The sequence below is a fragment of the Lysinibacillus boronitolerans JCM 21713 = 10a = NBRC 103108 genome (assembly GCF_000772935.1).
Taxonomy (GTDB): domain Bacteria; phylum Bacillota; class Bacilli; order Bacillales_A; family Planococcaceae; genus Lysinibacillus; species Lysinibacillus boronitolerans.
This window is the reverse complement of record NZ_JPVR01000062.1, coordinates 1-57,671: the sequence shown is the minus strand read 5'-3', so window position 1 is coordinate 57,671 and position 57,671 is coordinate 1. Positions and strand designations below refer to the sequence as shown.

The window sequence follows — 57,671 nt, the reverse complement described above, 5'->3', positions numbered from 1 at the left end:
TATATTTTCCTCATGGTAGCATTAATGATTATCGTTGCCACGTTAAATGCCCGAAAAAAAGGAGCAGGCATAAGAGGAATAACCTGGAAAATAGCGCTAACTCTTGTCATAATAGAAATAATTACACAAGGTGTCTTGCTAGGCTTTCATATTGTTCCAGCAACTGCTCAATATATCATTCCCATTAGCGGAATGTTAATCGGTAATTCAATGGTACTATCCATTCTATTCTTAAATCGATTTACGGCTGAAATTATTAACCATAAGGACCAGATGGAACTAATACTATCCCTAGGTGGCACACCAAAACAGGCTATTCATCGCCAATTAATTAATGCCATAAAAGCTAGTATGATTCCTACTATCGAGAGTCAAAAGACAATTGGACTAGTACAGTTACCAGGTATGATGAGTGGTCAAATTATCGGAGGAGCTGACCCTATTCAGGCAGTCCAATTTCAACTTTTAATTATCTTTGCTCTCCTAACAACTGCAACATTAACCAGTGTTATGATTGGTTTTTTAAGTTATCCTGCGTTATTTAATGAACGTATGCAAATACTTGAAATGAAATAATTGTTAGGCTGAATGTAATATAGTTTAAAAAATTTATGTTATACTAAAAAGAAAATGCAGTTAGGAGAATGACCATGTTATTACGCGATTTTTTCATCCATTTATCTGAGAACCAACTATTAAATAGTGCTGCAAAGAAATATGGCCTAAAATTAGGAGCACAAAGTGTAGTAGCTGGTACAAATATCGAAGAAACAATTGCAAGCATCAAAGAGCTAAATGCACATAATATTTCTTGTACTGTAGATAACCTAGGTGAATTTGTTTCAAGTAAAGAAGAAGCGACTGCTGCTAAAGAAAAAATCCTTACTGTGATCGAAGCTATTCACGAAAATGGTGTAGCTGCACATATTTCATTAAAACCATCTCAATTAGGTTTAGATATTGATGTTGATTTTTGTTATGACAATCTGTATGAAATTGTAGAAAAAGCCGCTTCATATGATATCTTTGTAAACTTTGATATGGAAGACTATGGACGCCTACAAACTTCCTTTGATATGGTGGAAGAACTATCTAAAACATTTGATAATGTTGGTACTGTCATCCAATCATACTTTTACCGCGCAAAAGATGATATTGAAAAATTCAAGGACTACCGTTTACGTATCGTAAAAGGTGCTTATAAAGAGCCAGTTGAAGTAGCCTATCAAGACAAATTAGATATTGATTTAAACTTTATTGAGTTGATTGAATATCACCTACTAAACGGTAAATTTACATCAATCGCAACACATGATCACAATATCATTGCACATGTAAAACGCTTTGTAGCCGATCATAATATCCCACTTGATAAATTTGAATTCCAAATGCTATATGGTTTCCGTACAGATATGCAAAAAGAGCTTGCAAAAGAGGGCTATAACTTCTGTGTGTACGTTCCATTCGGTGAAGATTGGTACGGCTATTTCATGCGCCGTTTAGCTGAGCGTCCTCAAAACCTTAATCTTGTCACAAAACAAGTATTTACGAAAAAAACGAATACTGTTCTTGCAGTAGCAGCAGGTGCATTCGTTCTTGGTCGTTTGACTAAACGCAATAAGTAAAAAAAAGAGAACCTTTTCGCTTATGATGCGATAAGGTTCTCTTTTTATTTATTCCATCCTTTTTCTTTAAAGCGTGCAATGGCCTCAATTCGATTGCCAACGTTCAGTTTTTCTAAGATCGTTGAAATATAGTTACGAACCGTGCCAGCAGACAAAAACAGCTCAGCAGCAATTTCCTTTGTCGTCTTACCCTCTGCCACAAGTGTCAGTACTTGGCTCTCTCGCTCCGTTAAAGGATTTTCACTATCATCTTCATAGACAAAATCAACGAGCTCTGGTGCATAAATACGTTTACCATCCATTATTGTACGGATTGCGTTCACTAACTCCTCTATAGGGCTATCCTTTAATAAGTAGCCTCTGACACTCGCTTTTCTAGCACGTTCGAAATAACCCGGTCTAGCAAATGTAGTTAAAATAATGACTTTACAATCTGAACCAGTACTATGCATTTCCTCTGCTGCGTCTAGTCCAGTTTTCACTGGCATTTCAATATCCATAATACAAATATCAGGTTGATGCTCTTCCACAAGCATCAATGCTTCCTCACCATTTTTTGCTAAGCCAACAACCTCCATATCCTCCTCCATACTAAGTAAAGAGCGAAGTGCGCCTAATAGCATCCCCTGATCTTCAGCAATCACAATTCGTATCATGTCACAATCCTCTTTTCTATATGTTCTTCAGATTGTCTTTGACATTCTGATGTGTAATAGCTACTGGGATAGTTACCGTTAATGTAGTGCCCTCAACACTTTCAATTTTGAAGGACCCATTAATAAACTCTAAACGTTCCCGCATTCCCTTCAATCCATTACCAGTTCTCCAAGCTTGTTTTTTCGTAATGCCCTGTCCGTTATCTCGCACTACTAAGTAAACTTCTTTAAAATTTTGATGGAAAGCAATTTCACATTTTGTTGCTCCACTATGTTTGACAACATTATTAACCGCCTCTTTTAAGCACATAGATAAAACATTCTCTACAAGCGGTGGAACTTGCAGTGCATTTTTATCACCCTCAAAGACAAACTCCATTTCAGCCGCCTTTAGTATTTGTGAAATACGCATGATCTCATCTTCGAATTTTGCAGTGCGCATATCTGAAACTAATTCCCGAACCTCTTTTAAGGCAATACTAGCTGTCTGACGTATATCCTTAATCTCAATCAAGGCTTGCTGGGGATCTCGTTCAATCAGCCTAGAAGCTAGATCACTCTTCAAACCAATCATGGACAATTTTTGTCCTAATGTATCATGCAAATCTCGAGCTATTCTTTGTCGTTCCTCAAAAACAATTAACTCAGCAATACGTTCATTGGCTGTTTCTAACTGTCCCTCTAAATTTTCACGTTTATTTTTGGAATAAAGTGTTAGCGGTAAAAGGACAACAGCTAAAATAGTTAATACAACGAAAGGCAATTGTGATAAAAATAGGTTAAGCTCCACAAAGAATCCAGCCCCAGTGGAAATAACTGTAAACCCAATATGTAGACCGTACATAATATAAAAGCCGACGGGTCTTCGGATATTCCCAATAAAAAATGCTGTGAAAATGGACAAATAGACATAGCCATATAATATAGTCATAATGATGTTTATGACCATTTCAAAGCTAATCCACATATAAACTAAACCGCTTTTCGAATTCATGGCAAATCGATAGAAGATAAAATAGAGCATTAAAAACGTAATGCCTATCGATATTTCGATATAAGATGATTTCCTAAAAATGAAGAAAAACGGTAGGAAACAAAAAATTATCCATAAATATACACTGAGCATCGGACTATTCGGAATAATACTATGCCATTTCCTCAATATAATCTCACGCTCTTTCCTGCTTTTCCCTTATTATAACAAGAAAATTAAATTTATGCCTGTACATGCTTTGACTAAGACTCTTCCCTTTACATAAAACAGCCATCTCTCTTGTAGAGATGGCTGTTATCAACTAAGCGGCAATACTGCCTCTTGCTTTACGCTTTATAATTTCATTTACCTCTTTAAACGTCACAAATTTACCTTGATCCTCATCATATAACTTGTAACGTAGTGATTCTAAACTCGTACGTAAAGTAATTGTTGTTGCCATGTGTAATGGCGGTGTTTCATTGTGTGCCTTTTCAAGATTATAGTTAGGTACACGAGGAGCTAAATGGTGGACATGATGGAAACCAATATTCCCTGTTACCCATTGTAAAATTTTTGGCAATTTATAATACGAGCTACCTTCTACTGCGGCTTTCACATAATCCCACTCTGAATCATGCTCAAAGTAAGAATCTTCATACGTGTGCTGAATGTAAAATAACCAAATGCCTAAAGAACCTGCAATAAATAAAGTAACGCCTTGTACTAATAAAAACGCTTGCCAGCCCATGAAGAAAATTAAAGCTGCACAAATTCCTACAATGACAATATTTGTAAAAACTGTATTGAGACGTTCCTTCTTCTTCGCATCCTTACGATTAAAACGATTTAAAACAAGTACCATATATAGTGGTCCTAAACCAAACATCACAAATGGATTACGATAAAAGCGATACCATAAACGCTGGCCTTTTGAGGCTTGCATGTATTCTTCCACTGTCATCATATCAATATCACCAATACCACGCTTGTCTAAGTTTGAGCTTGTTGCATGGTGAATTGTATGCTCACGTTTCCATTTTTCGTAGGGGAAAGATGTTAGCACCCCAGTAAAAAGTCCAACCCAGTCGTTTGCCTTTTTACTTTTGAAAAATGACCCGTGTGTACAATCGTGAAAAATAATAAAAGTTCGTACGACAAAACCTGCTGAAATAGCACTTAAGCCAACTGTTAGCCAAGGTGAGACATCCACTAACAAGTAACCAGCCACCCATAATGCAATTAACGGTACAATTGTATTTATAATCTGAAAAACACTTTTACGCGTATCCGATTTAGCAAATGGCGCTACATCTTGACGTAACTTTTTCGTTTTTTCTTTAATTGTTGCCATCTTCTACTCCCTCGTTTCCTTTTCCTTATGAGCTCATCATAAAACAAGAGTACAAGTCAGTAACAGACGCAAACATCACAAAAAGGATATGACATTTGTCATATCCTTTTATGATTTGGGTCCAGTCAAATGAAGTTGGTAGAACACAAGGTCTAGCCATTGTTCAAATTTATAGCCTGCATTTTTGATTGTGCCTGCATATTCAAAGCCTAATTTTTCATGTGCTTTAATACTACCAATGTTTTCTCCATCAATACCCGCGACAAGCGTTTTCACACCATTTTCTTCAGCAATCGCGATCAACTTGTGCATGAGCTTTGTCGCAATCCCTTTTTGATAATGCTCTTTATGCACATAGACAGAGTGCTCCATTGTAAATTTATAACCTGGATAAGGACGAAATTGACTATAGCTAGCAAAGCCAGCGACAAGCCCATTATCCTCAAATACAAGCAAAGGATTACCTAATGCTTGTTGCTCCTTAAACCACTGTACTTTTTCATCTAAAGTTTGTATATCGTATCGATAGACAGCCTTGCTTGTTAAAATTATATCATTATAGATGTCCAAAACCCCAGGTATATCTTTCTCTTCCATAAATCGTATCATTCTGCTCACTTCCCTTAACCAAATCATTATCATCTACAATGAAACAGAGATAGATAGTCATTAAATGAACTATCTATCTCTTATTTTATGCCTTAAACATTGAAGTAGCGAGCATCAGGATGAGCAAAAACGATTGCAGATACAGATGCTTCTGGCTCCATCATAAAGCCTTCTGTAAGATGGACGCCAATATCCTCAGGTTTTAACAAGCCGAATAGTTTTTCTTGATCCTCCAAGTTAGGACATGCAGGATATCCGAATGAAAAGCGTTGACCCTGATATTTTGCAGCAAAACGATCTCTCATAGTGAAATCTGTTGCATCAGGGAAGCCCCATTGGTCACGAATTTCCTGATGCATACGTTCAGCAAAGCCCTCTGCTAATTCTAAAGCAGTCGATTGCAAGGCATGACTTTCAAGGAATTTTCCATCCTCTTTTAACTGGTGAGCTGTAGCCATTACTCCTTGACCTGCTGTTACAACCATAAGCGCAATATAGTCCATTTCACCGCTCTCTACCGTTTTTAAGAAATCTGCAAGACATAAAAATGGTTCAACCTGCTGACGAGGGAAGGTAAAACGTTCAATTTCCGTCTTACTATCAGCAGGATCATACACAACGACATCATCACCATCTGCTTGAGCAGGGAAAAATTGATACAAACCTGATGGCTTTAATAGATCACTTTTCAAATAATCATCTACTAAATCCTTTAGCTCTGTCGCTCTTGAATCACCCGCATCAAGCAATTGCTGAACCTGCCCTTTCAAGCCTAAATGGTGTCCCAATAAAGTACGCATATTAACATAAGGATATAAATGCGATACAGAATAGTCTTTTTTCACATGACGTCGTAAATCAGCTGGTAAAAATACAGGCGCTCCCTTTACTGTTCGTGCAGGCTTTATTGTTACCTCTTTTGCAGGACGAGCAGCTCGTTTTTCATCGGCCTCTAAACGTTTTTGACGGGATTCTTCAATTTCTGCTAAGAATTTTTCACGAGTCCCTTCACCCATTAATAAATTCGCTTGCTCTAAGCCTTGCATAGCATCCTTTGCATAAATAACAGGACCGCCATATTCATCTGCAATTTTTGTTTCAGTAAAACGACGAGAAAGTGCAGCCCCACCAACTAAAATAGGTACATCAATCCCCGCCTCTTTAAAATCCTGAGCAGTAATAACCATCTGTTGCGCTGATTTCACGAGTAAACCTGATAGCCCAATAAAATCTGGTTTTTCCTTACGAATCGCTTCAATCAATTGGGCAGGAGTTACTTTAATGCCCAAATCGACAACCTTATAGCCATTATTACTTAATATAATATCAACAAGGTTTTTCCCAATATCGTGAACATCACCTTTTACCGTAGCAAGGACCATTTTCCCTTTTCCAGCACTCTCTTCATCCTTCTCCATGAATTGCTCTAAATGAGCAACAGCGGCCTTCATCACACCTGCTGATTGTAAAACCTCTGCTACAATGAGTTGATTATCATTAAATAATCGACCTACCTCAGCCATGCCCTCCATTAAAGGACCATTAATTATATCAAGCGGCGCCTCGAAGATTTCCCGTGCAGCGTCTAAATCCTCAATTAGCCCTTCTTTAGTTCCTTCTAATATATAGTAAGCTAAACGACCTTCAACCGTTTTTGGAATATCGGCTTCCGTTTTTTCCTTCTTTTTATCACGATAAAAATCTGTAAACACTGCTAATGTTTCATCATTTGTATTAAAGAGCAGGTCATTTGCGAGTTTAATTTCCTCTTCCGGTATGGATGCGTAACGCTCCAATTTCTCTGTATTAACAATGGCATAATCTAAGCCTGCCTGTGTACAATGATAGAGATAGACAGCATTCAGTACTTCACGGCCAACTGGTGGTAAGCCAAATGAAATATTACTTACGCCAAGTACCGTCAATGTCTGCGGCAATTTTTCTTTGATGAGTCGAATGCCTTCAATCGTTTCCAAAGCTGAACCAATATACTGCTCATCACCCGTTCCTACAGGGAACATTAATGGGTCGAAAATGATATCCTCTGGTGCAATTCCCCATTTCTCCGTTAAAAGTTGATAGGAGCGCTCGGCAATTTCAAGCTTTCGATGACGGTCAACCGCCATTCCCTTTTCATCTATCGTTCCAACAACTAATGATGCACCATATTTTTTCACAAGTGGTAATACTGCATCGAATCGTTCTTCACCATCCTCTAGATTAATAGAGTTAATGATGGCTTTCCCTTGGGAAAACTTTAATGCTTCCTCAATTACTTTTTCATCAGTTGAGTCAATCACAAGAGGCACCTTAACCTTTTTTACAACCTCCTGCATAAATCCACGTATATCGGCTAATTCATCACGATCAGGGTTGGCTAAACAAATATCGATAACATGTGCACCATTTTTAACTTGAGCACGTGCAATCTCTGCGGCCTCCTCAAACTTTCCATCAATGATTAAATTCTTAAATTTACGAGAGCCGATAACATTTGTTCTCTCCCCAATAAATAACGGACGCATAGAATCGTCATACAATAACGGTTCGATTCCTGATACCGCATGACCATGTGTTTTTTCTGGAACTCGACGAGGTTTTTCATCTTTTAAGATCTCACGAATGGCTGCAATATGAGCGGGTGTCGTCCCACAACATCCACCTACAATATTAAGCCAACCCTTTTCTGCAAAACCTTTTAATTTTTGTGATAGCGATTCTGGGGATTCATGATAACACCCTTCTTCATCTGGTAAGCCAGCATTCGGGTAACAGCTAATATAGCCTGTTGAAAGCTCTGCTAATGAACGAATGTGATCCGTCATAAACTCAGGTCCTGTCGCACAGTTTAGGCCAACAGATAATGGTTTAATATGCTCGATTGAAATATAAAAGGCATCGATCGTTTGCCCTGCAAGCGTTGTACCCATCGGTTCTATTGTTCCTGAAATCATGACGGGTAGTTCTTTTCCCGTTGATGCAAAAGCACGCTTTACGCCAAGTGTGCCTGCTTTGACATTGAGCATATCCTGACTTGTTTCTAATAACAGAACGTCGGCTCCTGCCTCAATTAATGCCTTTGCCTGTACATAGAAATTTTCCTCTAGCTCATCAAATGTAATACCACCTGTTACTGATAACGTTTTTGTTGTTGGCCCCATAGCCCCTGCAACAAAACGTGGCCAATCTGATGTTGAATAACGATCCACTGCTTGACGAGCAATTTCCACTGCACGCTTGTTAATTTCTTCGGCTTTTGCGCCAAGATCATATTCATTTAACACTAGAGGCGTCCCACCAAATGTATTAGTACAAATAATATCTGCGCCTGCCTCTAAGTATTTATGATGAATTTTTTCAATGACATCTGGTCTAGTAAGCACAAGATTTTCATTACAGCCATCTAGCTCCTCACCACCAAAATCTTCTGCTGATAAATTTTCGTTTTGTAGCATTGTTCCCATTGCGCCATCAAGAATTAAAATACGTTTCTCTAGTTGCTCTTCAATCGAGTGCTTAGCCATGTATACTTACTCCTTTTTTCTGTTCATCCAATTGCTCTATATATTTCATCAACTCTAGTGTCACATCGTATCGTAAAAATGGTGTAATAAGGTATATACCATTGAAGTATTGCGCAGCCACTTCAACTAATTCTTTAGCAATGGCAATCCCTTCCAATTTCGCTCGTTCCTTGTCTTCTCCACATACTTTCATTCTTGCCAAGGCATCTTCGGATAATTTGATACCTGGCACTTCATGATGTAAAAATTCAGCACTTTTATAACTCGTAACAGGCATAATGCCGATGTAAATAGGAGCTTGTAAATGCTTTGTTGCCTCATAAATTTCTACAATTTTTTCTTTCGTATACACTGGTTGAGAAATGAAGTAGTCTGCCCCATGCTCAATTTTCTTCTCTAAACGTGTCACAGCACGATCTAACACACGGACGTTTGGATTAAATGCAGCAGCAACTGAAAAATTTGCTTTTTTACGAAGTGGTTTACCTGAGAAGGAAACCCCTTCATTTAACTGCTTAATTAATTGGATCAGCTCCATCGAAGATACATCATAAACACTTGTCGCACCTGGGAAGTCTCCCACTTTCGTTGGATCACCCGTAACAGCCAACACATCATGAATACCTAAAGCATTTAGACCCATTAAATGCGATTGAAGACCAATTAAGTTACGGTCTCGACATGTAATATGTGTTAGTGGGCGTACACCATGTGTACTCTTCAACAATGCTCCCATTGCAATATTGCTAATCCGTGGTGAGGCCAGTGAATTGTCTGCCATCATGACTACATCTGCACCTGCATCATACAATTGCTTTGCTCCTTCAAGGAATCCATCAATCTCTAAATGTCTAGGCGTATCCAACTCTACTATGACAGAGCGTTCACGTTTTACTTTTTCATGAAGAGGCTCATACTTTGGTGGCTCCGCTTCACGTACAATCTCAATCTTTTCAGGTTTCGCATGCTTCTCCTGAACTGGTGATAACTCTTCTAAATACTTCTTTGCTGCTGCAATATGTTTGGGTGTAGTACCACAGCAGCCCCCTATTAAACGTACACCTTGGTCACGTAATTCAACAGCCGCTCGACCAAAATAATCAGCTTCTGACTCATAAACGACACGTCCATCCTCTAAGTCAAGAAGTGACGCATTCGGATAGGCAGACATGAATGCCTTATTAGGAAGTTCTACACCTTCAAATGCTAGAATTGTATGGTGAGGACCTAGTCGACAATTGACGCCAACAATATCTGCACCGAGGGCTTCAAGCTCATGGAGAGCATTATTTAAAGACATACCATTTTGTAAAACACCAGGCTCATGCATAGAAACTTGTGCAATAATTGGCAAATTTGTTTTTTCTCGTAGCATCTTTAAGGTTGCTGTTAATTCTTCAAAATCATAATAGGTTTCGAGTAAAAGACCATCTGGATTCCCTGCCAGTAAGACACTTGCTTGTTCTTCAATAGTCGCTAATATTTCATCCAAGGTTGCATCACTTTTACGAATTCCCCGAATACCTCCAATTGTTCCTAAGACAAATTGACCGCCATCTGCCGCTGCTCGTTTTGCAATGGTAATAGCTGCTTCATTAAACTGTTGGACACGTGATTCTAATCCATAGCGAGCTAATTTGATGGCATTTGCACCGTACGTATTCGTTTGAATGATGTCAGCACCAGCCGCAATATATTCTCTATGAATCTTCTCAATTAACTCGGGTCTCTGAACATTCATTTCCTCATGGCAATACTCCAATCCATAGCCATATAGCACTGTGCCTATTGCACCGTCCGCTGTCAATACATGCGTTTTTAACCTTTCAAGCAATCCCATAAAACTAGCCTCTCTTCCTATGTCTCTATATAATAAAAAGCCCTCTTTCATAAAAAAAGAAGGCTTTAACGATTCATCATTGTTGTTCCTTCTCATCTTCGACTCAACGGTCTTCTGGATTTAGCACCTGACAATAAAGTTGGTTGCTGAAGCTTCAATGGGCCAGTCCCTCTGCTTCTCTTGATAAGAATTAAGTATGAATTTTTTAAATAATTAAAAGAATCATATCGTTTACTGACGAATGAGTCAAGACTATTTCACATAAGAAAGTTTTTTTCCACTTAAAACCTTAGAAATTGGCAAGTTCCTTTGCAAGCTCTTCACCAATTTTTTTCCCATTTTGAATGCAAGCACCAATACCTACGCCAAAATATGAGCACCCTGCAATGGATAAATTTGGATATTTTCCATGTAATTCATGTAGTAACCCTTGTAATGCTTCACGATGCGCTAGATCATATTTAGGCATTTGATCAATCCATTTTGTTACATTTACAACGGTTGGCTGTTCTTCTATTCCTAGGCTCTTTCTCACATCTTCTAAAGCAACTGCTGCCAATTCTTCATCCGTCATGGCACGTAGTTGCTCATAGGCTGGATTGATGCTCTTATAAAAGAGTCGCACAAGTAATTTATTTTCTTTCGATGTATGCTTCCATTTGCGACTAGTCCAAGTAGCTGCATTACAAGTAACGTCTGAATTATGGGAAACAATATAGCCCGTTCCATCTGCTGGTAATCTAGAGTCCGGCACATCAAAACCTAAATAAATAGTAATCGCTGACGCTGTCGTAAATTGGTCAAAATAGCGATTTAAAGATTCATCCTGTAGTAGATTTTGGACAGTATCGTTTGGTAATGCTAAAACGACATATTCTGACTCAATAATTTCACCATTGGCTAAGGAAATTGTATAGTTCTTATCTTGTTTTTTAACATTTAGAGTAGTAACGCCCTTGATGATTTCTACATCGGATAATGTTTGTTCAAGTCGATCAATTAAAGAAGATAAACCATTTTTAAAGGATATAAATTTTTTGTTCGCTGCTTTAACAAATTGCTCACGATTCGCATCAAAGCCTCTAATAATACTTCCATAATCATTCTTATAATCAATCAGATACGGTAAAGTAGAGCCAATAGAAAGCTGATGTAAATCTCCCGAATAAACACCTGCAAGGACTGGTGCAATTTGATTTTTCACCAGTTCCTCTCCTAAATAGTAAGTTAAAAATTCACCGATTGAACTTTCCTTTGTGAAGCGATCGTTAGGTAATGTTAAATCCTTCAACGCTTCTTTTTTCCCTTGCTCGGAAATGAGTGTACTTTCCTCTAAGGATGTCAAACTCATCGGTATTCCAAAAGTTGAATCTGCTGGAATAGCGTGTAACTCATTATTCGTATAAATATAAGAAATACCTGTTTCGTTGTAAACTAGTTCCGCTTCAAAATCAAGCTCCTGTACAAGTTCCATAACACCTTGGTGACGCGCTACAATAGAATCAGCACCTGTTTCCATGATGAAACCTTGTTCATGTGCCGAATATAATTTGCCTCCTAAATATGTATTTTTTTCTATAAGTACTAGACGAACATCTAAATTATGTTCCTTCACTTGACGTTGCAAATAATGCATTGTACATAGTCCTGTAATACCGCCGCCTAAAACAACAACTGTTTTCATAGTAACCGCCCCTATTATTCGTTCTTTCTACAGTATAATCTTTTTTTCATTGAAAATTACGTTAAACCCTTTACAAATTTAGCAAAAATAGAGCTATTTCATCAGCGAAATAGCCCTCCTTAGTGTTGAAAAACAAAACAGTCAATTGAAAGGTAGAAATGGATTTCCGTTGCAGGCTACTTGCTTTCCTGTGGGCGAGCGCCGAATCGCTTCCTCCGCTACCGCTCCGTGCAGGGCTTCGCCTGTCTCGCTATCCCACGGGAGTCAAGTAGCCCTCCACTTCAACCCACTAACTTTTTAGCAAAGGTTTTCAAATAAAGTGAAGGTGCTCACTACTCTTTATAAAGAGGTGTTGTCACGCATCACTTCTCCACACTGAAAATAAGAGCTTATCCCCGCTAAGAATACAGATAATGGGCGATTTGATCGCTATGCTACTATGAAAAAAAAGTAAAGACACTTTGCAGAATGGTTGATTGGAGTGGAGCCAGCGTCACTCCTAGGGGATTTAGCGTCACAGAGGAGACCCTGGAACGAACGGAAGTGAGTGAAGCGGCTCCTCGGACGCCCCCTGGAAAGGACGCTGGCGGAACGGAAATCAACCCCTCACCCTGCAAAGTTGCCTTTTCTGCCGTTGACATCATCTTTTTTCAACAACATGTAGAGCTATTTCATCAGTGAAATAGCTCTCGCTTTCTGAATCTCTAAAAGATCCATCCTCTATTGCAATATTTACACAACAAACATTTTAATAGGTACTATAGTGTTTAATACTTCTAAAAATATAAATAGATGTAAATGTTAGTAGTCTATCCTTTTAAATTTTGCGCAAAGCTCGCTAATTTTTCTGCTGAATTCGTTACATCAGTAAATGAAGTGCCTAATTCACTTAATATGCCTACAATTGCTTGTATTTTCGTTGCCATACAATCATTTTGTTCTTTTGCTTCTGTCATAGCTCCCAAAATATTCGTAAATTGGCCTTCCGTTTGTAACATATTTTCCTCACCTGCTGCAACTTCATCTTGAATATTTGTCAAAGAATGCTCTAATTTTTCTGTTCGTTCACCCGTTTTTTTCAATAACAAAGCAACCGCTGTAACTGATTCTTTTGTCTGAATCGATAATTTACGCACTTCATCAGCCACTACACTAAAGCCCTTCCCCGCTTCACCAGCACGCGCTGCTTCAATTGCAGCATTCAAAGCCAATAGATTCGTTTGATTCGCAATATTGGTCACAACACTCATGATTGTTTCCATTTCCTTAGACATCCCTGATAATTGTTCAATATTTTCCTCTATATCGTGAAGAGAATGAATAATATTGAGCATATTTTGTGATTGATTTTTTAAACGTTCGCGACCCTCTAGTGCTTGATTTTCAGCTAATGTAGATACATCGAGTGACTTTTTGGCCAAATGTTTAATTTCGTCAGATTGCTTGCTTAAGCAGCAAAATGAATTATTTGTTTCCTGCGAAATTGTTGCAAGAGCTTCTGAAGAGTCTACAATCTGTCGTTCAATAACTTCTTTCTCATGCACCATTTTTTCCTTCAGTTGTTCGACAGTGTTTTCAAAAGCTTCTAAAACGAGTTGTTGCTCAAAATTACAAATTTTCGATATAGCTCTGATCGTATTAAATTGATCTTGTGGGAATTCTATATTTTTTTCGACCAAATCAATAAATGACATTGATAAATCTTGGAATGCACAGATATACCACTGTGTTCTAAGCCCAATGTGGACATGCACCTTTGCAATTTTCACACGCCTTTGATAATACAACTCATCAATGGTTCCGTTAAACATTTCAATAATATGCTGCCGTAATGTTATTTTAAGCTTTTCTACAGAACTATGATGACTGATAATATCTATCAAATGATGCTCTGTTCCTATCATGTTGTAAAAACGGTTTACGATGTGATCTACATTGTCCATAACTATTGGCTGGAAAGCTTTTAAATATTGTAAGTCTTTCTTCGTTAAGTTCAGCATTTCAATTTGCTTCGCCATTGATTGACGAGAGGACAAATCCATTTTCACTGTGTATTGCTGTAAATCCAATACCTTTGTCTTTCTCTGTTTTTGAAAAATCACACATCTTCCCTCTTTCATTCCGTTTACTTTCATCAGGCTGAGAAACATCAAATCCTTTTAACATATTGATGGATACACGAAAAAATACCGATAAAATCAGATTGACCAGATTTAATGGTCGCAACAGATAGTGCATTCCGTATGACGTACTTCCTCCAAAAGTATGTGCGTATCCCTTTGCTCAATTATCATAAGGTCATATGCTCTCAACAAACAGATATAGTCACTACATGACTAACAGTAAATTATTTACGTATGCTTCTTTTCAAAATCACTCATATACATTAATCATTTTATAAATGACTGTCAATCTTACATATACCATTATTTTACATAAAATGTATAAAAAGTCCTTGTTGTTAAATAAAGCGTAATAATCAATAAAAAAGCTACCACAATATTATTGGGTAGCTTTTTTAACCATTTTTTTGTTTATTATGCTTACTTGTTTTATATTTATTCTATTTTTTTATTGATCATCTTTAAATTTCACTATATTAATATTTTTCATTCTCAATCAACATCTATCTACATACCCATCACAGTAATCATTTTTAGACCAAAAGTTTCATTAACTATAGCTATATAAATAATTCTAAAAACCTATATTTTTTTAACACTAAATTTACAATCCTTTAAGTTCCTGTAATATTTTAGTCGCTTCTTCGGAGCCAGCATCTGCTGCAAGTCTATACCATTTAATAGCTTCTTTCAGATTTCTATCTATTCCTGGATCTTTATTAAAAATATGCCCTAACTGTAACTTGGCATCCACATCTCCTTGAAGTGCTGCCTGCTTAAACCAATGGATACCTTTTTCGATATTGCGTATTCCTGCCAGCCCGTTACTCCATATATAACCTAAGTCATAAAAGGCATCTACATGATATTGTTCCGCAGCTCTTTCATACCAAAATAGGCCACGATTGACATCTTTCGTTTTCCCTAAGCGCCCCTCTAAATAAATTCCGCCTAGTAGATATTGTGCTTCCACATACCCTGCCTCAGCGGATTTTTTATAGGCATTAAAAGCTTCTTCTGCATCTGCCTCAACGCCTAACCCCTGCTCATACATAATTCCTAACGTAAACATTGCCTCTGCGACATTCTTTTGTGCAGCATAGTCAAACCATTTTTTTGCTAATGTATAATTCGTTGGTACGCCCTCACCATTAAAGTACATATCCGCTAAATTATTGGCAGCATCCGCATGTCCCTGCAAAGCCGCTTTTTCATAGTAGGAAAAGGCTAGGGAATAATTCTCCTCCACACCTATGCCCCCAAAGCAAAAATTCCCAAGCATATATTGAGCATCTGCATTTCCCTGGGCAGCAGCTAGCTCGAACCATTTCAATGATTTTTCAGGTTGAAAATGTTTACCCTCTCTAGAATTATAGTATTCTCCCAGTTGATATTGAGCATCCCCATCCTGCTCTTCAACCGCCTCTTTATACAAATCAATAATGAGCTCATGATCTAATTCCTCTTCATCTAAAATAGCGACTTGTTCCTCTTGATGACGAAAATACCACTCGACAATATCAAGCACATCATCCACTACTTCTATACTGTTTTTTAACTTTTCTAGCGAAGAAATTTGCCAAATGAGTATATAGATAGGCTGGGGGATAGCATCGCGCAAGACATCATCATATTCTGCTAACAGCGTTAATACATTCTCCTGAATCGATTGAGATTGCACTGTATGGACAATCTGCAAATGACGCTGTTGCTGTTCTTTTAATAACCCCCGTACTACTTGATACAATATCCTCTGCAAGGCTGTTAGGTTAACTTCAGCGAATGTAAGCAATTTTATATTTTGAGCAAACCACGGATCTTGAGTTTGTGTAAGACTTTGTAGGGTATTTATTCGTTCTTTATTTCGCTTGGCTAAAATTTGCTCGTACATTATTTTCCTCCCCTGCACACTATGTAAAAAAACTGTCTTACCACTATTATATGGAAGACAGTTGAAGTTTGGTTACACATATGCTCTCAATAGTAAGCCTACGAATAGCGTAATAATTAAAAAGACTGTGACATGGGTCCATTTATACATTACTAATAAACCTATAAATTCTCGTGTGAATGCATTAGGAACATAGTAAAATGCTGTCTTTGAGCCAATCCCCTCGGCATCTAGTGCTGCTTTCCTAGCATAAATACTTGCACGAAACACATGAAAATTATTCGTAACAAAAATGGAACGATAGTTCACCCCATGAGAATGGTGGTCCATTATTTGCTTTGAAAAGATCATATTTTGTTCTGTATTGGCTGAACGATCTTCAATAAGAATCTTGTCAGTTGGAATATGATGAACTTCTATTAAGTATTGTTTCATTGCAAATGCTTCAGATACCTTTTCATCATTTCCCTGACCACCAGAAACAATGATAAAAGGCTTCTTCTCATACTTTATATATTGCTTTACTGCTTCATCTAAACGACTTGCTAAAAGTGGAGGTACCCTATCGCCAATTAACCCTGAGCCTAATACAATGATGTAATTTGGTTCATAACGGATAGGTGTAAAATGATACAACGTTGAGTAAGCAAGGACACTCGTGTATAAGAACATGGTATAGCCAAAAATCAAAAACGCATAGAAGAAAAGAATATGCCAAAATACATTTTCAATTTGAATAAAAATGACGAATACATACCATATCATCATAATAACAAAACTTAGCCCCAATATGGCTAACATTAAATTATGAAATTTGCGCCCTTCCTTTTCCAATAATACTTTACTATTAAAAAACATGGCTATCGATAAAATAAACATAATACTTGGAAAGCTTCCTAATATAATAAATATCCCCATTTCGGAAATAATCCCCTGATCATTTGGCAGCAATAATGGATAATGAATAATAAGCGCTCTAATAATAAATATACCTATCAGGCCAAGGATTACCGCGTTGAGAAAGCGCCTTTTTTCTGTTAGGTAGAAAATGAAAAATATGATGATGAAGATCGATAAAGTTAGTAGCATCTTTTCACTCCTTTCTATTGCATAATTTATCCAATCATTACATCTGCCACTATTTGTCCATATTTTTTGGTATAGCTCAATTTTTGAAAGCGTTTGTTTTATTTTTTAATATAGTTCATGTAATATTACTATATAAGAACTAGTTTATGATTAGATTAAAAATTATATTGGAGGAATGTATGTAATGAAAAAAATTCTTGCCGCTCTTTTTGCAGCGACACTGATATTTTCGACTGTTGGTGCAACATTATTCATTTCTGATACGCCAACCGCAGAAGCTAAATCCTATAAATCGGGTAAAAAGGGCTTCTCTAACAATAATAATAGCTCGAATATCCAAAAATCGAAGGATACTACTAAAGATCAAAACAATGCAACAACAAATAAAAACAACTCAACATCTACTAATAAAGCAGATACTACTAAAAAAGGTGGCTTTTTCTCTGGCGGCCTGATGAAGGGATTAATGCTTGGCGGACTTGCTGGATTATTATTCGGTAGTCTATTTAGTGGTATGGGCATACTGGGGAATATTTTAGGTTTACTTATTAATGTAGCAGCAATTGTTGTTATTGTGATGCTTGTGGTGAAGATAATGAATATGTTTAAAGATAAAAAGCGTAAAGAGGAAGCACAATGGCACAAATAATCAACGAACAAGATATTATTAATGCTATTTGCTTATCTCAAGCCTACTATCAAAACATTCGCCCCGAGGATGTTCTTGTTGAATTGACTTACGAGGATGATGCAGGCTTTGGGGCAGAGGTTGAAGTCAACGGACAAATCGAGGTGCTTAATACAGCAGCCATGATTGGTGCCTTACGTGTTTGGATCAAGGATGTTCTACATGGTGATCCATTCTCGACAGGGATTGAGCTTGTTTTAGATGACGAAGAAGGCATTATTGCCAAACTATCATAAAAAATAGCAGTACAATGAATCGTCCAAAAGATTCATTGTACTGCTATCTTACTTTTTCAAACGTTTTTTAACCTCATCTTTTTCTTCTTCATTAAGAGAAAAATCTACGATAGAGCGTCCCAGCATTAATAACATGATAAACATTACTCCTGTACCAACAATCAAATAAATCATTGTAAATATTTTAGAATAAGTCGTTGTTGGATATAGTCCTGTTTCAACCCCTGTTGGAATCAAGCTTACTACAGCAAAATACATGGCATCCAACCAGTACCACCCTTCTGTCCCCTTGTAGAATAAAGTTCCTGATAGAATGATTAAAAACAGCGTAGTAAATAATGATAGGAACTGTGGACGTTTAAAGGCCCTCCACAAGCCTTTTAGTAATCTTTTAGCGGATAATATAAATGACAGCATCCCATTCTCCTTTATCTATGGACGTTCAACAGCATAGTTAGACTATACTTCGTTTTTTACGACAACGTCAAAAGGTAGAGGTGACAGTACCCCTACCTTTTAATTATTATTGAATGTATAGCTGACTTAGGTTTGTAAATATTTTAGCTGCTTGACCTCTTGTTGTGACAGCTTCAGGTGCAAATTTCCCTCCATTCCCTGTCACGATTCCTAACTCATAAAGCATTGTGATTGCATGTTTTGTTTCTGCATTATAGGAAGCGACATCTGCAAATGGCACATCGCCTTTTGCAATATATGGCTGATTAAATTGCTGTTCATAGGCGCGATGAATCATTACAGCTAATTGAGCACGTGTCACAGGCTGTCCAGGCTTAAATTTCCCATCTGTCCCTTTAATAAGACCATGTACATATGCTGCCGCTATTTCGGACTGAGTTGTTGCATCATAATTTGCGATATCAGTAAATGGTGCTTTTTCTTCTGTAGTTAAGCCTAAACTTCTTACAAGAATAGCTGCAGCTTGTGCACGTGTTACACTGCTTTCAGGTCTAAATGTCCCATCTGTATAGCCATTCATTATACCTGTATTTGCAGCTTTTTGAATATACTCTTTTGCCCAGTGATTCTGTGTATCTGTAAAGCTAACTGTTCCTTTCGTAGTGAAAGTAACTGTAGGATTTTGAACACTTTCATTACCAGCAGCATCAATTGCTTTGATGGATACATTGTAGGTTGTATTTTCTAATAAATCTTTGAGCGTAATTTTAGTAGTATCAGCATTTAGTGTTGACGTTAATTTTCCATTCACATAGACATGGTAATTTGCCACGCCTACATTATCTGTCGCTTCTTGCCAGCTAACCTCAACAGTTGTACGATCTTTTACATCTATTCCAATGGCCTGCGTTACATCCCATAAAGAGCTTGTTTTAATAATTGGTAAAAATGCTTCTTTTGCTACCGCTAAATAACCAGCTTCACTTAAATGAATATTTTCAGGGTTTGGTAGATAGTTGGCAACATCCTTTGCAACAACATCATATGTAGGAACAAAAATAGCGCCCGCTTTTTCAGTAGTTGTTTTGATTGTTGAATTCAAGGTAGCTAATAACAGTTTAAATTGATTTTGTAAGCTCTCACTATAGTATGGGAAGGAATTATAATAACCCATCACATATACTTCAGCTTTTGGATTAATCTTTTTGATTTCCGATAGAATAGTAGCAATGTTCGATACAGCTTCTTTAGTAGCTTTTATAATAGCCACAGTGTCAATACCCGTTGCTTGAGATTCTTTTAATATTGGCAGTAAATCATTTGCCCCAGCTGTTAATGTGATGATTTCAGCTTCTTTTATAGAAGCTCGTAATTTTGCCTGCTCCTCTTTATAACCAAAACCAGTCACTGTTTTTGCTACATCATTTTGTAGATCCGCCAAAACATTTTTAGTTGTGTAGCCTGACATAGCAAAGCCCTTATTAAAGGAAGTAAGGAAGCCGTCTTGCTGTAAAGCCTGTGCAATAAAATCGGTGTAGCCTAATCCAATTACACCTATTTCATTCATCCCATGTGCTAATGAATCACCAAGTGCTACATAATCGGTTTGTAAAACCCAGCTTGGTGCTATATGGTCACCTTGTACCTCTTCTGCATTAGCTGCTACAGGTATAGCTAATTGCAAAGCCAATATACTTGAGGCTAAAAAAAGAAATTTCTTCGATAATCGCATTTACTGTCTCCTCCGCTTATAAAATAATCATTGTTTTCACTATTTTACTAGAGGAGCGTTAAAAATAGGTTAAATTACACCAATCTTTTTGAAACTTTTCATTTTTTATCTAGTCAACCTGTATCTTTCCATAAATTCCACCTCCACCAACTTCAATAGCTAATTGACCCGTTCTCGCTAAATCGATTAATTGAGCTAGTTTATGTGGCACAATTTGCTCAAGCTGGTCTACTGTTACACGGTGCAAAATATTCATTTCTGTGCCACATGCTTCGATTAAACGTTCCATCATTTTAGGACCAACACCTGGAATGAAATCAAGTGGTACCTGATGAATGTAAGGTGGTCTATTTCGCTTATTGGGAAAGTCTTCAGATAGCTCCTGTATACGGGTAGCTACTCCCTTTATAATTTGAGTACTCCCACATTGTGTACAAATGGTAGCTTCTTTACTTAGCTGTTTACTACATTTTGCACAAACTGTTTGATGATATTTGCCAAGAAGAGGATTTAGGCCATAATTGGCAATTACTGCTCGTCCATGCTGATCATGCAGAGCCATTTTTAATTCTGCAAAATTCGCTTCTGCTAATCGTAACTTTTGATACTCTCTTGCCAATTTCCCAAGCGAATGCGCATCAGAATTGCTAACGAATGTATATGCTTGTAATTCTTTAATATGACTTACCATATTTGTATCAGAGCTTAAACCTAATTCAATGCCATCGATAAGCTGCGGATCAAAGACTTCAGTTAAACTTCGACAAACCCCTTTGCCATACAAGCTTTTAAATGGTGTAAATACATGTGCCGGAATAAAAATACCTTCTAATTCATGCACCTTTTGCTGCAAAGTTTGGCCGTCACAATAAATACGCTGTGAACTTAAATGGATATTTTTCATATGCTGTGACATCCAGTCTGAGAACTGCTTCATGAGCTCTAGTGTAGGAAAGTAAGCAAGCACATGAATAGGACCATGACAATGTTGATCATAAATTTCGATCTCCGATCCGGGAATCAAAGTTGTTTCCTGAAATTGCAGACCACCTTCTTTTAGCTCTTGCAGTTCTCCGCGTTCAATCATCTTCACCATTTCTTCGATTACTTCAGGGGAGTGACAATCAATGATCCCAATAATGTCTAATCCTTTTCTTGCACTAGCCGTCTCTAAAATTCGTGCTAATGTTAACGTTTTACTGCCAGTAATTTTCACAGCCCTTCCACTAGAAGTACGTCCAATATGAATATGTAAATCCGCATAGAATTCTTTCAATTCAAACACTCCTTTTAGTACGTCTATAAAATGAAAATACCTTACATTACTGCAAGGCATTTCTCACTTCATTATGATGGATGATTTGTAGTAGTGCTATTATTTGACTCAAAAGCGCCAGAACCCTGTGATGGTGTGGAGGAAGGATCATAGGCAACTAATGTTACACCAATCTTTTCTTCAAGTTCATTAATTTTTTCAAGTTGCTGCGTGTCTAATTGTGCAAACTTAATTTCGTTCATGTTCATCAATCCTTTCAATCTTAAAATTCCCCGAAATATAGAAAATATACTCCTTCGCATCATTGTGTTATTGGCTATTCAAATGAACATTGAATAACAAAAAATGACTGACTATCAGTCATTTTTATATTGACATTGTTTTTCTTATTCTGTAACATACTAAATAAGTAAGGCAAAAGTGAGGGATTGCATGTCAAAGGAAGAAAAAATCATTCAAGCCGCCATTGAGGTTTTCAGAGAAAAAGGTATTGAAAAAACAAAGGTTTCAGATATCGTTAAAGCTGCTGGGATCGCTCAAGGAACATTTTATCTTTATTTCCCATCACGCCTTTCTGTTATGCCTGCTATTGCAAAAAATATGGTAGAAAGAATTATCGCTACCTTAGATGAAGGTATTTCAAATCATAAGCCTTTTGAACAACAACTTGAAGAGGTTGTGGAAATGATTTTTTTAATCACGAAAGATTATGGAGATATCGTTGCACTTATTTATGCAGGTATTGCGCAAACTGAGCATTTAAAAGAATGGGAAAATATTTATGCACCTTATTATGACTGGATGAGGCATTTCTTATTATCTGGTCAGCAACAGGGAATGATACGTGATTCTATTGATCCAACGCGTTCTGCTAAACTGATGATTGGTCTAATTGAATCTGCTGCGGAACAAATTTATTTATTTGATGATAGTAAGGATGAAACAATGAAATTGCTCAAGCTTGAGCTTATCGACTTCCTATATCATGCACTTGGCCTACGTCACGCATAAAAGTGACGTTCTCTTTTACTTTAAAAATGACTGAATGTCAGTCATTTAATTACCTAATAGAAAGGGTTTTAATTATGAAAAAAGAATGGATGTACGTCGTATTAACAAGTTTATTTGAATTGCTTTGGGTATTTGGCTTTAACGTAGCAAGCACATGGTGGCACTGGATAATTATTGTGACAATCATTGCTATAGATTTTCACTTCTTATCAAAGGCTTGTGAAAGCTTACCTACTGGAACAGTCTACGCTATTTTCGCCGGAGCAGGTGCAATCGGTACTACATTAATGGATATTTTCATTTTCGATGGTGAGTTTAATGCCATTAAAGGACTGTTTATGTTTATTTTAGTATTAGGTGTAATTGGTCTAAAGTTAGCAGATAATTCCGCTAAAGAGCAGGATCAAACGAAAGGAGCAAATGTATAATGGGTTGGATGTTTATTATCTTAGCTGCATTGTCTGAAATTATAGGTGTAATCGGCTTACGCTTTTATAGTCAGCATAAAACATTACGAAATTTAATTTTATATATTGGTGGTTTTGGTGTGTCCTTTGCCCTTTTATATGCATCCTTCAACTATTTACAGTTAAGTATTGCCTATGTTGTTTGGGTAGGAATTGGTACTGTTGGAGCTGTACTTGTAAATATCATTTTCTTTGGGGAATCCAAAAATCTATCACGTATTATCAGTATCCTAGCGATTATCATAGGTGTAGCAGGCTTAAAAGCAATATCTTAATGGTTCTACAATAAAGGACGCCTCCGATTTCAGAGTGGCGTCCTTTAATTTAATATGGCATTGCGAAAAAGTATTGGCGTAATTAAGATAAAAACTCATAAATTCCATCCGCAATAAATTCTGCAGGACCACGCATCCAGATATGGTCATTGTCAGCCCATCGTATGACTAAGTCACCACCACTAAGTTGGACTACTATCTCTTCTCCCTTCTGACAAAAACCATTTAATATAGCACCCACTACCGCTGCACAAGCACCTGTCCCACATGCCTCTGTTATACCCGTGCCTCGTTCCCAAACTCGACATTTTAAAGCTTTCGCATGAACAACCTCAACGAATTCAACGTTGCTACGATGAGGAAATCTCATATCGTTTGCTATAATACCGCCTAATGTTCTTAATGGTGCTTGCTCGATCGCATTCACAAAAACTACAGTATTCGGATTGCCCAAAAACAAAGCAGTTACCAAAAGAGATTGTTGGGGTAAAGGAAATATCTCATTGATGACAAGTTCATTTGGATTCCCTAACATTGGGATGTCTTTGCGTAATAAGAGAGGCCTGCCCATATCGACAATCACTTCTATTACGCTATCGTCTTGCACCACTACCTGTGCCAGCATAATGCCCGATTTCGTTTCAATCGTAAGCTGCTCTTGTCGCACAATATGACGGTCAAAGATATACTTAGCAACACAGCGAAGACCGTTACCGCAATTTGTCGCCTCAGAGCCATCTTTATTAAAAATACGCATACCACAGTCAGCAGTTTTGGATGGCTGGATAATAATTAACCCATCTGAGCCTATACCTGTATGAACATTGGCTATTTTTTGAGCCAATTCACTAAAGATATCTTCCTTATAATCATATTGGAAAAGATCAAGATAGATATAGCTGTTGCCAGCACCATGCATTTTCGTAAAGGCTATTTGCATACAGTCACTCCTTAAAGGATGTTTTATGTATCTAATAGAAGATCTTGCTTTTCTATATTTAGCTAAACTTTTTCGTGAATTGTTCAGGAACATATGTAAGATACGGCTTCCCTGTCATTGGATGTGTTTGAATATCCGCAAAAACACCAAATACATCTTGCAGCACTGTTGGCGTAAGCACTTCCTCTGGTGTACCATGACAAACGATTCGCCCTTGCTGCAAAACGTAAATTTGATCGCAATACATAGCAGCAATATTCAAATCATGTAAAGCAGCTACGACGGTTAAATGCAAGGTCTGAATTAAATCCATAAGTTGAAGTTGATGTTGAATATCTAAATGATTCGTTGGCTCATCTAATATTAATACCTGTGCTTGTTGAGCAAGTGCTCTTGCAACCATGACACGCTTTTTCTCGCCACCAGAAAGCGAACTAAAGCTTCGTTTCTCTAAATGCGATATGCCCGTTTGCCTTAGAGCATCTTTAACAATTTGAAAATCTTTCTCTTGATCAAGCTCTAATAGCTTTTTATGTGGCGTTCTTCCCATACTGACTAAATCATGCACAGTGAAATCAAATAATACGGGTGTCTCTTGGCTAACAACAGCCAAATTTTTCGCAATAGCTTTACTTGATTGCTTTAATATATCTTGCTCATTTAATACTACTTTACCGCTTTCAGGTTTTAGCAGACGATACATATTTTTTAACAATGTTGATTTTCCGCTCCCATTAGGACCTATTAATCCAACAAATTGCTTTTCTTTTATTTGAATGCTTACATCATGTAGTATACGCTGATCGTAAATGGAGAATGATACTTGTTTCGCTTCTAATGTCATTGAAATTAATCTCCTTCACCGAATGAATAGTTGTTACGACGGAGAAGCCAAATGAAAAATGGTCCTCCACAAAAAGCTGTAATAATACCAATTGGCATTTCCTGGGGAGCAATGATGATTCGAGCAAAGGCATCTGCCCACACTAAGAAAATTCCACCTATTAAAGCACTGATAGGTATCACGTATTTATAATTTGAGCCCACAATTAATCGCACAATATGCGGAATAATCAATCCCACAAAACCTATAGAACCACTAACTGCGACAAGCACACCTGTTAATAGAGATACTAGTAGTATTAACTGAATACGGAATTGCTGAAGATTAACGCCTAATGTCACTGCCGCTTCTTCTCCCAGTAATAATAAATTTAAATTGCGATAATGTAGCCACAGTAGCCCAAAAACAACAAAGAATACGAAAGCTGGAATCACAATATTATTCCATTTGGCTCCAGCTAAACTACCTAGCATCCAAAACATAACAGCCTTTAAGGCTCCTTCTTGCTTTGACATCATTAAAATAAAATTAGAGATAGCCGTTAAGATAAAGGACACAGCCATGCCTGCCAATAGCAAGCGGAAAATAGAGACACGTCCCCCAACACGTGATAAGAAAAAAACAAGTACTATGGCAAGTAATGAACCAAGGAATGCGGATACTGAAAGAGCGTAAATACCTAAAAATGAAAAGGCTCCCAAAATAATCACAGAAGTAGCTCCGACAGCTGCCCCTGAAGAAATCCCTAGAATATACGGGTCTGCTATGGAATTACGTACAAGTGCCTGAATGGCTGCGCCTGCAATGGCTAACCCCGCTCCTACTATAGCAGCTAGCAAAACACGAGGTGCTCTTATTTGCCAGATGATGATTTCCTGAGAGCGACTCCAATCTTGCTCAATCGCATTTTGTATAAAAGGTATTTTAGAGAGAATCACTTTCCAGACATATAACGGTGTAACTGAAACTGAGCCAACCATTACAGCAAAGGTCATTGAAACAATTAAAACCATGAAAAGTACGAAGGAAAATAACATAAATTTTTTATTCATCTGTTTTAATCTCCTACTGAATATTGATGAATGAAGCAATAAAAAAAGGTATCCCATGCGAAAGTGCGCATAGAAATACCCTAGATTAAACAAAGTCAGAAAAATATCCAGCTATTGTCCGTAATTGCTTGCATCCTCGTGGGCATTACAGGTATTACTAAATGGCAGGTCTCCTGGCTTCGATTCACTATCCTATAATTGCCTTCCCATTCTTAAACAGTGGCAAATCATATTATAGGATTCCTCGTTACAGTTGCGGGACAGCGTCGGACTTCCACCGACTTCCCTTTTAAGTGATATTCAAAAATATCACACCAATAGTATTTGAAGTTATAAAATTATGACGATTCTATCATACATTTTTATAGATAGATAGTCTACTTCAAGCAATTGAGTTAACTTATCTTAATTATAAAGTTGACACAACTGCTTTCGTTTTTTACACTAACAGTAATAACTTATAAAACGAGGTGAACTTCATGGCAACCGTTACGCAACATAGTCATCATAAGTTAAGAACTGTTGACATTACCTATATTGGATTATTTTCAACGCTAATGATGGTGGGTGCTAATATCACGTCCTTTGCACCTTTTATGGTAGTTGGTGGTGTACCCATTACGCTTCAAACCTTTTTTGCGATTTTAGCAGGACTTATTCTTGGTAGTAGAAAAGGTGCGCTCGCCTGTACAATTTATATGTGCGTAGGATTGGCAGGAGCTCCTGTCTTTGCTCGTTTCGGTGGTGGAATTGGCCAAATTTTAAGCCCAACCTTTGGGTTTATAATTACATTTATTTTAGCGGCATTTGTTGCAGGGTTGATTGTTGAACGAAGCGGTACAAAGAAAAGCTTTATCGTAGCTGCTTTGGTAGCAACAGCGATAAATTATTTGATAGGAACAAATTGGATGTTTTTTGCATACAAGCTTTGGGCAAGTGCACCAGAGAATTTTTCATATAAGCTCGCTTGGCTTTGGATGATTCCTCCTCTACCAAAAGATATTATTTTAGCTATTTTTGCTGGTGTCTTCGCCTATAGATTACAAAAAACATTGAAGATCATGCCCATTCAATAGCATATCTTCTCACCTATTTGTGCCAGATGTTTTTCATAGATCATATCCATCGTTTCTGCACATTTATTTGCTACATTAGGAGCAAAGAGTGAGGAGGATATCATATGAAATTCAATAAAAGATGGTCAGTCGGACTATTATCAGTAGTCGCTCTAATTAGTTTATCGGCTTGTACTGAGGAGCAAACAAAACCTGCATCCACTTCTAATGAAGCTGCTGAAAAAATGGATCATTCTACAATGAATCATTCAAGTTCTGGCGAAGTACCCGTAACGTTAAAAAAAGCTGAAAATCCGAAATTTCCTGTAGGGAGCACAGCCATAATTACAGATGGACATATGGAAGGTATGAAAGGGGCCGAAGCAACAATAGTAGGTGCCTATAATACAACTGCCTATGTTATTTCCTATGAGCCTACATCTGGTGGAAAGCGAATAGAAAAGCATAAGTGGGTAATTCATGAAGAATTAATTGACCCACAAGAAGCACCACTAGCTCCTGGAACAGAAATAAAAACGGACGCAGCACATATGGAAGGTATGGAAAATGCGACTGTCCTTATTGACGAGGCTGTGCAAACAACTGTATATATGGTTGATTATACTTCCACAAATGGTGAAGCCGTAACAAATCATAAATGGGTAACAGAAGAAGAGCTTAGCCCAAAATAATAGAAATAACCTCTACCTTCAATTCTGGTAGAGGTTATTTCTAGCTTTTATGCTCCATTTGCTTTCTATTTGCAGACTTATGCCATTTATAGCCGATGCCCCAAACTGTTTGCAAGTAATCATCAGCCGGAAAACCACTTTTTCTTAATTTTTCTCGTAAATTACGTACATGTGAATCAATGGTACGATCTTCAATCGTTACATCATATCCCCAAACGGCATGAATAAGGTGTTCTCGAGAAAATGCTCTATTTTGATAATCTAAAAAAAGGGCGAGCATGGCAAATTCCTTTGGTGTTAATGGAATTGCCTTATGTTGAAAATATACTTCAAAGGACTCTCTATCTAAACAAAGCCCTTCAAAGTTAATTACTTTTTCTTCAGATTTTGTTCTTCTTAATACAGCATGTATTCGTGCTAACAACTCTTCCTCATCAAAAGGCTTTAAAATGTAGTCATCAGCACCAAGGTTTAAGCCTTTTACAATATCAGCTTGTTCTCCTTTTGCAGTAAGCATAATGATCGGAACATCCCAAAACTTCCTAATTTCCTGGCAAACCTGCCACCCATCCATCTCTGGCATCATAATATCCAAAAGAACTAAATCCACATGCTCTTCTTCTAAAAAATCCAATGCCTCTTGTATAGAAGACATGGCTCTACAAAGAAATAGTGGTTCCAAATAAAGGGTTAATAAATCTAACATTCTTGGTTCATCATCAATGCATAAAATCGTTTTCATTCGTTTCTACTCCTTTAAATGATAATTCAAAAGTAGTCCCTTTATTTATTTCACTTCTAACCTTTATTTCTCCCCCATGTGCTTGTACAAGCTCCTTGACAATAGCAAGCCCAAGTCCAGATCCACCTAAAGCACGACTACGTGATTTTTCCACTCGATAAAACCGATCAAAAATATACGGTAAATCCTTCTTTGGAATTCCTCTACCTGTGTCTTCCACTACGATACTTAAAACGCTATTGTCCTCTTTTACAGTGACGGTAGTCGTATCTCCTGGCGCACAATAGATTAAGGCGTTATTTAATAGATTAATCAGGATTTGCTCAAGTCTTGCTTCATCTGCACATAGTGTTAAGCCATTATCACAATGTATAGCCAAATAAATACCTTTATCTTGAAAAGCGGGACTTAATTTTTCTTCAATGCTTGAAAAAAACGATTCTAAATGTAAGCAATGTTTTTCAATCATAAATGAGTTTTCATCCATTTTCGCTAAATCAAATAAGTCTTTGATTAACCGAGAAAGTCTATTTGTTTCTTCTATTATAATAGTTAAATACTTTTGACGATCTTGCTCTGTTAACTCCCGTTTAGCAAGAATATCTGTATAGCCTTTAATAAAGGTTAGCGGTGTACGAAGCTCATGTGCAATACTCGATAAAAATTCCTTACGCTCTTGCCTTAGATGATTTAAATCATTGGACAGAAGCTGTATAGCATTCGATAAATCCCCAAGCTCATCTTTCCCATTCGTAGAAAGAGCGACTGTAAAATCACCCTTACTCATTTTCAATGTAGCCTCTTTCATTTGAATAAGTGGTTTAGCGAGCTTGCGAGATAGAACAATAATGACTGCAATACTGACAAGACCAGATACAATACCAACGATGAGAAAATGCTTATTGAGCCGTTTCATTAATGCATGGATAGAATCGGTATTTTGAAACATAAATACATAGCCAATCGTTCCTTGCTGATTTTGAATAGGGCTTATCGTGGCAATAGATTGAACTTCCTGCCAATTGTCTTGTAAAACCATTCCCTCATACGGTATGTCCCTCTCTATCTCACCAATCAGATTACTGATTTCTAAATGAGGTTGTGAGGAGGCTAGGATTGTCCCTAAATGGTCAGTCACCACGACATCGGTACTTGCTTCTGATTCCATAAGAACAACATGTGCTAGTGTTTCATTATTGAAGTTCTGCTCTAATATAGTACGATGTGAGTTTCCTCTCGCTTGTAAACTCTCTAATTCCTCTTCCACTCTAGAATTCGTCAAGGAAACATGCAAAAAAAACATCATAAATGTTTCAATACAAAACAATGTGATGAAAAAGATAATCCCAAGCTTTAATGATAATTTTCTCATCCTTAACCACCATTTTAGAATTTGTTAAAAGTATATCGTGAAAGTATGAAGATTTCATGCAGAAGTAGCATCTTTCCAAACAAAAAATGCCCATAAGTATATTGTATACTTATGGGTTAGATTTTAATTAAACGTATTTTTTTGCCCAACTTAAGAAGTTATCAATGACTACGTCAAGGAATTTCACTGTACCTTCATCAGTTAAATTGCCTTCTTCATCAAATTTAGTGTGAACAGCACCAATATAAACGTCATTGCCGCTAAGTAAAGGTGAGTTAATGCCTGGAGAGAATAAAATATCACGTAAATGTAATTGTGCTTTTACAGTTCCTAAGTTCCCCATTGATGCACCCATAATGATGGATGGTTTGCCAATCATTACTTTATCTACACGAGATAGCCAATCAATGGCATTGACCATAACCCCTGGAACTGTACCATTATACTCTGGTGTAACCCAAAGTACAGCGTCTGCAGCTTTTACTTTTTCTTTAAAATCAAGAACTGCTTGTGGAGCTTCATTTTCAATATCTTGATTATACATTGGTAGGTCCTTTAAGCTTAATACTTCAAGGTCTAACTTTTCTGTATAACGTTTTTGAATAAATTGAGCTAATTGCATATTATAAGATTCTTTACGGATACTACCTACGATTGCTACTACTTTCATGATGTTTCCTCCTAAGTGTACATTATTCATAGTATTTGTATAGCTATTGTATTTTATACCATTTCAATAATAAATGGCAAATTCTTCAACTGGCTTACGATAGCCACGTAATCGACGACTGCTTTCTTTTTCTTTCCCAATAGTAATCATTAAGGCTATTTCATGTGTTTCTGGCACATTGAAAAGCGCACGCATTTTCTGATTATCAAAGCCAATCATTGGACAAGTGTCCCAACCACGATTTTTCGCAGCAAGCATGAATAACATAGCAGACAAAGAAGCATTTCGAATGGCTTCATCTTTCATGAATCCTTCACCGCGATCCTCATAAAAACTTGTATTCTCTGCTACAATATCCTCTAGTTCGCCAGCAGTAATTATGCCTAAATCCACCATACCTTGACTTAGCTCAGCAGTATTTTTATATGCTTCCTTGTCACCTAGTACAAGAATTACACCCGAAGCTGAATGCACTTTATATTGACCATATGCCGCCTCTCTTACCTTTTCTTTCATATCCTCATCAAGTACAACAATATAATTAGCATGCTGTAAGTTAAATGCTGAAGGGGCAAGCTTAACATCCTCCAAAATAGGGCGTATATCTTCTTCAGTCATCTTAACGTCCTTGATAAAATTATTAGCAGAGCGACGCTTATCAATCAGCTTGGAAAATTCCATTTTTTTATCCCCCAATACAGTTATGTATGCATCCAGTGGAGCTTTTCTTTCCCAACTGGATGAAATTGTGTTACTCATATTCTTTATCGAACATAATGGAACTTCTTACAGTGTCAATCGGACGAACAAGACTTTCAATCTGTTCACGTTTTGGTTCTAAAAACGGTGGTAATGACAGTTTTTCTCCTAATGTTTCATATGGCTCATCGCCCATAAATCCTGGACCATCTGTAGCTAATTCAAATAAAATCTGCGGAGCTACTCGTGCATACAATGATTCAAAGAAATGACGATTTACATAGCCAGAAGTGTGGAAACCAAAACTTTCGAAACGTGCAGTCCATTCATCTAATACAGCACGATCCTCTACACGAAAGGCAGCATGGTGAACAGTACCAAAACCTTGGCGAGCAACAGGTAACACTGTGTTGTGTTCGACAATAATCTGGGCGCCATTTCCTCCCTCACCTACTTCAAATAAATGAAAGTCTCCTTCTTCTGCAATCTCTGTAAAAAGCATTACCTTTTCTAACACATCTTTAAAGTATTTAAAATTAGCGACACGGACAAAAACTGGTCCTAAACCTGTAATAGCGTACTCAAGGGGGATGGGGCCATCCTGCCAAGGCGTACCTGCTGCCACACCTGTATTGTGCTCATCAGAAATTAACTGATAGTGTTGATCATCAAAATCTACGAAAGATAGTGTTTTCTTACCAAACTGTTCTTTCATACCAGTATGCTTCACATTTAAACGGTCAAAGCGCTTTATCCAATAATCTAAAGCAGCATCCGTTGGTACACGAAAAGAGGTCTTTGAAATTTCATTTGTACCATGTACACCTTTTGGGATATTAGGGAAATCAAAGAACGTCATATCTGTACCCGCACTACCCTTATCATCTGCAAAGAATAAATGGTATGTTTGAATATCATCCTGATTCACTGTTTTCTTTATTAAACGCATTCCTAAAACATAGGTGAAGAATTTATAATTTTCTTCTGCACTACTTGTGATAGCCGTTACATGGTGTACACCTTTTAAATGATTCATAATATGCTCCTTCTATATATCTCGATATCGAGATATATATATAAAATTTTTATTGGTTAGCAGCGTTCTTGCCAACTTTTTTAAGTGATAAAATCATGTTGTCCAGCTCATGAGCTTCCAATACTTCGAATATCTCATTTATTTTCTGTTCATGCTTAGGGAATATTTCCTCCATCAAAACCTGTCCCTCAAACGTTAATAATACATACGTGACACGGCGATCTCTTGGACATGCCTTACGATATACATAGCCTTTTTGCTCGAGTTTATCAATCACATAGGTAATACTACTGCTTGCAATTAATATTTTTTTACCAATCATTTGAACTGGTTGTTCTCCATGATGATACAAAAATTCAAGAACAGAAAATTCAGTTTGATTTAAATCGAATTGAAGTAAATCTCTTTTAGTTGCATCTTGAATCGTTTGATATGCTCGGAACAAGACCGTAAATGCTTTTAAGTTACGATTGTTTTGCTTCATACGACTCCCTCTTTTTATTTCGAATTTAATTATCTCTAATTCGAGATAATAGTAACATATTCATTTTTAAACAGCAAACAATTTGTTTCTTCATGTTTGCCATCTTTTCGTTCGGGTAGAAGGTAGTTGTAACTTATAAAGGAGGATTCTAAATGAAAAAAGATGTCAATCAAAAACAACAACAGCTAGAAGCATTCCGAGTAAGTGATAAAGATCAACCTCTCACAACCAATCAAGGATTAAAAATATCGGAAGATGAACATTCACTAAAAGCAGGTGAGCGAGGACCTACTTTACTAGAGGATTTTCATTTCCGTGAAAAAATGACTCACTTTGACCATGAACGAATTCCTGAACGAGTAGTACACGCACGTGGCTCAGCCGCTCATGGAATTTTTGAAACATATGAATGCGCAAGTGATATTACAAAAGCTCAATTTTTAAATGGAAAAGGAACTAAAACCCCTGTCTTTGTCCGCTTCTCTACCGTTGCAGGATCTAAAGGCTCTGCAGATACAGTTCGTGATGCACGCGGCTTTGCTACTAAATTTTATACACAAGAGGGTAATTATGATTTAGTTGGAAATAATATACCTGTATTTTTTATTCAAGATGCTATTAAATTCCCCGATTTTGTACACGCTGTAAAGCCTGAACCAAATAACGAAATTCCCCAAGCACAAAGTGCCCATGATACATTTTGGGATTTCATTGCAAATAATCAGGAGTCTGCTCATATGGTTATGTGGCATATGTCAGATAGATCGATTCCACGAAGCTATCGAATGATGGAGGGGTTTGGTGTTAATACTTATCGCTTTATCAATGCCGAAGGAAAAGCCCACTTTGTTAAATTTCATTGGAAACCTGTACTTGGGGTAAAATCACTAGTATGGGATGAGGCACAGATCATTGCTGGAAAAGACCCCGATTTTCATCGTAGAGATTTATGGGAATCGATTGAACGTGGGTATTTCCCAGAATTTGAGCTCGGTGTTCAACTTATTCCCGTTGAAGATGAATTCAAATTTAGCTTCGATATTCTTGATGCCACAAAAATATGGCCCGAAGAAGAGGTTCCAGTACGCATCCTTGGGAAAATGACCTTGAATAAAAATGTGGATAACTTTTTTGCAGAAACGGAACAAGCCGCATTCCATGTCGGCCATGTTGTGCCTGGCATTGATTTTTCAAATGATCCTTTATTACAAGGTCGCTTATTCTCCTACACTGACACACAGTTAATACGACTAGGAGGACCTAATTTCCATGAGCTTCCTATAAATAAACCAATCTGTCCATTTCATAATAACCAACGAGATGGCTATGGCCGACAAACCATTAATGTGGGACAAGTTAGCTACCATAAAAATTCCTTGGCCAATAATACACCACATCCTGTTTCTGAAGCAGATGGTGGATACAAGCATTATGAAGAAAAAGTTGAAGGGCATAAAGTACGTGCACGTAGTGAGAGCTTTAAAGACCATTTTTCACAAGCAAGATTATTCTGGCTTAGTATGACAGACATTGAGAAAAAGCATATTATCGATGCCTTTAGCTTTGAGCTTGGCAAAGTAAAAAATAAAGCCATTCGTAAACAAGTTGTAGACATGTATGCTCATGTCAGTTATTCACTTGCTTCAGCTATCGCTGAACGAATTGGTATAGTTCCCCCTATAGAAGTGGAAGTACCGCATATTCACCAAACTTCTCCTGCTGTTAGCCAAGTAATCAATGCAAAGGAAAGTGTCAAATCTAATAAAGTAGCCATAATTGTTACAGAAAATAGTAGTGAAAAATTAAATGAACTAATTGCTACATTTTTAAGTGAAGATATTGTAGTTGAACTAGTAAGTAATAAACAAGGCATAGTAAGCGGCTATGAAATTCACGAAACATTTGCTACAACCTCCTCCGTTCTTTATGATGGGGTTTATGTTACTGGAGCCTTTCAGGATTCCTCTCAACAATCAAAAGCAGAACAGTTTATTAAACAAGCCTATCAACACTGTAAAACAATAGGTTATACGAAAAATGTTTCATTTTTACAGCCTATTGCTAATAAAAATGGGGTTGTAAATGATCCAAAATCTTTTGTTCATGCCCTTGCTAAACATCGACATTGGGTACGAGAATGTAAATGAATGAAAAGCCAGCTAACTGATTCTATCAGCTAGCTGGCTTATTTCCATTATTTAATTCGTTTAAATTCCTTTTCATTGCCGTCTACAAATTCGACATCTACTTCAATGGATTGATAGTTATCTTCAATATTGAATACTTTGATTACTTGATCAATCACTTCGTCATTAGGTGTTGTAGAATCAAAATTCAACTGCTTAAATAATGGCTCTAATTTAGTATAAGCCTCATCACCCTGAAGCTTTTCATTTTTTCGATCATCCTCTAATTTTGCTTCTATCCCTGTTTTTTTATCCTCATATTCTACCTCATAAGACTCCGTTTCAGAGTAATCAACATCTAATGAAAACTCTAAAAAATTAAATGTCACTTGGTCAGTTGGCGTATCACCAGTCTGCTGAGTACCATTTTGATCTGCTGGTGCGTTTGCAGGCATATCCTTTACCTCATCCTTATTACAGCCGTAAAGGATAACAGTCATTAAAGAAATTACTAAGATAAATTTCAATTTCAATTTATTCACTCCCTTCTTTACATATCATTTCCCAATTCCTCTTCAAACTAACCTAAAAAGGGCATCTCCTACATATGAGGAGATACCCTTTTCGTGGAATGCGTCTTAATAATAGAAGTTACGATCCACTTTATTTTCTTGAATAGCTTTTGCTAAACGGATTGTTGAAACAGCCATATCGGCATATGACACACTCTTGGTAGCATTAAAATTATTTTGCTGTGTATCAATCAGACCCATTCCATTTGCTATTGCTATATAGCCAGTATATGCTGGATCAATAGAAGCTGCATCCGCAAAGTTTAATTTGTAAATATCCTTATACTTTGCCACATTCTCCAATTGCATTACTTTAACAGCCCATACTGCTAGCTCTTGACGAGTCAATGCTTCATCCAATGGGAATTGGTTTGCTGGCTGTAAAATTCCCATTCTTACAGCTTGTTCAACCACTCCATATAAAGGATGGTTTTTATCGATATTGCTGAAGGATTGCTTTTCACCATCGCCGCCACCAAAATAGCCATATGTTAAAGATTTTAGTAGAATCTTTAATGCTTCTCCCTTTGTTACAGCAGCATCAGCATTAAAGTTTGCTATATCTTTTACCTCTAATACATTTTGATTTAAAAGATAATTTAATTCATTGGCTGCTGTTGGATGTGAAATAGATTGCTTTTCTTTTGAGCCATCTACCTGATACAACCATTCACCGGTAATTGCATCAATCTGATTAACTAAGCTACCGTTGTAAGTTGGAGCATAGACTAGATCATAATGTTGTTTACCTTCAGTATCTTGTTTTGCATATTGAAGCTGTAATGTAAGTGCCTTACTATATGCTTCTTTTGCTTTATCAGCTGAGATTACTTGGCTAATAGAAGGCCAGTTAGTAACCTTTTGTTTATTAACATTCAATGAACGTAATGATCCATCAGAGCCAATACCTACGTTTATTTCATCTCCAACAACTGCAATTCCGTTTACGATGCGTGGGAAGGAGAAGTAATAATCTTTACTATAATCATCATGTACAGGATTATCAATTGGCATCGAATACTCATGTAAATAGGATGGAGCCCATTGCTTTAAGTATTCAATCGCCTTTGCTAATGCCGCATCCTTAGAGATGGTATTTGTTTTGTCAGTGTTGATAAAATCTCTCATAATATCGTGATACTGCACGATATCGCCTGTTGCCTTATTAATTTCTAAAGAGGTACCAGATCCGCCATTATTGTACATATACATGTAATTTACTGTATAAACCGTTTCACCATTGTCATTTTCTCTTTCGTCAACCATATCAATAGTGAGCTTTGCCTTGTCTTCATCAACTTTTAATAAATTTTTAGCAAATTCCTCAACCTCTGCTACAGTCATACCACTTTTTCTTGGTGGTAATTGCTGTGAGGATATTTTCTCAGCGCTTTTCGTCTTTGGAACTTGTGTAGAGAAACCATTCGTTGTTTGCCATTGACCCGTTAAAGCATGTACACCATTAAATCCTGTTGCTGGCATATAGACAAGCTTCACATTACGTTGATCGCTAAAATAATCAACGTAATAACGAAGTTCAACTGCTAAGTTATCACGTACTTGTGCTACAATTTCTTCCTCACTTTTTTTCTGGCTTGAGCTATCAAAAGTTGCTTTACTTAAAGATTCTGTATTACGATACATTCCTGTTATTTGACCATTAGCAAGAACATCAATAGTAATACTTTGATCGCCAATAAGCACTCCATTATAAGTTGGTGAATAAACAAATGAGTAGGTAATTGGTTGTGATAATGGACGATTAATGTCATTGTAATAACCGAAGCCATCTTCACGGAGTTTATAGTTCTCTATTTTCGCAAATTTTCTTAGGAAGTCATCAGCAATTTTTTTTGCTTCAGTCTCTGAATATTTTGCGGGATATAGTGCTTCAGCGATATTAGCTGGCTGATAATAGAAATGTTCTAACTCTAAATCTTCACCTTTAAATGTAAAACCACCATATACATCTTTACCATTTACTGTTTTATTGAAGTTTAAATCATAACGGACAGTTGTATCATCTCTAAAGAAATGACCGCCTCCAGAATTAAACTCATTATCAGCTACAAATTTGAACTCTTCAGGGAATAGTGCACGTAATTTGTTAATTAGCATACCTTTTGTCACTTTTGTCTCTGAGGCAGCCAACTGTATTGCAATACGCTCTGAAGGTTCTTTCACATTTGCAGAAGCTTGTGAAACGGGTGCTAGAATCCCAACAGAAAATGCAGTAGTTGTTAAAATAATACCTAACTTTTTAAATTTACCCAAAATATACCTCCTAAAATACTATTTACCATAATTATAATATATTTATCCATAATTGGGAATTGATTTTACAGATAATTTCCTCTTCGCAGAAAATACATTGGGCAATCCGTCCTTTTTCTTCATTTTCTCATTTCTTTACCACATCAAAATTTGCACCAATTAACACCCAATTCTGAGGGAATGATAGTCCTAATTTCCAATAACCAATACCACGAAGGTTATATTGTTTAATGAGATTGAATTTAGCTTGAATAGATCTAGCATCTTCAAACCACACCATATGTGCCCTACCTTGCTCATCATAGTATTCAAAAAATGGTGCTTGGGCTCTCCAATCATACTGAATTGCTGCATTATAACGTTTAGCAATTTCAATGGCTCGCTGTGGACTAAGCGCTTCTGCATACGGTCCCCCTTGAACAAAAGGTAACGTCCAATCGTAGCCATATAAATTTTGCCCCAACATAATTTTGCTTGCAGGTATTTCACTCACCGCATATTTTACAACTGCCTCTACCTCTGGGAGAGGTGAAACGGCCATTGGTGGGCCAGCTGAATATCCCCATTCATAAGTCATGAGTAAGACAAAGTCCACGATTTCCCCATGTGCTCTATAATCATGTGCCGCTGTCCATGGTCCTCGTTCACTATCACTTGTTTTAGGAGCTAATGCTGTTGACACTGTATATCCTTGAGCGTGGAATTTTTCTACAGCTCTTCTTAAAAAATTGTTATAGGCTTGTCTTTGATCTGCGGGCAAATTTTCAAAATCAAAGTGGATATCTTTGACGTCACCAAGTTGCTTTGCCTCCGCAAGAATATTATCAAATAACAAATCTTGAACAGCCGTACTTTGAAAAATATCTCTCGCTAATTCCCCACTAAAACTAAAATTCTCCAAATTAGAAATAACCATCGCCATTGAAGCTCCCGTATCATTTGCAATTTGCGTCACACCTTGGCTTGGCGGTCTCTGTAAAGTACCATCACGCCTAGCCTCATAACTAAATAAAGCTAAATATGTTAAATAGGGACCCGCTTCCCTTGCTTGATTCAAGAGTGCCTCACTAACAGATGTTCCTCTCGGCTCTAAATAGGCCAATGTTTGTGCTCTTGTTTTTGGCGGTTGTGGAATATACAATCTCGCTCCAACAGCTAATGGTTGATTGGGATTAATGCCATTTACTTGTGCAAGCGTTACATAATTAATACCGAAACGTTGACCAATTGACCATAAGCTATCACCTGGCTGTACATAATAAAAGCTTCCGACAATCGGGATTACAAGAGCTTGCCCCACAACTAAACGATTTGGCTCTGGAATTTGATTGGCATCTATAATGCTCTGAACCGTAGCCCCATACGCCTGTGCAATACCCCATAAAGACTCGCCAGCCCGTACAACGTGTATTTGAATGATTTTGCCTCCTTCTAGCTTGATAAAATCATACCTATAAAGCTTATGAAATCAGAGATGAAAAGATGTCTCTCAACAACTCTGCAAAAATACAACACTATTTATTGTGAATGAATGTTGGACTATATTATGTCCCTACTTTAATACAAAGAAAATATTCTTCGTTCATTGGATTTCATGAAAGAATTTTCTTTTAAATATGTATATCAACTAAGTTTACTGAGTAATATTTTCGGCTCCTTCTCTGTTACCAGTAATAGAGAAGCGCAAAATGATACTTATCTAAATAGCATTAATCGTACAAATGTTCTATTTTTTACATACTCTTCAGCAAAGTTTCACCCACTTTTTACCCTACAAATCAGTTGCAGCAGGCTACTTTTTGTTACACTTTTCCCAAAATATTTTACGCAACTAGCGTCATATGCCTTATTCTTTTCCCGGTTCTCACTCTTGTATAATGAAATTATTGTAAGGAGGTGTTAGATTGCGTTTATTTTACCAGCAAAAAGTAATCGGTAAGAAATCTCGTAAGCTTGAAAAAATTCCATTTTCAATTGAAAAGCCTGTCATAACGTTACAAGATTTACTTGTTCAGCTTGTTACACAGCAAGTACAACAATTTAATGAAAAAATGGTAGATACACCACTTCATCTATATTTAACGGATCAGCAATTAGTAGACGCGGCCCAATATGGCAAAGTACAGTTTGGAGAAAAGAAAAAGGATGCTTTACAGTCAGTTGATCATGCTATTTCCACAATGCTTCAAGCCTTTCAGGACGAGCTGTTCTTAGTCCTTCATAATGAAGAGCCTTTAGATTCTCTTTCTACACCATTAAACATACAGGAAGATGATGTTTTTACATTTATTAAACTTACTATGCTTGCAGGACGAATTTGGTAGGAGGGATTTTTGATGACACTTTCACCTGAACAAAAGACACATTTTCAAACTATAGCTGATTCTGCACCTATAGCAATACAGCCTTTAGCAGCCGCACTGTTAAAATACATGGACAATAGAGATTATGACATTGAACCACTTATAGCTGCTCAGCAATATTCATCACTTGGAGAGCTATTTAGTGGACCATTATTTGAAGTGCTTACCTTGTTTTCTTCACAAGAACGTGCACTCAAGATCAAAAAACTAGCATTACGTTTTGATGCTACAATGTTTCAAACAGATGCTTTACGTCGATCTTTTCGTTCATCTCAACCAGTGCAAGACCATCTTTTTCAATGTTTACAGTTAATAGAAGAGATGCTGACATTTGAGGAAATTACTTTGCAGGAGTTATTAACGAATCATCGCCAATATGAACATGGGACTTATCCAAACTATAGCTCGTATGTCTTGAAGAATGAAAATGTGAAAGTCATGGGTTTTAATGTTTTTGAACAGTTGCTCGCTGAAGAACTATCATTAGAAAACCCTTCCATCGAAGAAGCAGTAGAGAGTATTTTATTTGATGAGCATCAAAGTAGCTTTTTCGGTCATCCATTCATTCGAGGTATTTTCAAGTCAAGTAATCGTCGTATGCATGATGCACTAGGTAAACTCTTAATAGCAGCTGCACGACAAGAAGGTTTACGACAGGCAATAGTAGAAAATATTGACCATGGCAATCTAGATGCACAGCTCAACATGATGAAGCTTATTCAGGAGCATCGCCTGACACGCTTCTCCTCTGTAATTCGAGCAGTCGATACTTGGATGGGACTTGGCTATAATAGCTTCGAAAATCAAAAAATAACAGAGGAAGTTCTTACATTAGCCATCCAAGCAATTGAAGAAGACAGCTTTGTTGAGCAATTGTTAAAAAGTGAACGTACAATTGATGTTTATGTTGCATTATGGGCTACTGCTACAAAGGACTATACGAAGTTAAATGACCTTGTAACAAAACTCTTAAAGCGTGACAAGCATATCCAACTTACAACGCTTGCCTTTTTGAAAAACTTATCGAAAATCTCCTTTACAGCGCCATTTGTGAAGGATTTAATCTTATCAACAAAAGATATTGAGCTGTTTGCCTTTGCATGGGGCAATTTTCTTTATACTAATCACCATATTAATAGTGAGTATGCAAGAGACAATGAATGGGAGCAAATCCTTCAAACCTTCATGCAAGAAAACACACAGCTACAAGGGATTGAATACCTCTTATTTGAACAGCTTGAGTGGGCAAAGAATGAAATAACGAAAGATGGACTTATCATTACAGGCAAACCACTATCCTTTGTCTATGTCCATTTGTCATTAGAAGATTTAATTTCAACACAAATTATTTTAGCCCACCATATACAAGACGAGGCATTATTCCAACGAATTATTGAGCATGCAGATTCTTACTCACCATCAAGTAGAATCGGCCTACTGAATATTTATTGTCTTGACCCTGTCACAGAAGGTCAACGTGAATTTTTATTTAATTCTTTACGGGATCGCAGTTCCATCAATCGTTCTCTTGCGTTAAAGAAAATACATGCTCTAACACCAACAGAAGAAGAAATAGCAAAAATTGAAGATCTTTTAGCTAATAAATCAGGTGCACTTCGTAAAGAGGCTATTTCACTCTTAAAAGTTCAGCCACAGAACCATCTATTACAAAGTGCTGAAAGGCTATTAAAAGATAGTAAGCAGTTAAAGAGACTTGGAGGGCTTGAGTTACTATTAGAAGCCTCTAAGGAATACAGCTTAGCAAGCGAGCTAATTACAGCTTTATGCTCCTTATTACCAAAAGTAACTAAAAACGAGCAAGTTTTGTTAGAGCAATTAATTACAAGGGATGCCCCAGAGTATAACGAGCGTAATGGCTTTGGCTTATATACACCACATCCCCCTATTCAATACGACTGTATTTCTGATGGAGCCATTCAAATGAACGGTGAAGAGCCTTGGCAACAACTTGTTCCACTTTATGCACAGACACCTACACCCTTCGAAAAATTCTTTCAATATGATGTTGATAAATTATTATCTAAGCTAGAGCAGCTTATTCAACTTTTAGATAAACATGCTGAACTAGAATATGAAACATACCAATGGAATGACACACCCATTAGCACTACATTAGGACAAAGATATAGTGTAATGGCAACTAAATCGGATAATCAAAGACATGCTAGTCTTGATGCTTATCCTATCCCCGAAGAAATTGTTCAATGGATGAAGACAGCATTATTTAGTAATGAGGACTTAGCCTATTTTAATTTTTACCATAATCTATCAGAATACCCTGCTGCTCATGATCTTTCCGAAGCAGCTCATACACTAATTAAACCGTTCTTCCAATACAAAGAATTAAAAGTACGTGTTGCGCAATTTAATTCCTTGAAATATGACGATACAATTCAACAGATTTTCTCAGTGCTATCCCAAGACATCGACAAAATCTCAGGTGATACAGTGCTACATCAGGAAGCACTTTCATTACTCGAAAAGCATGCACCCGAATTTAATCGCTTCGAACAGGCAGTAGTCATAATGTTACAGCTATTCAAACAAATCCCTGCTGATCAGTGGCAACTTGATGTTCGAGAGAAGGGTTATTATTACTATCGTTCCACTTCTACCATTATCGATTTAGATGTCATTGAGACATTTGTTGATCGATGCTGGTCTGATTACACAACCTATGGTGAATATGTCAAAATGCTAGCTATCAATGAAGAGCTAACAAAGCGTATGAAAAATGAAAGCTATAAGCCAAACGTCTACAATTTATCTTTATTCCAATATTTAGATGCAATGAAGGTTGGTTTATTTACGCAAGATCACTTATTTGAGGCCATCTTTACCAATACGCTCGCTTCAGAAATATTTATCGAGCCAACTAAATTGCGAGAACGCTATCAACAGTCATTTGAAGATTTAACCGATTTCTTTACTATTCGTGAACAAGCAATTGATCGAATTTTAGCCATAGAGCTAAAACGTGGTGATACGCCTACTGCTGTTACAAAGTTAGCTAGTAGCATTTCTTATTTTGAGGGTATTAATTATTTCTTACAAATTCTACAGGCACTTGACGGAGAAAAACTTGCGCGAGGATATATTTGGCAGGCAGAAACGAAAAAGGATGTATTCTCCAGATTGCTAACTAACTGTTACCCTAAAAAAGAAGAAACAGCCCAGCAATTAAAAGAAGCATGGCTGAAAACAGACATTTCTAAAGAACGTTTAATTGAAGCCATGATGTATAACCAACATTGGATAGACCTTGTCAGTGAAGTGATTGGCTGGGATGGACTAAAAGAATCAGCCTGGTATTTTATCGCTCACACCACAGATTCTTTATCCGACTTTGCCAAAGATCAGATTGCCCTTTTCTCTAGCATAACTGCTGAGGATTTCCGTGATGGTGCATTCGATTTAGCTTGGTTCCAAAGCGCCTATCAAACACTTGGGGCTAAGAAATTCAAACTTGTTTATGATGCTGCAAAATATGCCTCTGAAGGAGCCAACCATCGTCGGGCACAGCTTTATGCCGATACAGCCATCGGTAAACTCAGTCCAAAAACGTTAATGCAAGAAATTCAAGATAAACGCAATAAAGATAAACTACGCGCACTTGGTCTTATCCCTTTAATAAAATCGGATGACAAAGACGCCCTAACACGCTATCAATTTATTCAACAGTTTTTGAAGGAAAGTAAGCAATTTGGTGCCCAACGCCGCGCAAGTGAGGCTCGAGCAGCAAGTATCGCACTAGAAAATTTAGCGCGTAATGCAGGAGATGGAGAAGCCACTCGCTTCACATGGCGTATGGAATTATCTGCCTTTAACGATATGAAGCATTTGTTTAAAGCACAACAGATCGAGCAAATTACAGCACATCTACAAATAGAAGATGACGCCTCTGTAGCTATTATTGTTGAAAAGGATGGTAAACGTCTAAAGAACGTTCCTGCTGCATTAAAAAAGCATGCTGATATTGTAACCTTGCAGGAAGCCAGAAAAGACCTACAAGAACAATACAAACGAGCACGCCCAGCTCTTGAGCAAGCAATGGAATTAGAAACTGTATTTCCGATCGAGGAGCTCATTCATTTATTGGCCCATCCGATCCTAGCTCCACTTTTACAAAAACTAATATTTATCAGCGATGATTACGTTGGAATGCTTACACCACAAGGCTTACAGCTTCTATCGGCTGACATTGTGGACCTTGCTCCTTCGTCCTCTATAAAGATTGCTCATCCTTTCCATCTTCTAGAAAGTGGTCAATGGAGACAGTGGCAATCCTATATGTTCGAGCACAAAATACAACAGCCATTTAAGCAAGTGTTCCGTGAGTTATATCTCATCAATGCTGATGAAAAAGCACAGAAACAATCATTGCGCTATGCAGGACATCAAGTAAATCCTTCACAAACAGTAGCCTTGTTGAAAACACGTGGCTGGCAAATCAGCTATGAAACAGGACCACGTAAAGTATATTATAAGGAAAATATTGTGGCATCCTTGTATGCACAGGCAGATTGGTTTACGCCAGCAGAAATTGAAGCACCTGCAATCGAAGGTGTTTACTTCTATGATCGACTATCAGGCAAACATATCGTTTTAGATGATATTCCAGCTGCGATATTCTCTGAGGTTATGCGAGATATTGATCTCGTTGTCAGCGTTGCTCATATTGGGGGTGTAGACCCAGAGGCAAGTCATTCTACTGTTGAAATGCGCAGTATTATCGTAGAAGAATTGGCGAAATTATTGAAGCTAAACAATGTGGAAGTGAAAAAGCAACATGCCCTCGTAGAAGGTAAGCTAGCAAGTTACTCCTTACATTTAGGAAGTGGTGTGGTGCATCAAATAGGCGGTTCCATGATCCCGATTATTGCTGTACCTTCTCAGCATCGGGGACGAATTTTCTTGCCGATGGTGGATGATGATCCGCGTACTGCTGAGATCATGTCCAAGCTTTTATTATTAAGTGAAGATACAAAAATTAAAGACCCTGCCATATTAACTCATATTCGAAGCTATGAGCAAATGCGCTAACTTCACACTAGATAAAAACAGGTGACGTATTTCGTCGCCTGTTTTTTACTGTACATCTGTTTTAATCATTTCAAATAATAGTGGTACATTCGTGCCTCGTTGCAATGAATGGCAGTCCTCCATTAAAAATGACCAACTTTTCTTTATCTTTTCCCTATAAGGCAACTCTGAACTGACCGGGAGGTATGCGCTTAGGTATTCCTCAATCGTGCCTGACAGATTGTCCATAAATTCATCTGCTTTTTGCATTTTTTCTGTAGGGATTTCATTGCGCTCATTCCATAAGACATGCTCTAAATTCGTAGAAAAATAAAATAATTGATAAGGTACTTTCATACGGTTAATGCTAAAGTGATCGTTGGCGATCAGAATTCTGGCATTCTTCGCCTTCATATCATTGCGTTGTTCAATTTGTTGTTTACGTTTATCAGACTTCACTAAAATAGCATCCTCTGTATAAAATAAGTTTTGCTCGATAGTCTCATCTACCTTGACGCATTCTGGTGCGATAAAGCATCCATCTGCATCTGTAATATGAACAACAGCAGTTAAATCATTGGCTAAAAATTTATATTTTTGAAGATAGCTTTGAATCACACGTACAACACTGTTTTTAATATTGGGGATCCGTTTGTGTGCATCCCACTTTGTTAAAATATCTTCACGTTGCACATCAAAGCGTATCGTCGAATTCGCAAAATGAGCATCTAAATAATCCTCTAAAATAATTTGCTCTGTCTGCCCTTCCACAATAATTAAAAGTACTTTTTTAGTCATGTTGAACACCCGCTTTACGAAAAGCACGCTTTATTTTAAATGTTTTGGTTTCCTTATATATCTCTTCGTCCTGTCCACCAAGTTGGATAGCACGTAAATAGACATCTCTAGCGTTATTCACTTCTTTAATACCTTTTAGCTGCATATAACGGTGATGTTCATTCGTTGTCGTAAACCATAAATTTTTAATAGCTAGCACCTCTAACACACGTAGATTATGGGATGTAAAAATAAGTTGCCCTTTTCCATCCTCATCTATCACTGTTAACAACTCGCCCAACAAATATTCAAATACACCTGAGTCTAATTCATCAATCACTACACATGCATTCGGATTATTGTATACAGCAATTAATACACTAAGAATCGAAATGATCTTTAAAATTCCCTCTGACTCTGTTCGTAGCGGTAATTCCCGCTCCCCACGCTGAGACAAAAATTCAAAACGAATTCCCTGCTCACCATTGTCCATCATTTGCTTTGTAATGATATTAATTTTAATCGTCAAACCAGGAATAATTGCTGAGAGCACTTGATTACTTTGTTCAATAACTTCACATAGAGCATAGAATGCATCCTCTGGTAATAAAGCTGGTCCATTTAAATCATAGGGAATAAGGCCTCTTGTTTTCTCTAAATGAATACTGAATGGCATCATTCGTTCTTCAAATAGTGGGGCAATATTTTGATTATTAACAACATGTAAGTCCCGACTAAAATCGACGGCAATATTTTGTAGCAACTGCATTTCTAACTCAGAAAGTCGTTCCTTTAATAATGGCTTTATATCTTTATGGAATAGAAATGACATATTTTGTTTTCTTGCTAGCTGTTGAATAACAAGTAATTGGATTCGTGCTTGTTCACTCAAATCATCCAGTTTTAATTGACGGATTTGTACATCCTTCTCTGTCACTGCCACTAAAATCTTTGATCGCTTCCCTTTCGTATTTTCTCGATAGGTAAGACGTTCTAGCGTAGTATATAGTCGGTGCTGATCCTCCTGTAGCTCCACATAGTAATTCACAAAAAATGTACCGAATTGATTCTCAACTAAAAATTCCACATTCATGCTAGCGGTTTGCTCTCCTGCCAATATGAGTCGCTTCTCTTTTGAGGGTAGCTTCATTTCAGTAAGCCATCCTGATATAAGTGTCTTCAATAAACTGAATGCATCTACAATGGTTGTCTTTCCAGAGCCATTTTGTCCATATAGGCCAACAACATTCGCTTGTAGAAATGTTTCAAAATTTACTGCGAGTACAATTTCACCCTGTCGTACATTTCGTAAATTCTGTATGTTTATTTTTTTTATCTTAATAATTGCCATATGCTAAACATCCTTTTAGCTTTTTCCCTTATTATAATGAATTTCGTTATATTTTATAACAAATTCAAACTTAGGTATCCATAGCCTATTGCCTATGACAAAAATTGCAATAGGCATATGTTAGAAAAAATGAAGAAAGGTGTGTTTTATTGGTTTATCCTAGATTAGCCCCTGATGATTTTAACAGTCAATTTCGACCAGGTATGAAAATATGGGTAACACTCCCTACTGGTACTTATTCAGGTACATTGATTCGAACATTTGGAACTGGAGGAAGAACAGCAGAAATTCAGCTAGATAACGGTCAAATAGTAACTGTGGATGTTAGTCAAATCACTGCTGCAGGTACAGGAACACCGCCTGGTAGTTCCTATCCGCCGCCATACCCACCACCTTATCCGCCACCTTATCCGCCACCCTATCCGCCTCAACCTTATCCACCACAGCCCTATCCACCGCAGCCTTATCCGCCACGACCTTATCCACCTCAACCTTATCCACCGCAGCCTTATCCGCCACGTCCAGGGGGACAATATCCTGGTTTCCCACCACCATTAATACCAGGACTTCCGAATATTTTACCGGGTATTTTTGGTAATCCGCGACCATAACAACTAGAAAAGGTTATTTCTTTATTCAGCAATAAAGAAATAACCTTTTTTTCATTTTATCCCCATAATAAAAATCATCCAATTCCTTTCCACATAAGACATGGCATAATAAGTAAAAAGCCCTAACAAGTAATTGAAAATTGGCATTTCCGCCAAACTTTAAATCAATTGAAAATAAGTTCGTTCTGAGCATACTTCTTTTTTATACTAGGAACAGTTGAATTTTTTGTAAAAATTTAAGCTAACTTAAAAAATATATAGACTAAAAAACTAAATTTCATCGTTTATTTATAGAAATCATGACTTTAAATAGTAAGTTTTCTGGGTTGTGAATCATTTTTTTTGGCAGTATAGTAGTTAAATGATAGGGGATAAATAGATTACTTTGCATTTATAAATATTTAACACGCGTCTGGACTTCTACGAATAACATCAACATCTTCAAGGTGTAATACATTTACTAAATTATCCATTCATAGTCCTTAGCTTGAAATATTTGCTATATCATATTAGGAGGAAAAGCATGAAAACACGCAAGAAGCAGCAAATGTCTATTAGTAAGAAATTAACTGCAATAGTAGTGAGTATTTTATTATTATTTGGATTAGTTACTTTAGGTCTTTCTTATTATATAGTAAGAAATAGTAATTTAACAGACATGAATCAATCTCTTTCTGACAAAGGCATGATCCTAGCCAAAACCATTGATATTACTACACTAAAATCCATATTAGAGAATCCTACAAATAGTAACCCCGATGCTCTACGTCTAACTAGAGAGATGGATGCAATCAATGATAATTCAGATAGTATTACCAATCTATTTTTAATTACAGTTAACGGTGAAAATATTAATGCACCTGTTCTATCATCTAGTATACTTGAACTAGGGGCAGAGTATAATCAAGATATGATTGCAATGGGTTTATCTCCTGATTTCCTAGCAAGAATTAAAGAAGTCTTTGATACAAAAAAAGCAACAGCAACAGATATTTATAGCGATGAATATGGTAGCTATAAAACAGGCCTTACACCAATCTTGGATGAAAATGGGGACATGCTGGCTGCTTATGCCATTGACTATGATGTATCAATGGTAACAGGAAAAGCGATGTCTGAAGCCCTATGGACGTTATTAGTAACGGTTATTTTCTTAATTGGTTCATCCATTGCTGTTTACACTCTTTTAAGAAAAAAATTAACACCAATTCAACAACTTTCCTTACAATCGAAAAAGGTCGCAGAAGGTAATTTAGAACTTGAACCGTTACCAGTTACTTCAACAGACGAAGTAGGAATGCTCACACAAAACTTTAATTCAATGATTGAAAATCTAAAAAATGTTATTAAGAGTACAACGAATGTGTCTGAACGTGTTTCAAACACAGCCAATGTTTTATCTGTAAATATGCAAGAAGCTTCTGATTCATATAATAATGTAGCATCTTCCATGCAGGAAATTGCAAGTGGCGCTGATCTTCAAGTACAAAAGGCTAAAGAAAGTACAGTTACTATTGAAGAAATGAGTATTGGTATTCAACGCATTGCTATGACATCCAATCAAATTTCAGAATCCTCAATTTTAGCATCTGAGGAAGCTGAAAGAGGGAATGAATCGACAAATAAATCTGTTGCACAAATGAATGCTATTAGTAAGGCTGTTAATCAATCCGCAGCTTCTGTTAAATTACTTGGCGAACATTCCAATAAAATTGAAGAAATTGTAGGAATCATTACAGGGATTGCTTCTCAAACCAATTTACTTGCATTGAATGCGGCTATCGAAGCTGCACGTGCTGGAGAAGCTGGTAGTGGCTTCGCAGTGGTTGCTGATGAGGTACGTAAACTTGCCGAACAATCTGAGGCATCTGCACGTGAAATTTCTACACTTATTTCTCATATCCAGCATGATACAAACGAATCTGTAAATATCATGGTTCACGCTGTAGAAGAAGTAGATCATGGTATTGTCATGATCAATGATTCGGAAAAATCATTTAGCCAGATCTTAACTTCCATTCACCATGTGACAGGGCAAATTCAAGAGCTTTCTGCAACGATTGAAGAAATGGCAGCTGGTATGGAAGAAGTAACGTCTGCTGTTAAAGATATGGAAGATTTTTCAGTCAATTCAAAGGACAATACAAGAGCAGTAGCAGCAACTTCTGCCTCTCAATTGAATACAGTACAACGAGTTTCTGAAGAGGCTCAAGTATTATCCGAGTTATCTGATGAATTAATGAATGTTGTTAATACCTTTGTAGTGAAATAAAAAATGAAAGGGCTGCCTTATTAAGGAGAGTTATTTCCGTTAGTTTCTCACAGATTGCTTCACTACTGTGGACCTAATGATGATAATCGCTCCTTCATAAGTGTCGGCCCTTTTCTAAAATAGGAGTTGTCATAATTGAATAATAAACAAGAATTTGATGTACACCCATCCCAAAATAATAAGCATTCTTTTAACCAACAAACGCCATCCTCCAATAGCACACAATTGTTGAACAAAGAAGACTTACTCGCATATCAAACGTTAAACCGAACAATGGCTAACTACGATCAAAACACCACAATACCTGATGTATTTTATCAGGCAGCACAAAAGTTTGCAGAACGAATCGCATTATCCTATGAAGGTGGAAAACTTACCTACCGTCAGCTAAATGAACAATCCAACCAAGTTGCTCATATGTTAGTTGCCAACGGTCTAAAAAAAGGAAACTATGTAGCGATTGTGATGGAACGTAGTAAAGAAACAGTCATTAGTTTGTTAGGTATCCTGAAAGCTGGTGGTGTTTATGTTCCCATTGATCCGAGCTATCCAAAAGAACGTTGTCAGTACCTATTAAACGATACAGGTGCTCCATTTATCATAACGAAAAACGAACATACAGCTCTACTGAATGATTTTATACATAATGATTCTCAAACACGCACAGTGTTCACTATCAACCAAACGGAGCAAGGGTATTCACAGGAAAATATGCAATGTGAACTGCTTCCATCCGATTTAGCCTATATTATTTATACTTCTGGTTCAACAGGTAAACCAAAAGGCGTCATGCTTAAGCATGAAGCTGTCATTAATTTAATAACAGATAATCAACGAATCTACCATTCAACTAAAGAAGATGTTTATTCCCAGTTTATTTCTTATAGTTTTGACCCTTCTATAACAGAAACTTTTACTGCTTTATTTTCAGGAGCAAGACTTCATATGCTTACAAGTGTCGAACGTCTGTCCATTGAGGCATTTGCTGATATGATCGGCCGTGAGCAAGTAACGACTGCTACTGTTCCAAATGCTTTCTTTACACAGCTAGCTACACATTTACCAGTAAGCTATAGGGAAAAGCTTGCGACATTAAATTATTTATCTGTAGGTGGTGAAGCCCTATTGCCTGCCATTGTTCAAAAATGGCAAGAGAAATTTGGACTTACTACAGAAATTATTAACGTGTATGGACCAACTGAATGTACAGTATTGTCCTCCTATTTTAAGGTGAAAAGTCAGATAACAGACATGCAATCTAGTATCCCTATTGGCAGACCAATCGCCAATTATGAAATGTATGTTATTAATACGGACGATCAGCTATGTCCCGTTAATACAATCGGAGAATTATGTATTGCTGGTGCTGGTTTAGCAGCAGGTTATTTACATCAGCCTGAAAAAACAGCTGAAGTATTTGTACCTCATCTCTTAAAGCCAGATCAAAAAATGTATCGAACAGGTGATTTAGTTCGACTATTGCCAACTGGTGTCATTGAATTTGTTGGACGTAAAGACTCTCAAATTAAAGTAAGAGGTTTCCGTATCGAACTTGGAGAAATCGAAACAGTATTGAGCAATCATACAAGCATTCAGGAAGCTGTGATTATTGCGAAGAAAATGGCTGATGGAAATAATCATTTATTTGCCTACTATACAGTGGCAAGTGGTATGCAGCTTGAGGAGAATCTTTTAAGGGACTACTTAGCAAATCTTTTACCAGATTATATGGTACCAGAGCAATTTATTGAATTGCAAGAAATGCCGTTATCCCCTACAGGAAAAATTGATCGAAAGCACTTAGCTTCATTGGAATTAACTTTATCACGCAGCACTACATATATTGCCCCAGAAAATGATACACAGCGTATGCTTGCTACTGCATGGGAATTTGTACTCGGTATTGAGCCAATTGGCATTCACGATAACTTCTTTCATATCGGTGGACATTCGCTAAAAGTGCTCGAGATTCTTGTACAAGTGAAAAAACATATACCATTCTTAAAGATTCAGGATTTCTTCCAATATCAAACGATTGCTGAACTGGATCATTATATTCGTCATTATCAACCAGAAGCGATTGAAGATCAAGACGAGCCAGCTAAAAGCATTGTATTCAAAGACTTAATGGAGCCTAGTCCTCTACAAGTCTCCCAAAACGTGAAGCCCTTGCCAATGACATCGGTATTATTAACTGGGGCTACAGGTTATTTAGGTAGTCATGTATTATATGAGCTATTAGCAACAACAACTGCGCACATATATTGCCTTATTCGACCGAGTGCCCAAACTACGATTGAAGCCAAACTAATAGAAAGTATGCAATTTTATTTTGGTAATACGATTGTTCAGCAATTGAAAGACCGTGTCACTGTTATCCAAGGTGACTTAGGCAAGCAACGACTTCATTTATCTGATAAAGATGAACAAATTATTATGAAAGAAATCGATGCCATCATTCATTGTGGTGCAGATGTACGTCATTTCGGTGCAGCTGATCATTTTAATAATGTCAATGTGAATGGAACTCGCTATTTGCTTGAAGTAGCCAAACAGAAACCAGGTGTGCATTTCCATTATGTATCGACTATTGGAATTCCAGAGGAGCTAGCAGCCATCCAATGGGGACCAGATGAAGCAAAAGGTAACTTCAATTACGATGTAAAGCTAACTAATGTTTATACTCAAAGTAAGCTAGAAGCAGAAAATCTTGTTCGAAACGCTGTACATGATGCGATCCCTGTCTCCATTTATCGTGTAGGAAATTTAAGCTGTCATTCTGAAACAGGTAAATTCCAACGTAATATCGATGACAATGCCTTTTACCGTATGATTAAATCAATGCTTTATTTAGGTAAAACTCCTACGGCACAATGGCATGTTGACTTCACACCAATCAATTATGCTAGTCAGGCACTTGTTTCTTTGGCAAGTCAGCCAGCAACCAACGGCCATGTCTTCCATTTATGTAACCCTGTATCGCTTACTTATTTAGAATTAATCGATATGCTTAAAGAAATTGGATATGACTTAACAATTGTTTCAACACAAGAATATACAGATTGGCTTTTAAATGGCGATCATTCAAAAGATGTACAGGAATATTTATCGTTAGCCATTGCGCAGCTTGAAGGTGATGGAGCAAGTGACTCCCCATTTATCTTCAATTGCAAAAAAACGATAGAATTTTTAGCGCATACAAAGATTGAATGTGCGGTACCAAATACAGCCTTTATTCACAGAATGATTCAATATGGCATTGATACAGGCTACTTTCCTGAGCCAAAACAAGTCAATATAAGATGATAAAACAAACTATACAGCTATTTGCACTACCTCTAGGCGCTCAGTTAGCACCATCAGAATGGGATGCTTTTCTTAAAGCACTCCCTTGTGAGGTGCAAAGAAAAGTTCAGCAATACAAGCACTGGCAAGATCAGCAAAGAGCGTTGCTAGGTAGCACTCTTATTAGATGGGCACTCCTTCCCTATATAGATGACGTTCTGTTACATCTAGCTCATAATGAATTAGGGCGCCCATATATTGCAGGACACCCTCATTGGCAGGGGGATTTTAATCTCTCTCATTCTGGGGATTGGATAGTGTTAGCAGTCACCACTATCGGACGAGTGGGCATTGATGTTGAAGAAATAAAGCCAGTTAGTGAAGATATGATGATATATGCGCTTTCTGAGACAGAGCGTCAATTGGTCTCTCATCAACCTTTACATGTTTTTTATGAGTTTTGGACTTTAAAAGAGGCTCTTTTTAAAACAGGCTTATTACCAATCCTATCGCCACATTTGCTTGATACTACAAATATAAAAAAAACAAGGAAAGACCTTTTTACCCAATTACTCTATCTCGATCAGCAACATCCTGTAACCGTCTGCTGGAGCAATGAAAATTCTAAGATAATAACCACAATATTAAATAAAGAGCAGCTTCTACAGCTATAACAAAGGAGGAGAAATTGAATAATTTCTCCTCCTTTTATTATTAGTAGAAAACGCTGCCCTATCGTGTCATTTATTCGCCCCGCTAGGACAGTGCTTTTTATATTATTTAAATAAGTCTGGATACATTTCTTTCGCTAGTGTCTCCATTCCGTCAATTGTGTTATAGCCATAGCCGAACATGTAATTGTAATCTACGATATATATTTGTTTATTTTTAATAGCCTTCATGCTTGAAAGTTTAGGATTGGCATAAATTTCTTCACGTACTTTTGTCAAATCAGAACCGTCCCAGTTAGGAAGTATTAATACATCTGGATCTGCTGCAATTAATGTCTCAACACTTACATCGCCTGTTTCATCTTTGAAAATATTATCTAATTTAACCATTTTGAATGCATCATTAAAAAATGTTTCGTCGTGTGCTGGATAAATAAAAAGCTCTTTTGGATCATTTGTATGCAGATAAGCAAATGTTTTTTCTTCTTTAATACTTTCTAATTTTGAAGAAATATCTTGTTGTCGGCCTTTTAGTTCGTTAATAAAGCTATCTGCTTTGTCTTGAACATTAAAAATTTCACCGATATTTTCGATATCTTTATAAATAGAATCATATGTACCACCTGTTACAGATGACTCTAAAACATATGTTTTTACACCCATTTCATTAAGAGAGTCTACTGTCCCTACTCCCCATTCAGCATTATCAAATAAGCCACCACGACCAAATACTAAATCAGGATTAGTCCCTAATGTAACCTCTTTCCCAACATATTCATCACTTAAAATATTTAGCTTAGCATACTGTTCTTCTACAGATTTATCAACTGCTCCAAAGTTCGCACCAACACCAACGATTTTATCGCCTAATCCTAGATGTAATAATAATTCTGCTGCCGGGCGTGTATTTGCCATAATTCTTTCAGGTGCTTTATCAAATACTTGATCTTTCTTTTCCCATGTTGATCCCCCTTCAGCCTTTGTAAAGTTCTCAATTGTTAGTGGATAATGCTCTTTTATTTGTGTTTCCTTAGATGCATCTTTTGATGTGTTACCGCAGGCTGTTAATGTTAACAAAGCCGCTAAACCAATTCCTAATAATAATTTTTTCTTCATGGTTTTCCTCCTACAGTCCATATGCAAAGCCTAATCCATTCGTCACCGGATTAGTAAATGTTTGACATTTTATATGATATAAAGCTTCTATTGTTTCTGGTGTTAAAACTTCTTGTGGTGTACCATGTGCATAGATTTCACCATCTTTTACGGCATAAAGATAGTCACAGTAATGTGCTGCCATTTCTAGATCATGAAGAGCTGCTAAAACACCGATGTTTAAACTTCTTACACAGGATAGTATTTCAATTTGATAGCGAATATCTAAATGATTTGTTGGTTCATCCAAAATCATAAATTTAGGCTGTTGGGCAATCGTTCTAGCTAAAATAACCCTTTGCTTTTCGCCGCCAGATAGTGAAAGAAAGCTACGCCCTCTATAAGATTGTAAGTTCGTTCTTGTCAATGCCTCTTCTACGATGTCAAAATCCTTTTGGTTATCTGACTCTAGCATTTTTTTATGAGGTGTTCTTCCTAACATCACCATTTGTTGAACTGTTAAATCAAAGTGCATTTCATTGAATTGTCCAACCACGCCTAAGTGCTGAGAAATCTTTTTTTCGGGACTTTTTAAAACATCTAAATCATCTAAGAAGACCATTCCTTTTTGAGGCACTAAGCTTTTATAAATGCTTTTTAGTAAAGTTGATTTTCCGCATCCGTTTGGTCCGATTAAGCCCACAAATTGCTGCTTATTCACATGAATGGATATGTTTTTTACGATTTCCTTTTTGCCGATTTTTACTTCTATTTCCTTTGCTACTAATTCCATTGTTCTACCCTCCGAAGTTGTAACCTTTTTTTACAATCATATAGATAAATAATGGTGATCCAATGACAGAAGTAATAATACCAATCGGTAATTCTACATTTTGGATTAATGTACGAGACAGAATATCCGCCCAAATCATGAAAAGACCGCCTAAGAGCAATGTTCCTAGCATTAATCGTTTATGATCTGCCCCGAAAATACCTCTCGTAATATGTGGAATAATTAAACCAACAAAACCGATCATACCTGCATAAGCGACCATCGTCCCTGTAATAAGCGAGGTAAGAATCATATACAATTTACGATAAGCACTTAAATTGATCCCTAATGTGATAGCTGATTCATCCCCAAGTAGCATTGTATTTAGCACGCGATGTTGGAAAAGGAATAATACAGCTCCTAGCACAATGACGAATGTTAAAATCGGTGTTTTGTCCCAGCTTGCGGATGCTAAACTCCCCATAGACCAGAACGTAACCGTTTTGATACCCTCTGCATTATTGGCAAAAAAGATGATAAGGCTTGAAAACGAACTACATAATGCACCGATAACAACCCCTGATAAAACCAATTTCACTGAGGTTGCTTTACCTCCAATACTGGATAAGATAAGCACTGCCATAGAGGTAAACATCGCTCCTGCAAATGCACCAAAGGCTACTCCAAATTGTGCTAGCAATGCACTACTCCCAAAACCAACTAGGATAGCAAAGGTTGCTCCCAATGACGCTCCTGAAGAAATACCAAGTATGTATGGATCAGCAAGTGGGTTTTGGACAACTGCCTGCATGACAGCGCCACACAATGCAAGTCCGACACCAATTAATAAGGCAAAAACCACACGTGGCATTCTGACCTGTAAAATAATATTCAAGTAGGATTCACTTTCCACACTATCAAGGGTGCCAAGTTTTCCATTGGATATAGTATGTAGCAAAATATCCATCGATTGCTTGAAAGGAATACTGACTTGTCCTATTGATACAGAAAAAACGGCAGATATTAAAATGGAGGCTATTAAAAGCAAGATAATAACATAATAAATATTGCCCGTCCCTATTCTGTTAGCTTCCTGTTTATTCAAGATTTCACCTCTATCTATTTAACTATTAGTCAATGATAACGATTATCATTTTCATTTGTATTGTAAGTGATAATCCATTGAAAAACAACAGGAAAATTTTTAATTATAAATTATTCATATATTTAGCAGATGAATAATCCACTTAAATAGCCTGTTCTAATAAAAAATCAAAATAAAAACCACTTTCCATAAAATTATGGAAAGTGGTCATGTTTACTTAAAAGATTGTGCTTTAGTTTAAGCTAAATCTTACATCATTCCTGGCATACTTGAACGGATTTCGTGCATCTTTTAAACT

General features: G+C 37.0%; 47 protein-coding genes, 1 pseudogene and 2 riboswitches (1 of these 50 running past the window's edge). Of the genes and pseudogenes, 16 read left to right on the top strand and 32 right to left on the bottom strand.

All coding sequences use genetic code 11. From position 1 onward, the window contains the following. Window positions 1-576: the 3' portion of an ABC transporter permease gene (locus tag CD31_RS04505; protein ID WP_036076040.1), read on the top strand. Its footprint begins 177 nt before the window's first position; 576 of the gene's 753 nt are visible here — the last part of the coding sequence; the start codon falls outside the window, past its left edge; its stop codon occupies window positions 574-576. Between the two features lie 74 nt (window positions 577-650). Further along, entirely contained in the window at window positions 651-1,625 is a 975-nt protein-coding gene (locus CD31_RS04500) for a proline dehydrogenase family protein (RefSeq protein ID WP_036076039.1), read from the top strand. A 44-nt stretch (window positions 1,626-1,669) separates the two neighbouring features. Here the strand turns inward: CD31_RS04500 and CD31_RS04495 are convergent, their stop codons facing one another. The 11 genes and pseudogenes from CD31_RS04495 to CD31_RS04445 form a co-directional block, all read right to left on the bottom strand. Next, the gene (locus CD31_RS04495; protein WP_036076038.1) at window positions 1,670-2,281 is read right to left on the bottom strand and encodes a response regulator transcription factor; all 612 of its coding nucleotides are present in this window, start codon (window positions 2,279-2,281) and stop codon (window positions 1,670-1,672) included. Window positions 2,282-2,297: 16 nt separating this feature from the next. Further along, entirely contained in the window at window positions 2,298-3,443 is a 1,146-nt protein-coding gene (locus tag CD31_RS04490) for a sensor histidine kinase (protein ID WP_425319326.1), read from the bottom strand. A gap of 133 nt (window positions 3,444-3,576) precedes the next feature. After that, window positions 3,577-4,608 (bottom strand): Delta(5) desaturase DesA, encoded by a 1,032-nt coding sequence (desA, locus tag CD31_RS04485; protein ID WP_036076035.1) that lies wholly within the window; start codon window positions 4,606-4,608, stop codon window positions 3,577-3,579. A 108-nt stretch (window positions 4,609-4,716) separates the two neighbouring features. Beyond that, window positions 4,717-5,217: a GNAT family N-acetyltransferase gene (locus tag CD31_RS04480; RefSeq protein WP_016993695.1), complete on the bottom strand. Its 501-nt coding sequence runs from the start codon at window positions 5,215-5,217 to the stop codon at window positions 4,717-4,719. Between the two features lie 92 nt (window positions 5,218-5,309). Beyond that, window positions 5,310-8,741, bottom strand: a complete 3,432-nt coding sequence (gene metH / locus CD31_RS04475; protein ID WP_036076034.1) for a methionine synthase — start codon at window positions 8,739-8,741, stop codon at window positions 5,310-5,312. Next, on the bottom strand, window positions 8,734-10,581 hold the full coding sequence (locus CD31_RS04470) for a bifunctional homocysteine S-methyltransferase/methylenetetrahydrofolate reductase (protein WP_016993697.1): 1,848 nt from the start codon (window positions 10,579-10,581) through the stop codon (window positions 8,734-8,736). Before CD31_RS04470 ends, metH begins: the two co-directional genes overlap by 8 nt. 89 nt (window positions 10,582-10,670) lie before the next feature. Then, window positions 10,671-10,771: riboswitch (SAM riboswitch) on the bottom strand. Window positions 10,772-10,870: 99 nt separating this feature from the next. Continuing rightward, the gene (locus CD31_RS04465; RefSeq protein WP_036076033.1) at window positions 10,871-12,265 is read right to left on the bottom strand and encodes a protoporphyrinogen oxidase; all 1,395 of its coding nucleotides are present in this window, start codon (window positions 12,263-12,265) and stop codon (window positions 10,871-10,873) included. Window positions 12,266-13,074: 809 nt separating this feature from the next. Beyond that, on the bottom strand, window positions 13,075-13,812 hold the full coding sequence (locus tag CD31_RS24160) for a methyl-accepting chemotaxis protein (RefSeq protein WP_376748011.1): 738 nt from the start codon (window positions 13,810-13,812) through the stop codon (window positions 13,075-13,077). Between the two features lie 33 nt (window positions 13,813-13,845). Further along, a pseudogene (locus tag CD31_RS24155) lies at window positions 13,846-14,283 on the bottom strand (protoglobin domain-containing protein); the annotation flags it as partial. A gap of 709 nt (window positions 14,284-14,992) precedes the next feature. Then, a complete protein-coding gene (locus tag CD31_RS04450; protein WP_036076031.1) occupies window positions 14,993-16,279 on the bottom strand; it encodes an SEL1-like repeat protein in 1,287 nt (428 codons plus the stop codon). A 72-nt stretch (window positions 16,280-16,351) separates the two neighbouring features. Continuing rightward, entirely contained in the window at window positions 16,352-17,368 is a 1,017-nt protein-coding gene (locus CD31_RS04445) for a YdcF family protein (RefSeq protein WP_036076030.1), read from the bottom strand. A 184-nt stretch (window positions 17,369-17,552) separates the two neighbouring features. On the opposite strand from CD31_RS04445, the gene CD31_RS04440 reads away from it, so the two are divergent. Both CD31_RS04440 and CD31_RS04435 read left to right on the top strand, forming a co-directional pair. Further along, on the top strand, window positions 17,553-18,017 hold the full coding sequence (locus CD31_RS04440; RefSeq protein WP_036076029.1) for a hypothetical protein: 465 nt from the start codon (window positions 17,553-17,555) through the stop codon (window positions 18,015-18,017). Next, window positions 18,005-18,292 (top strand): DUF2653 family protein, encoded by a 288-nt coding sequence (locus CD31_RS04435; protein ID WP_004224435.1) that lies wholly within the window; start codon window positions 18,005-18,007, stop codon window positions 18,290-18,292. Before CD31_RS04440 ends, CD31_RS04435 begins: the two co-directional genes overlap by 13 nt. Before the next feature lie 48 nt (window positions 18,293-18,340). On the opposite strand, the gene CD31_RS04430 is transcribed toward CD31_RS04435, so the two are convergent. The 4 genes from CD31_RS04430 to CD31_RS04415 form a co-directional block, all read right to left on the bottom strand. Further along, entirely contained in the window at window positions 18,341-18,709 is a 369-nt protein-coding gene (locus tag CD31_RS04430) for an ion channel (protein ID WP_036076026.1), read from the bottom strand. Window positions 18,710-18,815: 106 nt separating this feature from the next. Then, window positions 18,816-20,441: an S-layer homology domain-containing protein gene (locus CD31_RS04425; protein ID WP_036076025.1), complete on the bottom strand. Its 1,626-nt coding sequence runs from the start codon at window positions 20,439-20,441 to the stop codon at window positions 18,816-18,818. Window positions 20,442-20,550: 109 nt separating this feature from the next. Beyond that, window positions 20,551-21,717 carry an endonuclease Q family protein gene (locus CD31_RS04420; protein WP_036076023.1) on the bottom strand — a complete coding sequence of 389 codons (1,167 nt, stop codon included), beginning with the start codon at window positions 21,715-21,717 and terminating at the stop codon, window positions 20,551-20,553. A 71-nt stretch (window positions 21,718-21,788) separates the two neighbouring features. Then, complete coding sequence (locus CD31_RS04415; RefSeq protein WP_176408526.1) at window positions 21,789-21,959, bottom strand: hypothetical protein; 171 nt, start codon at window positions 21,957-21,959, stop codon at window positions 21,789-21,791. Between the two features lie 190 nt (window positions 21,960-22,149). Between CD31_RS04415 and CD31_RS04410 the strand changes: the two genes are divergently transcribed. From CD31_RS04410 to CD31_RS04400, 3 genes are all read left to right on the top strand, one after another. Beyond that, a complete protein-coding gene (locus CD31_RS04410) occupies window positions 22,150-22,728 on the top strand; it encodes a TetR/AcrR family transcriptional regulator (protein ID WP_036076020.1) in 579 nt (192 codons plus the stop codon). A 74-nt stretch (window positions 22,729-22,802) separates the two neighbouring features. Then, window positions 22,803-23,156 carry a DMT family transporter gene (locus CD31_RS04405; protein WP_016993707.1) on the top strand — a complete coding sequence of 118 codons (354 nt, stop codon included), beginning with the start codon at window positions 22,803-22,805 and terminating at the stop codon, window positions 23,154-23,156. Continuing rightward, window positions 23,156-23,470, top strand: coding sequence for a DMT family transporter (locus CD31_RS04400; protein ID WP_016993708.1), 315 nt, complete (start codon window positions 23,156-23,158; stop codon window positions 23,468-23,470). The genes CD31_RS04405 and CD31_RS04400 overlap by 1 nt, the downstream gene beginning before the upstream one ends. Window positions 23,471-23,552: 82 nt before the next feature. Here the strand turns inward: CD31_RS04400 and dapF are convergent, their stop codons facing one another. From dapF to CD31_RS04385, 3 genes are read right to left on the bottom strand one after another with little or no spacing between them, the layout of a single operon-like run. Continuing rightward, a complete protein-coding gene (gene dapF / locus CD31_RS04395) occupies window positions 23,553-24,410 on the bottom strand; it encodes a diaminopimelate epimerase (protein WP_036076019.1) in 858 nt (285 codons plus the stop codon). 58 nt (window positions 24,411-24,468) lie between these two features. Next, entirely contained in the window at window positions 24,469-25,254 is a 786-nt protein-coding gene (locus CD31_RS04390; protein ID WP_016993710.1) for a heme ABC transporter ATP-binding protein, read from the bottom strand. Between the two features lie 5 nt (window positions 25,255-25,259). Next, entirely contained in the window at window positions 25,260-26,306 is a 1,047-nt protein-coding gene (locus tag CD31_RS04385; protein ID WP_036076018.1) for a FecCD family ABC transporter permease, read from the bottom strand. Between the two features lie 146 nt (window positions 26,307-26,452). After that, window positions 26,453-26,640, bottom strand: a riboswitch (cobalamin riboswitch). A gap of 145 nt (window positions 26,641-26,785) precedes the next feature. On the opposite strand from CD31_RS04385, the gene CD31_RS04380 reads away from it, so the two are divergent. Both CD31_RS04380 and CD31_RS04375 read left to right on the top strand, forming a co-directional pair. Further along, a complete protein-coding gene (locus CD31_RS04380) occupies window positions 26,786-27,382 on the top strand; it encodes a biotin transporter BioY (protein WP_016993712.1) in 597 nt (198 codons plus the stop codon). Window positions 27,383-27,486: 104 nt separating this feature from the next. After that, window positions 27,487-28,053, top strand: a complete 567-nt coding sequence (locus CD31_RS04375; RefSeq protein WP_036076017.1) for a YdhK family protein — start codon at window positions 27,487-27,489, stop codon at window positions 28,051-28,053. A gap of 40 nt (window positions 28,054-28,093) precedes the next feature. Here CD31_RS04375 and CD31_RS04370 read toward each other — a convergent pair whose 3' ends face one another. The 6 genes from CD31_RS04370 to CD31_RS04345 form a co-directional block, all read right to left on the bottom strand. Next, on the bottom strand, window positions 28,094-28,795 hold the full coding sequence (locus CD31_RS04370; protein ID WP_036076016.1) for a response regulator transcription factor: 702 nt from the start codon (window positions 28,793-28,795) through the stop codon (window positions 28,094-28,096). Then, complete coding sequence (locus CD31_RS04365) at window positions 28,773-30,167, bottom strand: sensor histidine kinase (protein WP_176408525.1); 1,395 nt, start codon at window positions 30,165-30,167, stop codon at window positions 28,773-28,775. Before CD31_RS04365 ends, CD31_RS04370 begins: the two co-directional genes overlap by 23 nt. Before the next feature lie 127 nt (window positions 30,168-30,294). Continuing rightward, window positions 30,295-30,837, bottom strand: a complete 543-nt coding sequence (locus CD31_RS04360) for an NADPH-dependent FMN reductase (protein ID WP_036076015.1) — start codon at window positions 30,835-30,837, stop codon at window positions 30,295-30,297. A gap of 63 nt (window positions 30,838-30,900) precedes the next feature. Then, window positions 30,901-31,518, bottom strand: a complete 618-nt coding sequence (locus CD31_RS04355; protein WP_016993716.1) for a nitroreductase family protein — start codon at window positions 31,516-31,518, stop codon at window positions 30,901-30,903. 70 nt (window positions 31,519-31,588) lie between these two features. Next, on the bottom strand, window positions 31,589-32,572 hold the full coding sequence (locus CD31_RS04350) for a ring-cleaving dioxygenase (RefSeq protein WP_036076014.1): 984 nt from the start codon (window positions 32,570-32,572) through the stop codon (window positions 31,589-31,591). A 49-nt stretch (window positions 32,573-32,621) separates the two neighbouring features. Next, window positions 32,622-33,056: a MarR family winged helix-turn-helix transcriptional regulator gene (locus CD31_RS04345; RefSeq protein ID WP_036076013.1), complete on the bottom strand. Its 435-nt coding sequence runs from the start codon at window positions 33,054-33,056 to the stop codon at window positions 32,622-32,624. A gap of 152 nt (window positions 33,057-33,208) precedes the next feature. On the opposite strand from CD31_RS04345, the gene CD31_RS04340 reads away from it, so the two are divergent. After that, window positions 33,209-35,203 carry a catalase gene (locus tag CD31_RS04340; RefSeq protein ID WP_036076012.1) on the top strand — a complete coding sequence of 665 codons (1,995 nt, stop codon included), beginning with the start codon at window positions 33,209-33,211 and terminating at the stop codon, window positions 35,201-35,203. A gap of 47 nt (window positions 35,204-35,250) precedes the next feature. Here the strand turns inward: CD31_RS04340 and CD31_RS04335 are convergent, their stop codons facing one another. The 3 genes from CD31_RS04335 to CD31_RS04325 form a co-directional block, all read right to left on the bottom strand. Next, entirely contained in the window at window positions 35,251-35,724 is a 474-nt protein-coding gene (locus tag CD31_RS04335) for a YusW family protein (protein ID WP_244905091.1), read from the bottom strand. A 96-nt stretch (window positions 35,725-35,820) separates the two neighbouring features. Then, on the bottom strand, window positions 35,821-38,028 hold the full coding sequence (locus tag CD31_RS04330) for a YcdB/YcdC domain-containing protein (RefSeq protein WP_036076009.1): 2,208 nt from the start codon (window positions 38,026-38,028) through the stop codon (window positions 35,821-35,823). A gap of 127 nt (window positions 38,029-38,155) precedes the next feature. Further along, window positions 38,156-39,328, bottom strand: a complete 1,173-nt coding sequence (locus tag CD31_RS04325) for a glycosyl hydrolase family 18 protein (protein ID WP_425319325.1) — start codon at window positions 39,326-39,328, stop codon at window positions 38,156-38,158. 604 nt (window positions 39,329-39,932) lie between these two features. Here CD31_RS04325 and CD31_RS04320 point away from each other — a divergent pair. Together CD31_RS04320 and CD31_RS04315 are read left to right on the top strand one after the other, a co-directional pair. After that, window positions 39,933-40,352 (top strand): hypothetical protein, encoded by a 420-nt coding sequence (locus CD31_RS04320; protein WP_016994781.1) that lies wholly within the window; start codon window positions 39,933-39,935, stop codon window positions 40,350-40,352. A gap of 12 nt (window positions 40,353-40,364) precedes the next feature. After that, window positions 40,365-45,455 (top strand): DUF4132 domain-containing protein, encoded by a 5,091-nt coding sequence (locus CD31_RS04315; RefSeq protein ID WP_036076004.1) that lies wholly within the window; start codon window positions 40,365-40,367, stop codon window positions 45,453-45,455. Window positions 45,456-45,500: 45 nt separating this feature from the next. Here the strand turns inward: CD31_RS04315 and CD31_RS04310 are convergent, their stop codons facing one another. Beyond that, window positions 45,501-46,232: a hypothetical protein gene (locus tag CD31_RS04310; protein ID WP_016994783.1), complete on the bottom strand. Its 732-nt coding sequence runs from the start codon at window positions 46,230-46,232 to the stop codon at window positions 45,501-45,503. Continuing rightward, window positions 46,225-47,562 (bottom strand): AAA family ATPase, encoded by a 1,338-nt coding sequence (locus CD31_RS04305; RefSeq protein WP_036076003.1) that lies wholly within the window; start codon window positions 47,560-47,562, stop codon window positions 46,225-46,227. Before CD31_RS04305 ends, CD31_RS04310 begins: the two co-directional genes overlap by 8 nt. A 149-nt stretch (window positions 47,563-47,711) precedes the next feature. Here CD31_RS04305 and CD31_RS22850 point away from each other — a divergent pair, with 149 nt between their 5' ends. The 4 genes from CD31_RS22850 to CD31_RS04285 all read left to right on the top strand — a co-directional run bounded on the left by CD31_RS22850 (window position 47,712) and on the right by CD31_RS04285 (window position 54,404). Continuing rightward, a complete protein-coding gene (locus CD31_RS22850; protein WP_081977451.1) occupies window positions 47,712-48,173 on the top strand; it encodes a hypothetical protein in 462 nt (153 codons plus the stop codon). Between the two features lie 523 nt (window positions 48,174-48,696). Continuing rightward, window positions 48,697-50,445, top strand: a complete 1,749-nt coding sequence (locus CD31_RS04295) for a methyl-accepting chemotaxis protein (RefSeq protein WP_016994786.1) — start codon at window positions 48,697-48,699, stop codon at window positions 50,443-50,445. 135 nt (window positions 50,446-50,580) lie between these two features. Then, window positions 50,581-53,751, top strand: a complete 3,171-nt coding sequence (locus CD31_RS04290; RefSeq protein ID WP_036075998.1) for a non-ribosomal peptide synthetase — start codon at window positions 50,581-50,583, stop codon at window positions 53,749-53,751. Next, window positions 53,748-54,404, top strand: coding sequence for a 4'-phosphopantetheinyl transferase family protein (locus tag CD31_RS04285; RefSeq protein ID WP_036075997.1), 657 nt, complete (start codon window positions 53,748-53,750; stop codon window positions 54,402-54,404). Before CD31_RS04290 ends, CD31_RS04285 begins: the two co-directional genes overlap by 4 nt. A 102-nt stretch (window positions 54,405-54,506) precedes the next feature. Here CD31_RS04285 and CD31_RS04280 read toward each other — a convergent pair whose 3' ends face one another. Genes CD31_RS04280 through CD31_RS04270 form a run of 3 tightly spaced genes read right to left on the bottom strand, consistent with a single transcriptional unit; the run spans window position 54,507 to window position 57,373 of the window. After that, the gene (locus tag CD31_RS04280) at window positions 54,507-55,517 is read right to left on the bottom strand and encodes an ABC transporter substrate-binding protein (protein ID WP_036075996.1); all 1,011 of its coding nucleotides are present in this window, start codon (window positions 55,515-55,517) and stop codon (window positions 54,507-54,509) included. A gap of 10 nt (window positions 55,518-55,527) precedes the next feature. Then, window positions 55,528-56,289: an ABC transporter ATP-binding protein gene (locus CD31_RS04275; protein ID WP_036075994.1), complete on the bottom strand. Its 762-nt coding sequence runs from the start codon at window positions 56,287-56,289 to the stop codon at window positions 55,528-55,530. Window positions 56,290-56,293: 4 nt separating this feature from the next. Then, window positions 56,294-57,373, bottom strand: a complete 1,080-nt coding sequence (locus tag CD31_RS04270; protein ID WP_036075991.1) for a FecCD family ABC transporter permease — start codon at window positions 57,371-57,373, stop codon at window positions 56,294-56,296. Between the last annotated feature and the right edge of the window lie 298 nt (window positions 57,374-57,671).

What these genes read in the sequence shown, in the direction of transcription:
- CD31_RS04500 (WP_036076039.1), top strand. Translation starts at nt 651, where the DNA reads ATGTTATTACGCGATTTTTTCATCCATTTATCTGAGAACCAACTATTA.
- CD31_RS04495 (WP_036076038.1), bottom strand. Translation starts at nt 2,281, where the DNA reads ATGATACGAATTGTGATTGCTGAAGATCAGGGGATGCTATTAGGCGCA.
- desA (WP_036076035.1), bottom strand. Translation starts at nt 4,608, where the DNA reads ATGGCAACAATTAAAGAAAAAACGAAAAAGTTACGTCAAGATGTAGCG.
- CD31_RS04480 (WP_016993695.1), bottom strand. Translation starts at nt 5,217, where the DNA reads ATGATACGATTTATGGAAGAGAAAGATATACCTGGGGTTTTGGACATC.
- metH (WP_036076034.1), bottom strand. Translation starts at nt 8,741, where the DNA reads ATGGCTAAGCACTCGATTGAAGAGCAACTAGAGAAACGTATTTTAATT.
- CD31_RS04470 (WP_016993697.1), bottom strand. Translation starts at nt 10,581, where the DNA reads ATGGGATTGCTTGAAAGGTTAAAAACGCATGTATTGACAGCGGACGGT.
- CD31_RS04465 (WP_036076033.1), bottom strand. Translation starts at nt 12,265, where the DNA reads ATGAAAACAGTTGTTGTTTTAGGCGGCGGTATTACAGGACTATGTACA.
- CD31_RS24160 (WP_376748011.1), bottom strand. Translation starts at nt 13,812, where the DNA reads ATGGTGCATGAGAAAGAAGTTATTGAACGACAGATTGTAGACTCTTCA.
- CD31_RS04450 (WP_036076031.1), bottom strand. Translation starts at nt 16,279, where the DNA reads ATGTACGAGCAAATTTTAGCCAAGCGAAATAAAGAACGAATAAATACC.
- CD31_RS04445 (WP_036076030.1), bottom strand. Translation starts at nt 17,368, where the DNA reads ATGCTACTAACTTTATCGATCTTCATCATCATATTTTTCATTTTCTAC.
- CD31_RS04440 (WP_036076029.1), top strand. Translation starts at nt 17,553, where the DNA reads ATGAAAAAAATTCTTGCCGCTCTTTTTGCAGCGACACTGATATTTTCG.
- CD31_RS04435 (WP_004224435.1), top strand. Translation starts at nt 18,005, where the DNA reads ATGGCACAAATAATCAACGAACAAGATATTATTAATGCTATTTGCTTA.
- CD31_RS04430 (WP_036076026.1), bottom strand. Translation starts at nt 18,709, where the DNA reads ATGCTGTCATTTATATTATCCGCTAAAAGATTACTAAAAGGCTTGTGG.
- CD31_RS04425 (WP_036076025.1), bottom strand. Translation starts at nt 20,441, where the DNA reads ATGCGATTATCGAAGAAATTTCTTTTTTTAGCCTCAAGTATATTGGCT.
- CD31_RS04415 (WP_176408526.1), bottom strand. Translation starts at nt 21,959, where the DNA reads ATGAACGAAATTAAGTTTGCACAATTAGACACGCAGCAACTTGAAAAA.
- CD31_RS04410 (WP_036076020.1), top strand. Translation starts at nt 22,150, where the DNA reads ATGTCAAAGGAAGAAAAAATCATTCAAGCCGCCATTGAGGTTTTCAGA.
- CD31_RS04405 (WP_016993707.1), top strand. Translation starts at nt 22,803, where the DNA reads ATGAAAAAAGAATGGATGTACGTCGTATTAACAAGTTTATTTGAATTG.
- CD31_RS04400 (WP_016993708.1), top strand. Translation starts at nt 23,156, where the DNA reads ATGGGTTGGATGTTTATTATCTTAGCTGCATTGTCTGAAATTATAGGT.
- dapF (WP_036076019.1), bottom strand. Translation starts at nt 24,410, where the DNA reads ATGCAAATAGCCTTTACGAAAATGCATGGTGCTGGCAACAGCTATATC.
- CD31_RS04390 (WP_016993710.1), bottom strand. Translation starts at nt 25,254, where the DNA reads ATGACATTAGAAGCGAAACAAGTATCATTCTCCATTTACGATCAGCGT.
- CD31_RS04385 (WP_036076018.1), bottom strand. Translation starts at nt 26,306, where the DNA reads ATGAATAAAAAATTTATGTTATTTTCCTTCGTACTTTTCATGGTTTTA.
- CD31_RS04380 (WP_016993712.1), top strand. Translation starts at nt 26,786, where the DNA reads ATGGCAACCGTTACGCAACATAGTCATCATAAGTTAAGAACTGTTGAC.
- CD31_RS04375 (WP_036076017.1), top strand. Translation starts at nt 27,487, where the DNA reads ATGAAATTCAATAAAAGATGGTCAGTCGGACTATTATCAGTAGTCGCT.
- CD31_RS04370 (WP_036076016.1), bottom strand. Translation starts at nt 28,795, where the DNA reads ATGAAAACGATTTTATGCATTGATGATGAACCAAGAATGTTAGATTTA.
- CD31_RS04365 (WP_176408525.1), bottom strand. Translation starts at nt 30,167, where the DNA reads ATGAGAAAATTATCATTAAAGCTTGGGATTATCTTTTTCATCACATTG.
- CD31_RS04360 (WP_036076015.1), bottom strand. Translation starts at nt 30,837, where the DNA reads ATGAAAGTAGTAGCAATCGTAGGTAGTATCCGTAAAGAATCTTATAAT.
- CD31_RS04355 (WP_016993716.1), bottom strand. Translation starts at nt 31,518, where the DNA reads ATGGAATTTTCCAAGCTGATTGATAAGCGTCGCTCTGCTAATAATTTT.
- CD31_RS04350 (WP_036076014.1), bottom strand. Translation starts at nt 32,572, where the DNA reads ATGAATCATTTAAAAGGTGTACACCATGTAACGGCTATCACAAGTAGT.
- CD31_RS04345 (WP_036076013.1), bottom strand. Translation starts at nt 33,056, where the DNA reads ATGAAGCAAAACAATCGTAACTTAAAAGCATTTACGGTCTTGTTCCGA.
- CD31_RS04340 (WP_036076012.1), top strand. Translation starts at nt 33,209, where the DNA reads ATGAAAAAAGATGTCAATCAAAAACAACAACAGCTAGAAGCATTCCGA.
- CD31_RS04315 (WP_036076004.1), top strand. Translation starts at nt 40,365, where the DNA reads ATGACACTTTCACCTGAACAAAAGACACATTTTCAAACTATAGCTGAT.
- CD31_RS04310 (WP_016994783.1), bottom strand. Translation starts at nt 46,232, where the DNA reads ATGACTAAAAAAGTACTTTTAATTATTGTGGAAGGGCAGACAGAGCAA.
- CD31_RS04305 (WP_036076003.1), bottom strand. Translation starts at nt 47,562, where the DNA reads ATGGCAATTATTAAGATAAAAAAAATAAACATACAGAATTTACGAAAT.
- CD31_RS04295 (WP_016994786.1), top strand. Translation starts at nt 48,697, where the DNA reads ATGAAAACACGCAAGAAGCAGCAAATGTCTATTAGTAAGAAATTAACT.
- CD31_RS04285 (WP_036075997.1), top strand. Translation starts at nt 53,748, where the DNA reads ATGATAAAACAAACTATACAGCTATTTGCACTACCTCTAGGCGCTCAG.
- CD31_RS04280 (WP_036075996.1), bottom strand. Translation starts at nt 55,517, where the DNA reads ATGAAGAAAAAATTATTATTAGGAATTGGTTTAGCGGCTTTGTTAACA.
- CD31_RS04275 (WP_036075994.1), bottom strand. Translation starts at nt 56,289, where the DNA reads ATGGAATTAGTAGCAAAGGAAATAGAAGTAAAAATCGGCAAAAAGGAA.